The sequence below is a fragment of the Flavitalea antarctica genome (assembly GCF_054461535.1).
In genome coordinates, this window is sequence record NZ_JBTLQG010000001.1 from 346,029 (window position 1) to 403,699 (window position 57,671).

Annotated in this window: 44 protein-coding genes (1 of these 44 only partly in view); 17 read left to right on the plus strand and 27 right to left on the minus strand. The window is 44.6% G+C overall.

Annotated features, from left to right (window positions below):
* The first annotated feature begins 278 nt into the window (after positions 1-278).
* The 3 genes from ACX0G7_RS01095 (at position 279) to ACX0G7_RS01105 (ending at position 4,282) form a co-directional block, all read left to right on the plus strand.
* Positions 279-1,928: a hypothetical protein gene (locus ACX0G7_RS01095; protein WP_458921555.1), complete on the plus strand. Its 1,650-nt coding sequence runs from the start codon at positions 279-281 to the stop codon at positions 1,926-1,928.
* Positions 1,929-2,303: 375 nt separating this feature from the next.
* Positions 2,304-2,630, plus strand: a complete 327-nt coding sequence (locus tag ACX0G7_RS01100; RefSeq protein ID WP_458921556.1) for a hypothetical protein — start codon at positions 2,304-2,306, stop codon at positions 2,628-2,630.
* Between the two features lie 140 nt (positions 2,631-2,770).
* Positions 2,771-4,282 carry a saccharopine dehydrogenase C-terminal domain-containing protein gene (locus ACX0G7_RS01105; protein ID WP_458921557.1) on the plus strand — a complete coding sequence of 504 codons (1,512 nt, stop codon included), beginning with the start codon at positions 2,771-2,773 and terminating at the stop codon, positions 4,280-4,282.
* Between the two features lie 67 nt (positions 4,283-4,349).
* On the opposite strand, the gene ACX0G7_RS01110 is transcribed toward ACX0G7_RS01105, so the two are convergent.
* On the minus strand, positions 4,350-5,036 hold the full coding sequence (locus ACX0G7_RS01110) for an SIR2 family NAD-dependent protein deacylase (RefSeq protein WP_458921558.1): 687 nt from the start codon (positions 5,034-5,036) through the stop codon (positions 4,350-4,352).
* A 14-nt stretch (positions 5,037-5,050) separates the two neighbouring features.
* On the minus strand, positions 5,051-5,458 hold the full coding sequence (locus ACX0G7_RS01115) for an EVE domain-containing protein (RefSeq protein ID WP_458921559.1): 408 nt from the start codon (positions 5,456-5,458) through the stop codon (positions 5,051-5,053).
* Between the two features lie 268 nt (positions 5,459-5,726).
* Here ACX0G7_RS01115 and ACX0G7_RS01120 point away from each other — a divergent pair, with 268 nt between their 5' ends.
* Positions 5,727-6,296 (plus strand): fasciclin domain-containing protein, encoded by a 570-nt coding sequence (locus ACX0G7_RS01120; protein ID WP_458921560.1) that lies wholly within the window; start codon positions 5,727-5,729, stop codon positions 6,294-6,296.
* A 57-nt stretch (positions 6,297-6,353) separates the two neighbouring features.
* Here ACX0G7_RS01120 and ACX0G7_RS01125 read toward each other — a convergent pair whose 3' ends face one another.
* The 4 genes from ACX0G7_RS01125 to pdhA all read right to left on the minus strand — a co-directional run bounded on the left by ACX0G7_RS01125 (position 6,354) and on the right by pdhA (position 9,463).
* On the minus strand, positions 6,354-7,073 hold the full coding sequence (locus ACX0G7_RS01125; RefSeq protein ID WP_458921561.1) for a (Fe-S)-binding protein: 720 nt from the start codon (positions 7,071-7,073) through the stop codon (positions 6,354-6,356).
* Positions 7,074-7,132: 59 nt separating this feature from the next.
* Positions 7,133-7,627 carry a 6,7-dimethyl-8-ribityllumazine synthase gene (gene ribH / locus ACX0G7_RS01130; RefSeq protein ID WP_458921562.1) on the minus strand — a complete coding sequence of 165 codons (495 nt, stop codon included), beginning with the start codon at positions 7,625-7,627 and terminating at the stop codon, positions 7,133-7,135.
* Between the two features lie 3 nt (positions 7,628-7,630).
* A complete protein-coding gene (locus ACX0G7_RS01135) occupies positions 7,631-8,326 on the minus strand; it encodes a tetratricopeptide repeat protein (protein ID WP_458921563.1) in 696 nt (231 codons plus the stop codon).
* 141 nt (positions 8,327-8,467) lie between these two features.
* Positions 8,468-9,463 (minus strand): pyruvate dehydrogenase (acetyl-transferring) E1 component subunit alpha, encoded by a 996-nt coding sequence (gene pdhA / locus ACX0G7_RS01140; protein WP_458921564.1) that lies wholly within the window; start codon positions 9,461-9,463, stop codon positions 8,468-8,470.
* Between the two features lie 169 nt (positions 9,464-9,632).
* Here pdhA and recF point away from each other — a divergent pair, with 169 nt between their 5' ends.
* The 5 genes from recF to ACX0G7_RS01165 all read left to right on the plus strand — a co-directional run bounded on the left by recF (position 9,633) and on the right by ACX0G7_RS01165 (position 16,988).
* Positions 9,633-10,742 carry a DNA replication/repair protein RecF gene (recF, locus tag ACX0G7_RS01145; protein ID WP_458921565.1) on the plus strand — a complete coding sequence of 370 codons (1,110 nt, stop codon included), beginning with the start codon at positions 9,633-9,635 and terminating at the stop codon, positions 10,740-10,742.
* Between the two features lie 60 nt (positions 10,743-10,802).
* Positions 10,803-11,243, plus strand: a complete 441-nt coding sequence (locus ACX0G7_RS01150; protein ID WP_458921566.1) for a hypothetical protein — start codon at positions 10,803-10,805, stop codon at positions 11,241-11,243.
* Positions 11,244-11,255: 12 nt separating this feature from the next.
* The gene (locus tag ACX0G7_RS01155) at positions 11,256-11,537 is read left to right on the plus strand and encodes a DUF721 domain-containing protein (protein WP_458921567.1); all 282 of its coding nucleotides are present in this window, start codon (positions 11,256-11,258) and stop codon (positions 11,535-11,537) included.
* Positions 11,538-12,139: 602 nt separating this feature from the next.
* The gene (locus tag ACX0G7_RS01160) at positions 12,140-15,325 is read left to right on the plus strand and encodes a SusC/RagA family TonB-linked outer membrane protein (RefSeq protein ID WP_458921568.1); all 3,186 of its coding nucleotides are present in this window, start codon (positions 12,140-12,142) and stop codon (positions 15,323-15,325) included.
* A 19-nt stretch (positions 15,326-15,344) separates the two neighbouring features.
* The gene (locus ACX0G7_RS01165) at positions 15,345-16,988 is read left to right on the plus strand and encodes a RagB/SusD family nutrient uptake outer membrane protein (protein WP_458921569.1); all 1,644 of its coding nucleotides are present in this window, start codon (positions 15,345-15,347) and stop codon (positions 16,986-16,988) included.
* 178 nt (positions 16,989-17,166) lie between these two features.
* Here ACX0G7_RS01165 and ACX0G7_RS01170 read toward each other — a convergent pair whose 3' ends face one another.
* Genes ACX0G7_RS01170 through ACX0G7_RS01180 form a run of 3 tightly spaced genes read right to left on the minus strand, consistent with a single transcriptional unit; the run spans position 17,167 to position 19,891 of the window.
* Positions 17,167-18,210 (minus strand): ABC transporter permease, encoded by a 1,044-nt coding sequence (locus ACX0G7_RS01170; protein ID WP_458921570.1) that lies wholly within the window; start codon positions 18,208-18,210, stop codon positions 17,167-17,169.
* Entirely contained in the window at positions 18,207-19,334 is a 1,128-nt protein-coding gene (locus tag ACX0G7_RS01175; RefSeq protein ID WP_458921571.1) for a BT_3928 family protein, read from the minus strand. The genes ACX0G7_RS01170 and ACX0G7_RS01175 overlap by 4 nt, the downstream gene beginning before the upstream one ends.
* Positions 19,331-19,891 carry a DUF1599 domain-containing protein gene (locus ACX0G7_RS01180; protein ID WP_458921572.1) on the minus strand — a complete coding sequence of 187 codons (561 nt, stop codon included), beginning with the start codon at positions 19,889-19,891 and terminating at the stop codon, positions 19,331-19,333. Before ACX0G7_RS01180 ends, ACX0G7_RS01175 begins: the two co-directional genes overlap by 4 nt.
* A 125-nt stretch (positions 19,892-20,016) precedes the next feature.
* Here ACX0G7_RS01180 and folP point away from each other — a divergent pair, with 125 nt between their 5' ends.
* A complete protein-coding gene (gene folP, locus ACX0G7_RS01185) occupies positions 20,017-20,808 on the plus strand; it encodes a dihydropteroate synthase (protein ID WP_458921573.1) in 792 nt (263 codons plus the stop codon).
* Between the two features lie 130 nt (positions 20,809-20,938).
* Here folP and ACX0G7_RS01190 read toward each other — a convergent pair whose 3' ends face one another.
* Together ACX0G7_RS01190 and ACX0G7_RS01195 are read right to left on the minus strand one after the other, a co-directional pair.
* On the minus strand, positions 20,939-21,898 hold the full coding sequence (locus ACX0G7_RS01190) for an FKBP-type peptidyl-prolyl cis-trans isomerase (protein WP_458921574.1): 960 nt from the start codon (positions 21,896-21,898) through the stop codon (positions 20,939-20,941).
* 6 nt (positions 21,899-21,904) lie between these two features.
* Positions 21,905-22,912 (minus strand): DHH family phosphoesterase, encoded by a 1,008-nt coding sequence (locus ACX0G7_RS01195; RefSeq protein ID WP_458921575.1) that lies wholly within the window; start codon positions 22,910-22,912, stop codon positions 21,905-21,907.
* 193 nt (positions 22,913-23,105) lie between these two features.
* On the opposite strand from ACX0G7_RS01195, the gene ACX0G7_RS01200 reads away from it, so the two are divergent.
* Positions 23,106-23,522, plus strand: coding sequence for a nucleoside-diphosphate kinase (locus ACX0G7_RS01200; protein ID WP_458921576.1), 417 nt, complete (start codon positions 23,106-23,108; stop codon positions 23,520-23,522).
* Between the two features lie 68 nt (positions 23,523-23,590).
* Here the strand turns inward: ACX0G7_RS01200 and ACX0G7_RS01205 are convergent, their stop codons facing one another.
* Entirely contained in the window at positions 23,591-24,514 is a 924-nt protein-coding gene (locus tag ACX0G7_RS01205) for a TraB/GumN family protein (RefSeq protein ID WP_458921577.1), read from the minus strand.
* A 112-nt stretch (positions 24,515-24,626) separates the two neighbouring features.
* Here ACX0G7_RS01205 and ACX0G7_RS01210 point away from each other — a divergent pair, with 112 nt between their 5' ends.
* The 3 genes from ACX0G7_RS01210 to ACX0G7_RS01220 are packed head-to-tail and all read left to right on the plus strand — an operon-like array spanning position 24,627 to position 30,487.
* Positions 24,627-26,576, plus strand: coding sequence for a DUF3857 domain-containing protein (locus tag ACX0G7_RS01210; protein ID WP_458921578.1), 1,950 nt, complete (start codon positions 24,627-24,629; stop codon positions 26,574-26,576).
* A 38-nt stretch (positions 26,577-26,614) separates the two neighbouring features.
* A complete protein-coding gene (locus ACX0G7_RS01215) occupies positions 26,615-28,528 on the plus strand; it encodes a DUF3857 and transglutaminase domain-containing protein (RefSeq protein WP_458921579.1) in 1,914 nt (637 codons plus the stop codon).
* A 9-nt stretch (positions 28,529-28,537) separates the two neighbouring features.
* Positions 28,538-30,487: a DUF3857 domain-containing protein gene (locus tag ACX0G7_RS01220; RefSeq protein ID WP_458921580.1), complete on the plus strand. Its 1,950-nt coding sequence runs from the start codon at positions 28,538-28,540 to the stop codon at positions 30,485-30,487.
* Here ACX0G7_RS01220 and ACX0G7_RS01225 read toward each other — a convergent pair.
* The 3 genes from ACX0G7_RS01225 to ACX0G7_RS01235 form a co-directional block, all read right to left on the minus strand.
* Positions 30,447-32,363, minus strand: a complete 1,917-nt coding sequence (locus ACX0G7_RS01225) for a menaquinone biosynthesis decarboxylase (RefSeq protein ID WP_458921581.1) — start codon at positions 32,361-32,363, stop codon at positions 30,447-30,449. The genes ACX0G7_RS01220 and ACX0G7_RS01225 overlap by 41 nt on opposite strands.
* A gap of 220 nt (positions 32,364-32,583) precedes the next feature.
* On the minus strand, positions 32,584-33,441 hold the full coding sequence (locus ACX0G7_RS01230; protein ID WP_458921582.1) for a DUF6089 family protein: 858 nt from the start codon (positions 33,439-33,441) through the stop codon (positions 32,584-32,586).
* A gap of 293 nt (positions 33,442-33,734) precedes the next feature.
* A complete protein-coding gene (locus ACX0G7_RS01235) occupies positions 33,735-35,390 on the minus strand; it encodes a glycoside hydrolase (protein ID WP_458921583.1) in 1,656 nt (551 codons plus the stop codon).
* 50 nt (positions 35,391-35,440) lie between these two features.
* On the opposite strand from ACX0G7_RS01235, the gene ACX0G7_RS01240 reads away from it, so the two are divergent.
* Positions 35,441-36,706: a multidrug effflux MFS transporter gene (locus ACX0G7_RS01240; RefSeq protein ID WP_458921791.1), complete on the plus strand. Its 1,266-nt coding sequence runs from the start codon at positions 35,441-35,443 to the stop codon at positions 36,704-36,706.
* Between the two features lie 72 nt (positions 36,707-36,778).
* Here the strand turns inward: ACX0G7_RS01240 and ACX0G7_RS01245 are convergent, their stop codons facing one another.
* From ACX0G7_RS01245 to ACX0G7_RS01260, 4 genes are all read right to left on the minus strand, one after another.
* The gene (locus ACX0G7_RS01245) at positions 36,779-39,151 is read right to left on the minus strand and encodes an ABC transporter permease (protein ID WP_458921584.1); all 2,373 of its coding nucleotides are present in this window, start codon (positions 39,149-39,151) and stop codon (positions 36,779-36,781) included.
* Positions 39,152-39,280: 129 nt separating this feature from the next.
* Entirely contained in the window at positions 39,281-39,586 is a 306-nt protein-coding gene (locus ACX0G7_RS01250; protein ID WP_458921585.1) for a polyhydroxyalkanoic acid system family protein, read from the minus strand.
* 173 nt (positions 39,587-39,759) lie between these two features.
* The gene (locus tag ACX0G7_RS01255; RefSeq protein WP_458921586.1) at positions 39,760-42,141 is read right to left on the minus strand and encodes an ABC transporter permease; all 2,382 of its coding nucleotides are present in this window, start codon (positions 42,139-42,141) and stop codon (positions 39,760-39,762) included.
* A gap of 251 nt (positions 42,142-42,392) precedes the next feature.
* Positions 42,393-46,460, minus strand: a complete 4,068-nt coding sequence (locus ACX0G7_RS01260) for a hybrid sensor histidine kinase/response regulator (protein ID WP_458921587.1) — start codon at positions 46,458-46,460, stop codon at positions 42,393-42,395.
* Between the two features lie 288 nt (positions 46,461-46,748).
* On the opposite strand from ACX0G7_RS01260, the gene ACX0G7_RS01265 reads away from it, so the two are divergent.
* Positions 46,749-47,822, plus strand: a complete 1,074-nt coding sequence (locus ACX0G7_RS01265; RefSeq protein ID WP_458921588.1) for a saccharopine dehydrogenase family protein — start codon at positions 46,749-46,751, stop codon at positions 47,820-47,822.
* Between the two features lie 85 nt (positions 47,823-47,907).
* Positions 47,908-48,411, plus strand: a complete 504-nt coding sequence (locus tag ACX0G7_RS01270) for a YybH family protein (protein ID WP_458921589.1) — start codon at positions 47,908-47,910, stop codon at positions 48,409-48,411.
* A gap of 103 nt (positions 48,412-48,514) precedes the next feature.
* Here the strand turns inward: ACX0G7_RS01270 and ACX0G7_RS01275 are convergent, their stop codons facing one another.
* The 8 genes from ACX0G7_RS01275 to nuoG all read right to left on the minus strand — a co-directional run.
* Positions 48,515-49,957, minus strand: coding sequence for an NADH-quinone oxidoreductase subunit N (locus ACX0G7_RS01275; RefSeq protein ID WP_458921590.1), 1,443 nt, complete (start codon positions 49,955-49,957; stop codon positions 48,515-48,517).
* A 17-nt stretch (positions 49,958-49,974) separates the two neighbouring features.
* Entirely contained in the window at positions 49,975-51,441 is a 1,467-nt protein-coding gene (locus tag ACX0G7_RS01280; protein WP_458921591.1) for a complex I subunit 4 family protein, read from the minus strand.
* Positions 51,438-53,318 carry an NADH-quinone oxidoreductase subunit L gene (nuoL, locus tag ACX0G7_RS01285; RefSeq protein ID WP_458921592.1) on the minus strand — a complete coding sequence of 627 codons (1,881 nt, stop codon included), beginning with the start codon at positions 53,316-53,318 and terminating at the stop codon, positions 51,438-51,440. Before nuoL ends, ACX0G7_RS01280 begins: the two co-directional genes overlap by 4 nt.
* 24 nt (positions 53,319-53,342) lie before the next feature.
* Positions 53,343-53,660, minus strand: coding sequence for an NADH-quinone oxidoreductase subunit NuoK (gene nuoK / locus ACX0G7_RS01290; RefSeq protein ID WP_458921593.1), 318 nt, complete (start codon positions 53,658-53,660; stop codon positions 53,343-53,345).
* Positions 53,657-54,262 (minus strand): NADH-quinone oxidoreductase subunit J, encoded by a 606-nt coding sequence (gene nuoJ, locus ACX0G7_RS01295; protein WP_458921594.1) that lies wholly within the window; start codon positions 54,260-54,262, stop codon positions 53,657-53,659. Before nuoJ ends, nuoK begins: the two co-directional genes overlap by 4 nt.
* A 76-nt stretch (positions 54,263-54,338) precedes the next feature.
* Complete coding sequence (nuoI, locus tag ACX0G7_RS01300; RefSeq protein ID WP_458921595.1) at positions 54,339-54,854, minus strand: NADH-quinone oxidoreductase subunit NuoI; 516 nt, start codon at positions 54,852-54,854, stop codon at positions 54,339-54,341.
* Between the two features lie 66 nt (positions 54,855-54,920).
* Positions 54,921-55,880: an NADH-quinone oxidoreductase subunit NuoH gene (gene nuoH, locus ACX0G7_RS01305; protein WP_458921596.1), complete on the minus strand. Its 960-nt coding sequence runs from the start codon at positions 55,878-55,880 to the stop codon at positions 54,921-54,923.
* 57 nt (positions 55,881-55,937) lie between these two features.
* Positions 55,938-57,671, minus strand: partial view of an NADH-quinone oxidoreductase subunit NuoG gene (gene nuoG, locus ACX0G7_RS01310; protein ID WP_458921597.1) — the 3' portion only. 969 nt of this gene lie beyond the right edge of the window; 1,734 of the gene's 2,703 nt are visible here — the last part of the coding sequence; its start codon lies beyond the right edge, outside the window — the gene reads right to left on this strand; its stop codon occupies positions 55,938-55,940.

Here is a 57,671-nt window from a genome sequence, read left to right on the forward strand (position 1 = left end):
TATCTAAATCGGCGTTTTGACAGGTATTTTTCCACGATTGTGGATTGCTCCCGGATAACGGCCAAATGGGTTTAACAAACCCTTCTATAACATTTCCGTAGCACTATTTGGTATAGATGTTGGCTTTAAGTAACTTGTAGGTGAACTGTAATTTCAAACGAGTTACGCTTATCCCCTCCTCTGAATTACCGCCCTAAACGTCCCTTTTTTTATGATGGATTTGATCTGCCTTCGCTGACGGCGCGGAACGTTTTAATAGTGACAGAACAATCTTTTGTATGAACAGATATTTGCTTCTCAGAGATAACAAACAATCGGGTCCATATACCGTGCCTGAACTTATTGAAAAAGGCATAAAGGCATATGACCTTGTTTGGCTCGATGGGAAAAGTGCAGCCTGGCGTTATCCCAGTGAAATCGAGGAGCTGAAACCTTACGCCCCCATAGTAGAAGAACAGCCATTCGACAGGTTTTATAAGAAACCTGCCGCAGAGAAACATTTTATTGAACGTGCAGCCGGTTCGGCAAGTGAAAGCAAGGTTTCAGAGATCAATGCAGCGGGTCACAATGTTTACCGGGAAAGATACCAGCCGGCCCAGGAAAAATCCAGTGTGGTGGTTTCAGAAGAAGCGATCATCCAAGCAGCTTCCACGAAAGCTACAGCCTCAGTTCCCGATACTTCAGCTTCAGCGGAACCTACGGCTAAAGCTCCGATACAAGGTACTTTGACTAAAATGGAAGCGACAGCTAAACCGTCAATACCCGAAACTTCAACACTCACTGATAAATCGTCCTCCCCGGTTGAACCTGCTGCTAACCCCGCTCTGCCAGCGCATGAGGGTCCAAGGAAAATATATGTTACTTTGCCTGGCGCAAAGGCAGTTACCAGGATAAATACCGAAGCTCCAACGCCTGCAGCATTGGCCTCACAGTCAGAAAGGTTAACTGAACGCCCTGTATCCCCGACATCGGATGTTTACCGGGATGATCAGCCACCTTACCCAAATGCTGATACTAATCAGAATGAGCGGTTTGCTCCTACACCTGCTCCGAGGTACAGGAAGATCGAGTCAGAGTATAAAAAACCTGAACAGCCAGATACGAGCTTCAGTAGCAAATTTGCGGGCGCAGATCTTCTGACGGATACGGTTTTTCCGGGCAAGTCCAGGAAGTCGTTGCTGGCAGGCAAACAAAATGCTGCTATTATGACGATGGCTGCCTTGTGTTTACTGCTTGGGGGCATAATCATCGGGCTCGCCATCAGCAACAGTAAAAAAGAATCGGCTAAAGAACTTAATAACCTCGTGAAGCAGATCCAGGAAAGAGAAAGGTTGAAACAGCTACCTGCCAGTCAGCCTGTGGCCAGGCAGGAAGAGCCTGTGGAGAGGATGACAGAGAGCGTGACTCCGGGAGCGGAAGAAAAGGCGGTCGCCGAAAAGCCAACAACCAATCCGAACTCACAGGCAAAGTTGGCAGTAAGCCGCAACGTTGCTAAAAATGATAAGTTACCCGAAGCGCCACCCGTCCAGGCAGTTTCTCCAGACGTTCAACCGGTAAACGTTCAACCTGCCGTACAGGAAAACAACAGTGTATCAAGCGCGGCCGTGGAGTTAGCCAGGAAAAACATCAGGCAACTGGTATCATTGCAAAGCAGTAAATATAAAACAGGAGTCCTCGGCGGCATCTCGGATCTTTCATTGACGGTGACAAACAAAAGTGAATTTGTAATCGACCGGGTTGAAGTTGAAGTTGCTTATCTGGGTCCTGAGAAAAGAGTCGTAAAAACACAGACGATTGTGTTTAATAATATTAAAGCCGGTAACCAGCTCACACTGGATGTGCCCCGCACAAATCGTGGCGTAAGTGTAACAACAAACATCAAAGTTATTAATTCAAAGTCCCTGGGTCTCTCCCCATCAGGTACATAATACGCAATCAGTATATAATCAGGTATACAATAAGTGGCGGCACTTTTATTTGTGTCATTCGCTTATGTTTTGTCTCCGCCTGGTAATAGCCATGGTTTACCCTCACAACTATTTCGTTGCATATATTCACCAATCAGGAAAGCTGATTCATTAATTTCGGTCCCGACTCTGAAGAGTTAAATATCGAATGACATTTGTTATCATTCATCATCATGCAGATATACCCACTCGCATTAGATCTTTGTTACCATTTCTGAAAAGTGTCAGCTTGGCATAATAGTTGAAATTTGATTACACTGCCAACCCTTCTCCTATTAAAGTTTATGCGTTTTTATTAAGCTTGCCCAGGGACCAAACACCTAATAAATACAATAAATGAAAAAGACAGCCATAATCCTGCTAGGGGTTATTATTGCGGTTATAGGACTTCATGCGTTCAGGGCATCACAAACGAGCCTGGTTACGGGACATTTGAAGATCAATCCTAAGGGATCACGTATAGTGGCGAGGCAGGGAAATGATTCTGTTCACATCCCCGTGTCAGCAGATGGAAGTTTCAGGATATCGCTGACCAAAGGAAAATGGGCGCTGGAAATGGAACGATATAATAACAGTAAACAGGTTCAGAATATATTTATTGATACCATGGTTATCAGGGAAAGAGAAGATATTGATCTTGGTAACATTCTGCCGGATCTCTGAATATTCCCTGTGAACACATATCTTGTACAGTCAGCCGGGAGGCTGACTTTTTTTTATTTGTTGAGCGGCAACTACAGGTGGGTGAAGCAAAAAATCAATAAATCCTTATTAAGTATATTGCAATAATATACAGCAAAGTAATGAACTCCATCTTGATTTTAGGTGCAGGGAAATCATCCGTTTACCTGATTGAATACCTGATAGCAGAGGCCCGGCTTCACCAATGGAAGGTCCGTGTGGCGGACTATGATATTGAAGCAGCCAGGTTAAAAACCGGGAATTCTGAATTTGCAGAAGTGTTGTTTCTCGACATCCATGACATGGAATCCAGGAAAAAGATTATCGCGGGATCAACCATTGTCATCTCCCTTTTGCCGCCGGCACTTCACTATTTTGTTGCCCTCGATTGCCTTGAACTTGGCAAACATCTTTTCACTGCTTCGTATATCGATGAAAATATCAGGCAGCTTAGTGCTGAGATTGATGCAAAAAATCTTTTATTCTTATGTGAACTGGGTCTTGATCCAGGTATCGATCATATGAGTGCCATGCAGCTCATTAATGAGATCAGGGATGCAGGTGGTACAATTCAGTCTTTTAAATCGCATTGTGGTGGGCTTGTTGCACCGGAAAGTGACGATAACCCATGGCACTATAAGATCAGCTGGAATCCGCGGAATATAGTGTTGGCCGGCCAGGCGGGAGCTGTGTTCAAAGAAGCCGGAGAGATAAAACATGTTCCCTATGGCCAGTTGTTTAAACCCGAGAATACCGTTGAGATACCTGAACTTGGTGAATTATGCTGGTATGCAAACCGTAATTCAATTCCGTACATGGAGCTATATGATCTGGAAGGCTGTCACACTTTTTTGAGGACAACGCTGCGTTATCCCGAGTTTTGTCTTGGCTGGAAAAACTTAGTTGATCTGAGGCTCACTGACGAAACCATTAAATATGACACTGATGGTATGACGCTTCAATCTTTTTTTAAGCAACACTTTTCAGAGCATGGTTTTGCGGAATGGGTAGATAAAACACTGACGGCAGGTTTCAGGGAAACTGCAGAAATACTCGAAAAAATAGAAATGCTGATAACACTCAGTGAAGACCCTGCTGAAGATGTAAAAGATGACCTGAAAAAGTTTATGCTGATTGATGAACACGGTCAGCTAAACACAATTGGCATAGATGAAATAAAGGTCAAGGCAGCAGACCGGGTTGCCTGGCAGAAACATGAGGCAAGTCTCATTATCAACCAACTTGTTTACCTGGGAATGAATGATGACCTGCTCATCAATAAAGGTCATTGCAGCGCAGCAGACGTTCTGCAGTTTGCACTTGAAAAGAAACTTGCGCTAAAAGATGGGGATAAAGATATGATTGTAATGTTGCACGAGGTTGACTACATCCGTAACGGAAACAACTTCCATGCACGCGCTTCGTTGATCGTTAAAGGTGAGGATAATATACACACCGCGATGGCGAAGACAGTCGGCCTGCCACTTGGCATGGCTGCGTCACTTTTTTTACAAGGTAAATTACCCTTGAAAGGCCTTCAGATACCCGTAACAAAAGAAGTGTATGAACCAGTTATGCACTTATTAAAAGCCAAAGGGATTTCATTTCTCGAAACGCATATTTTGGTAGATTGAAACGGTCGACTGCCGGGGAAGTACACTTAACCGGGTATATCTACAATATGGCCCCCCTGACCGGCAATCAACTCAGTGCGGCCAATAACCTGCGAAATTCAAGGATACCTTCTGTTGCCGGTTTTTCAATAGCAACGATGCCTCTCTGATCGGCGGAATATGGTATCGTTTTATCAATGATAAATTTAGGGATCCCTCGCCGCGTGTAATTGATAAGGCCCGCAGCCGGATATACAACCAGGGAGGTTCCAATCACCGCAAAAATCTCAGCCTCCGCAACCAGAGGCACCGCATGTTCCATCATAGGAACGAGTTCTTCAAACCAGACAATTGCCGGACGATATTGAGCACCATCGGGTGCAAGATCTCCGATTTTTATATCGTGGTATATGGGTGTTGAAATCATCTCATTTCTTTCACTCCGCATCTTCAGGATCTCACCATGAAGATGCATCACTTTTGTTGAACCCGCCCGTTCATGCAAGTCGTCAACATTCTGAGTGATGATCTGAACATCAAAACTTTCCTCCAGTTCCGCAAGTCCGTAATGGGCGGCATTCGGCTTTGCAGCCAGCACGTTCTGACGACGCATGTTATAAAATTCCAGTACCAGTGCCGGATCTTTTTTCCATGCACCAGGTGTTGCTACGTCCCGGATATCGTGGCCCTCCCATAAACCATCACTGTCCCTGAATGTTTTAAGGCCACTTTCCGCACTGATGCCGGCTCCCGTCAATACTACCAGTTTCCTCATTTTTCTGCGATTTTTTACATGCCTGCCATTTCCATTATTATCTTCCATTCTTCCTCGGTAACCGGCTGAACAGAAAGACGACCCAGTCTCACCAGTGCCATCTGCTTCAGTCTTTCGTCGGCTTTGATAGCGGCAAGACTAACAGGCTTTTTCAACTTTTTAAACGGCTTTACATCAACCACTACCCAGGCAGGGTTGTCTGTGGTGACATCCTGGTAATGTTCTTTGGAAACCTTTGCGATGCCAACAATTTCGGTACCCTCGTTACTATGATAATATAAAACCTGGTCACCTTTTTTCATAGCCTGAAGATTATTTCTTGCGGCATAGTTGCGCACACCATCCCAGGTTGCCGTTTTATCTTTTTGAAATTGATCCCATGAATACTTATCAGGTTCAGATTTTATCAGCCAGTATGCCATTGTAATTTGTTTAGTAAATGAATACACGCAAATTAAACATATTCATTGCCGTTATAACCGTTTTTATCTCCACAGGATTAGTCATTTCCCGTTTCGTAAGCCGAATATTCTGAGTATAATTCATTGCTATAATTCGCAGCCGGGCCTTATTAAAAAAACGTGATAAATAACCAGGGACAAATAAATCTGTCCGGGACCGTGGTCCGTAGATGATCAGGTTACATGTAACGGTCATGAAAATTAAAACAAATTATTAAAAACGGGAATGATGAAATCAGTAATTAAAATTTCAATGGTTGTGGGCCTGTTAATGGGTACTACAATCACTTTTGCCCAAACTGGTGCTACAGAAAAAACAGTTATGGTTGGTGGTGCTGCAATGTACCCTTCAAAAAATATTGTTGAGAATGCCGTGAATTCCAAAGATCACACTACCCTGGTGGCCGCAGTGAAGGCTGCAGGTCTTGTTGAGACATTACAAGGCGACGGCCCTTTCACAGTCTTCGCCCCTACTAATGCTGCTTTCGATATGCTTCCAAAAGGGACTGTTGAAACCTTACTCAAACCGGAGAACAAAGAAAAGTTAAGTACTATTCTTACCTATCATGTTGTTGCAGGAAATGTGAGTGCAGCACAGTTGCTTGAACTGATAAAAGCCGGTAACGGGAAAGCCGAACTGACCACTGTTTCAGGAGGCAAGCTGACAGCTTCTATGAAAGGTAAAAATGTTGTGATTACTGACGAGAAAGGCGGAGTGGCGACGGTGACTACAAAAGATGTAAATCAAAAGAACGGAGTTATTCACGTCATTGATCATGTGGTGTTACCCAAGAGCTGATAAGGCTCTACGAGGGCTGGCTTCTGCCGGCCTTCTTTTTTTGTTCAGGGTTAATTATCACCAGCCACTCGCAAGCACGTCAGCAATGTGCATGGTTTGAATCTTCAATTCTTTAAAGCGGCTGTAACCTTCGATATGCATAAGGCAGGAAAGATCAGTTGAGATAATGCAGGAAGCTCCGGTCGCTATCGCATTACCGGTTTTCTGATCCGCCATTGCGACGGATATGGATTCAAACTTGACTGCAAATGAACCTCCGAAACCACAACAGGTTTCCACGTCTTTCATTTCCACGAGCTCCAGGCCTTTCACGTTCGAAAGCAGCTTGCGTGGTTCTGATTTGATACCACATTCCCTGAGCCCTGCGCAGGAATCATGATAAGTGGCGCGCACGGGCAACCGGGCACCGAACTCTTCTACACCAAGCACATTAACCAGGAATTCGGAGAACTCGAATGTTCTTTTCTGCAAAGCTTTGACTTCGTTGTGATGCGACGAATTGTCGAATATCTTCGGGTAATAATTTCTGATAAATCCCACACAAGACGCACTCGGGGCCACAACATAATCGGCACCCTTAAAATCGCCAAGGAACTTCAAACATACCGCCTTTGAATCGGTCCTGAACCCGGCATTATATGCGGGCTGGCCGCAACAGGTCTGTTCCTGGTTATAGCTTACGGTGCAACCGGCCTTTTCCAAAACCTTAACCATGTTAAAGGCGGTTTCAGGGTATAACTGATCAATAAAACAGGGAATAAACAACTGAACTTTCATCACTTCATTTTTTGATTTTCCAGCCACCCGGGTCAGTATGAATGCCGGCCACCTGGTTATCAGAGCTGCTTGACAATTGCAATCATCTTAGCCGCAGTTATAGCCGCTTCTTCTCCTTTGTGGCCATGTTTGCCACCAATGCGTTCAATTGCCTGTTGTTCGTTATCTACGGTCAACACGCCAAAGATAACCGGAACAGGCAACGTAAGATTAAGCTGTACAACGCCGTCCGTCACGGCCTTGCAAACGTAATCAAAATGCGGGGTGTCTCCCCTGATTACGCAGCCTAACGCGATAAATGCCGAAGGTCTGTGATGGGTATCGAAGTTAATATCCCAGTAACGTTTAATGGTGAAGGGAATTTCGAATGCACCAGGAACGGTAATAGTCCTCACCTCCCTGAGTTTCCCTTCAGTCAGTATTTTCAAACACCCACTTTCCAGCTCATCCACTATAGCAGCGTTCCATTCGGTTTTGACAATAACAATGCAGGCATCCTTATTTAGGATGCCCGTATCAATATTTAAGAGTTTTGAGTTGCTTACGTCGGCCATGAATTATTTTATTTCGCCCAAACGTGCAAGATATTTGTCAATATCATATGCCCGCTGGCTGTTTGGATATTTTTCCTTGATCTTTTTATACAGTTCGATTGCTTCCTGGTTTTTATTCATTGATTCTGAAAGATAACCTGCGCGAAACAGATATTCGGGCGAGTTATAATCATCAGTTTCAAGCATTGTACCTGCTTTCTTATACTGCTCAACTGCTTCCTCTTTTTTTCCAAGTTCCGCGTAAGCATCGCCTAATAATCCTGTGGCTCTTACCTGGACGAGTTTTGAGTCAGTTGAAAAATCCTTCAGATACTTTACCGCATTATTAAAATCACCGAGCTGGAGGTAACATGATCCGGCATAGAATTTAGCAAGATTAGCGGCTTTTGTACCACTGTATCTTGAGATTGCTTTGAGAAAACCCGGGGTGCTCGCATCGCCGTTAAGAGCAAGGCGGAAAGAGTCGATCTTATAATATTCCTGGGCCTTCCAGACAGCCTCATTCGCTTTGATTTCTTCCGGACCTTTCACGAATCTGTTATAGGCGAAGAAACCAGCAACGATAAGCACCACCGCAGTAAGGCCGATAAGAATGGGTTTGCTGTATTTGCTCCAAAAATCCTGTGCACGCTCTACTACATGCTGATCGTGATTTCTTTCTGTAGACACGGGTTGTTCATGCTTCACTTCAGTGGCCATCGTTGGTGTATTTTGTATGATTGTATTTGATTTTATTGCGCCTTTTAACGCAATGGGGGTTTATTTATTGGGTTGCTTAATGATAATCGGTGACCGTCGGTGTTATAATCAGTTACCGTCGGTGGATTGATTCGCTGGCATCTAATCCTTAATAAAAGGATAATCGGCCTGCTGGTATATGTCCTTATACACTTCGTCATCATTGGGCCAGGGGGATTCTTCTGCAAATTTAACAGAATGATTCACGGCATCTTCGACCCTTTTATCGATAGCTGCAATTTCCTGTTCAGTCGCATATTTTTTCTCGTAGATGGTCTTCAATACCTGCTGGATAGGATCCCGGCCCTTGTATTCTTCGACTTCATCTTTGGTCCTGTATTTCTGTGGATCAGAAATGGAGTGACCTTTATAACGGTATGTTTTAAATTCCAGTAAGGTCGGACCATCACCTTCCCTTGCTCTTTTCACTGCACGGGTAACCGCATCGTGTACCGCTTCAGCACTCATCCCATCAACCGTATCCGCAGGCATTTCATAGGCATCTGCCAGTTTATATATATCAACCACGTTACTGGTACGTTCAACTGAAGTACCCATTGCGTAATTATTATTCTCACAGATGAAGATCACCGGGAGTTTCCAGGTCATCGCCATATTGAATACTTCGTGAAGCATACCCTGCCTTGCAGCACCATCTCCAAAATAGGTCAGGCAAACATTGTCAGTACCCTTATATTTTTCAGCGAAAGCAAGACCGGCACCCGTTCCAATCTGGGCACCAACAATGCCATGACCGCCGAAGAAGGCCACATCTTTACCAAAAAAGTGCATACTTCCACCTTTACCTTTTGCACAACCAGTGGCTTTGCCATAGAGTTCAGCCATACATGAGTCCGCGCTGACACCCTTTGCGAGGGCCAGTCCATGATCGCGGTAAGCAGTTACAAAAGGATCCATTTGCCTGGTAGCCGTCATACAACCCGCGGCTATCGCTTCCTGCCCGACATAGGCATGGAAAAAGCCACGGATCTTGCCTTCCATCTTATATTTTTCCTCTGCCATTAATTCGAACTGGCGAATCATTTGCATCAATTCGTACCAGTATAGATACGTTTCTTTTGAAAATTTTGTGGCCACTTTACAAAAATTTGAGGGGCAAAGATAAGGGGAAGAGATGAATTTCCTAGTTGTTTCTGGTTATTGTTAAGATAACCCTTAATTGCACCTATCATACTCAGTATCAGCCCCGGATGGCTGCTATCGAAGGTTGGTTGTAATTGACTCTGAAAGTTAGTTCTTATCTTGCATGATAAACCACAAAAAGTCCCGGATCATCTTCAGCCTTCGCTCAATATCGGTTTTCCAGTTTAAGAACTATTCACGCTCACAGTTCGTATTCACGGAGCGAATTATAGGCATTTGCGGTGAAAATGGCATAGGCAAAACAAACCTTATCGACGCCATTTATAACCTGTGTTTCACAAAAAGCTACTTTAACCGATCTGATATTCAAAACGTTCAGCATGACAAAAGTGGGTTCAGGCTGGAAGGTGAATTTGCCAAAAATGACCAGCTGGTTAGAGTTGTATCCGTTCTTCGTGAAACCGGGAAAAAAGAATTCATGGCCGATGGCCAACCTTACGACCGGCTTGCGCGGCATATTGGTTTGCTGCCAGCAGTAATTATTGTCCCTGATGATGTAGCGTTGATAACCGGGGGAAGTGAAGACAGAAGAAGATTTCTGGATACATTATTTAGTCAGCTCGATCCGGAATATCTCCAGCACCTGATTTCTTATAACAAGGTGCTTCAGCAAAGAAATGGCTACCTGAAGTCATTGGAAGACCGACGTGACCTGAACCCGGATTTGCTTGATGCCTATGATCAGCAGCTGGTCAAACATGGCGAGATCTTATTTATGAAGCGCCGGGATTTCATGACGGCACTTATTCCCATGGTGAATTCTTTTTACAACCTGATAGCCGGCCGGAACGAAGATGTTTCTGCTATTTATGAGAGTCAGCTACTGAACACACCGTTTAACGAGTTGCTGACACGGAACAGGGAAAAGGATCTACTGCTCCAGCGCACCACAACCGGAATACATAAGGATGAGCTTGATCTTACGATCGGGTCACGGCCATTCAAATATGAAGCATCCCAGGGGCAAAGAAAAAGCCTGCTTTTCGCTCTTAAGCTGGCTGAGTATGATACCCTCAGGACCCGGAAGGGGTTCCCTCCGATCCTGCTCCTGGATGATGTATTCGAGAAGCTGGATGAACAGCGGATCCGGAACCTGCTGGAATGGGTTTGCCGCGATAATTCGGGCCAGATCTTCATCACCGATACCCATAAAGAAAGATTTATTGAACATATTAATTCTTTGGGGATAAAATATCAGCTGCTGGATATTTGACAATGATCGTTTTTGTATTAACTTGTTACCACACCCCTTTTCATACCTTAACGATCAACGATGACAAGCCCCATTGAAACTTGTGTCGGGATTCTGCATGAATCCAGCGACACGAAATCCGCCTATTTCTCTTTCACGACCGACATCACCGGTGAACATGGCGTTATCAAAGCCAACAAGGAAGGACTCCGGCTTTACGCGCTCGAGTTGCTGAAAAAATCAGTAGAAATGGAGAAAAATCCGGACTCCAAAGAAGTATTATTTTTTGATGATCAGGAATGGATGATAGATGATGCAGGATACAACCTCATCTGGGGGGTTGATCCCCTGGCAGCCAGCAGACAAGAGTTGACTACTGGTGATTATTTTTCGCCTTCCAGGCAATCGGCACCGGTGAATGATACACTAAGCGGGAGCTACGCCTCCGGATGGTTGCCTTCCCTGATTATCCTCTCGGGGGGCCTGATAATCGTTACGATTGCCGCTTTGAAATGGTTTTAATAACTTGCACCTATGGGAGAATATTCAATAGGCGAAGCATTAAAGCATTTTATCAAACACAGCAGGTTGAAGGGTAATATGCAGGCACTCCAGATTGAAGATGTCTGGGAAAAAATCATGGGTAAAACCATTGCCCGCTATACCGAAAAAATTAACATAAGTGGCCACACTTTATATATTACCACTCATGTTGCTCCCCTGAAGCAGGAGTTGCTTTACCAGAAAGATGTCATTTGCAAGCGGGTTAACGAAGCGCTTGGAGAATCCGTTGTTAAGGAAGTCGTTATTCACTAACTTATTTGATAAATACTCCCAGTCATTTGAGTGTATAACCAAGAGTGAATCGGTGCTTCACCTGCTCATTACATGGCGCCGGGTTCACCTCTCCTATTTCATTTCGTCATTTCATTCCTTATCTCACTTCTTTTATATAATCTCGTGTATATCATCAGATCAATCTCTTCATAGCAATTTCTTTGAGGAAATCACTTCTCTGCAATTATTGAAACATGGTGTTATTATGCACCAGATGATACGAAATCCCAAGGCTCATATTACAATAAAATAGATGTATTTATTTAGAGATAGATCTCCGAAAAATGCATTCCTCTTTCACGCATTCGTGCCTGTTAAGTTTTAATACCTCTCAGCGCATATGTTTGCATAATTACTACCTACGAATATCTGATTATTCTACAAGCGAGGCTCAGGTTGAGGTTACGGGCTCAAATCTTTGTCTCACACATCAATCTGTTTCGCTTGTATCAGGGGCAAGCTTCTATTGAACACATATTTAGAATGAATAAATATGTTTACTATTAAACACAAACTCCTATTTTTGCGGAGTCACTTAAAAATATGTCACATATTTTTAAATCTTAACTAAACTAACGCACATGAGAAAAGCATTCCTTCCGCTACTACTATTCCTATGCCTATCCACGATCGCGGTAGCCCAGGCCGGAAAAATTACCGGGTCCGTGAAAGATTCGAAAACCGGAGCTCCGTTGGCCGGAGTCACTGTGAAAGTCGCTGGCGGTAGGGCCACGATGACTTCGGCTGACGGTAGCTTCACTATCGAAAGTAAAACGCCTGAAACCACTATTGAGCTCTCTTCAATAGGTTACACCTCTAAAAGCCAGAAGGTGAAGGTCGGCGAACTGGTTACCGCTAACATGGACTATGACTCCAAATCGCTGAGCGAGGTGGTAGTTACTGGTGTCGGAGTAGCCACCAGCAAGAAAAAGCTGGCCATTTCCGTAGAATCGGTGACCGCCGATAAGCTTCCACCCGCTCCCACTGCTTCGGTTGACCAGGCCCTGATCGGAAAAATTCCGGGTGCCCAGATAAGTTCCACCAATGGTTCGCCCGGGGCCAAAACAAATATCCTGCTCAGGGGCATAAATACCATCAACAGGGGCACTTCACCCATGATCATGCTGGATGGCCTCGAAGTAAGGGCTACGGACATCAATGGCCTCGACCTGAATACGGTTGAACGCATAGAAGTGGTCCAGGGTGCCGCAGCGGCAACAATTTACGGTGCGCAGGGTGCAAACGGTGTTATCCAGTTGTTTTCTAAAAAAGGAAAAATGGGTAAGATGAATATTGATGTTTCCTCGAGCTTTGCGATCAATGAAATCATCAACTCCGGGAATGTCAGTAAATCAAGCCTTCACCCTTTTACCACGAACGCCGCAGGTGAAGTGATTGGAAGTTCCGGCAACCTTATAACACTTGATCCAGCCTTGAGTTTGTACAGGGAGAACGTACAGGTGAATCTCGTGGACGTAAATACCTTCTCCAATAAACCCTACGACAAAAATCTAAGGTATTACGATCATTACGATCAATTCCTCAAAGAAGCTTACACAACCAATAATTCACTTGCTATTTCGGGTGCCCGTGAAAAAGTTGATTTCAGTTTTTCACTTTCTGACAACAGGCAAACAAGCAACTTTGAAAATAACGGTAAGTATTCGCGGACGAACCTTACCAGCAACCTGGGCCTCGAACTTGCCAAGGGGCTCAAGTTCCGTAGCATTACACAATTGGTGTACACTAAAAACACACTCAATGATGCAACCGGCAGAGGAGTATTTTTTGCCCTGAATAACTCCAGGCCATTTGCGGACTACAATTATAAAATGCCGGATGGTAATTACGGTTATTATTTTGGAGATGCAACAGGCGTTAACGGGTATAACCCGAACTACCGCAATTCATATTCAACCAATCTCGATAACAAGATAGACGTTGTGCAAAGTTTTAACCTGAACTACAAGCCGGTCAAGTTCGTGGACCTGGATGTTAAGTACGGATTGAATTACCAGACGCAGGATATTACTTATGATGTTTTGCCGCAGGACGTAAATGCTAATGCGGCTTTTAACCGGAGATTCTGGTCAGGCAATTATTACAGCAGCACCAACCCGGGGCAGACAGGGTCAATTGATAATTTCAGGAACCGTACGACCTTTCAAAACTTTCTTAGCACGGCAACGTTCGTAACTGATTTTGAAAATGATTTCAATATGAACGTACCGATCAGGACAACCACCCAGGTTGCATTTGATTACCGCGAAAATATTTTTAAGCAATACATCACCTGGGGGGGAGATGCACCGCAATACACACCATATACAGCCAGTCAGATGGTTAATTACCGGATACAATCTGATTACACCGAACCCTTCGTTACTTATGGATACCTGGTGAATCAACGTTTTGAATATGGTGATATTGGTGGTATATCAGCCGGCTTCCGCAGTGACTACTCGTCGGCATTTGGTGGTGGCTCAAAGCCATTCACTTTCCCAAGAGGAGATGCGTATATCAGGCCGTCATCATTCAATTTCTGGAAAAACGGGATGCTGGGTAATGCAATACCTGAATTCAAACTTCGCGCAGCATATGGCGAAGCCGGAATTCAGCCAAGGCCATTCGACCGGTATGTGGTGTTGAGTACTGCTAACTTCGGGAACGGTATCGCATTTTCCTATCCTACGAATAGTCCAAATCCTGAGCTGGAAGTTGAAGTTTCCAAAGAACTTGAAATCGGAACCGACTTCAGCATAAAAGCACTGAAAGGAAACTGGCTCAGCTCGATCAATATTTCCGGTACCTACTGGGATAGAAAAACGGCAAACGCCATCTATAACGTTGATGCTGCTCCAAGCACCGGAACGGGAACAGTGAGAGATAACGCTTTTGGCCTTGCTTCTTCCGGCTTCCAGGCTTCCTTGAATGCAGTGATGTTTACGAGTAAAGATCTTACCTGGGGTTTCACGACAAACTTCAGCAAACAGAGTTCAAAAATTACTTCCGTGTTGGGTGGCACCCCGATAGTAGTGCTCTCAAATGCGGGAAGCAGTAACTATATTTTAAGAGCCGGTGAAAAGATCGGTCAATTGTATGGGTATCTTCTAATCAACCAGGTTGATCAGCTTGACCCCAGTGGCAATCCATTTATACCTAAAGCACAACAGGGAAATTATGTTGTGGCGGGCAATGGATACGTGGTTGACAAAACCACTAAACAACCTTTTGTATCCAGTGGCAAGTATAGCTTCGGTGATCCGAATCCGCTCTTTAATATGTCGTTCATCAATGACGTTTCATTCAAAACGTATCTCAGCTTTTCCATGCAGTGGGACTGGGTAAACGGAAGTCATCTGTATAATCAGACAAAGGGATGGATGTACCGGGACGGTATACACAGCGATTATTCCATACCCGTCGAGATCGATGGTAAAACAGAAGCATATACGGCTTTTTACCGTGGCGTCTATGCGCAAAGGGAAGCCAATGGAACAAAGAATTATTTCTATGAAGATGCATCATTCATGAGGTTGAGAAATCTCTCCGTGGCTTTCGACTTCGCAAAGTTTTTTACAATTCCTGGTTTTCACAGACTGCAGCTGGTGCTGTCTGGCAGGAACCTGGTTACGATTACCGATTATACAGGCTTTGATCCCGAGATCAGTTCAGGCACAAGCAACTCGGCATTTGACCGCGGAGTTGACCACAACACCATTCCCAACCTGAAGACTTACCAGGTTGGACTGAACATCGGATTATAAAATCAAAACTACTAGCAAGATGAAAAAGACACCATTAATAATATACTCGATCATAGTTCTAAGCAGCTTTATATCGTGCAAAAAGCAATTAGAAGTAAGAAATCCCAACCAGCCAACGCCCGAAAGTGCCACTACTGAATTAGGTATAATATCGCTGGCCCAGGGGAGCATTTACCGCAACGGGTTTGTCAGCCTGAAATATTCGGATGGAATCTATGGGTTCTTCTGGTCCGGTGCCATTGGCTTTCATGAGATGATGGGGGACGCGATTCAGGCTGAAGCGGCAAACGGTTTTATAAATCAGATCGGTGCGCCTGATAAGGTTACCCTCGATAATGGCAGTGTTGTCCTTAATCCCAATGCGCCAAATACACAACTGGCGTTATTAAGGCTGATCAACACAAATGCCAACCAGGGAGCAAATACGTTGTTCTATGAGTGGGCATATATGTATGCTTTGATAAACGGTGCAAACTCTATCATGGACATCTCGGAAGATGCGGAATTTACGTCGGATGCGGAAACGAAAAAAGCAACCCTGAAAGCGTGGTCGCTTTGGTGGAAAGGTTTCGCTTACGCACGCCTTGGGTCAATGTACTATGCTGGATTGATAAATGATGTAGCTGGAGAAACTAATAATAAGTATGTATCCAGGGAGGCACTTATTGCTGAATCAAATAAGAACCTTGATGCGGCCGCCGGCGTTCTTTCTGCATTGCCCAATGTGGCTGCTTATACGGATATGATGTCAAAGATAATACCATCCTTCAACCAGGTTGGTAAAGGTGGTGTTCCTACACCCGATATGTGGAAACGCAGTATCAACACACTGAAAGCGCGTAACATTCTTGTGAACACACCTGCAGCTTCCATGACTCCGGCACAATGGGCAAGCATCCTGGCACTTACAACCGATGGAATCAGACCTGCTGACAAAGTTTTCACTGGTCGTTCAAACGCCACGGGAGATTTTCTTTCAGCCGCGAGCGGCACCGTTGCATCTAAAGTTCAGGCAACATCGGCCGGCGGTAACACCTACAAACTGAGTGAAAGATTTGTGCAGGAATTTAAAACTGGTGATAAAAGATTCGCTAACAACATAAAACTTACAACAACCTGGATTGGAAATTCTGACCGCGGTCATGTATTTAATACTAGATACACCCTGGTTAACGGAGGTGCAGGTTTAGCAGGCGTTGTAGTATATGCGAATACTGCACCGGGCGGTGAAGAGCTGTTTATGGCCGGAAATTATGAAGAGAACGAACTCATGAAAGCAGAGGCGCTGATCAATACAAACAAGATCAATGAAGGACTTGCCATCATCGACGCGGTACGTACTTACCAGGGGGCTGGACTCGCCCCGGTTACTGGTACCGGCCTGTCCCTGGCACAGGCCAAAGAAGAGTTACGTCGTGAAAGGCGGGTAGCTTTCCCTTTTATCGGCTTGTCTTTTTATGATGCAAGAAGATTTGGTATCATCAACCCGATTGCGCAGGGCGGTGGCAGGAAGGGTGCAGTGGTGATCAGTGGAACGGGAGCGGTCAACACAAACGCCACGATAGAATACAATTATCTTGACTACTGGGATGTACCGGACAATGAGCTTGCCTATAACCCACCGGGTGAGGGCAGTGCACCAATAAAGAACCCAAAACAATAAAGGGATTACGAGGATTCGATTTCTGTTATTAGTACTGTATGAAGGCATGTATGCGGTAGATAAACCTTCTTGTGGAAATGGACATTCGTACTATTAATATAAACATCCTATAAAACCATGATATCACAATGCGAACTGCAAGAGAATATTCAGGAGACTGATATATTCTCTTGCTTTTTTATAAGCGAATCCGGGGATCGGCAAGCCCATATAAAAAATCTGCCAGAATCCCGATAAGGATAAACAAAAATGATGTAATCAGCACGGAGCCCATCACCACCGGGAAATCAAGTTTTTCCAATGCATCGACAGTGATCTTGCCTATGCCTTTCCAACCAAATATGTATTCTACGAAAAATGCGCCCGCTAATAATTCGGCGAACCATCCTGTAATGGCAGTAATAACGGGATTGAGTGCGTTGCGCAATGCATGTTTCCAGACAATCACCCGCGGGCTCAGACCCTTTGCATAAGCTGTCCTGATATAATCCTGGTTCAGGACGTCCAGCATGGAACTCCGCGTGAGCTGCGTAATGATAGCCAGCGGCCGGATGCCAAGCGTAAACGCAGGTAAGATGAGATTTTTAAGTTCGGCTTTGCGGCCAGTAAAAGCATCCGTTTCAAAAAGACTACCGGTCATCCCCAGACCAGTGTAATCGCTAAGTACGAAACCAAAAAGATAAGCGATGACTATCCCCATAAAAAAAGAAGGCGCAGATATTCCCAGTATGCTGGTGAAGATGGCCGAGGTGTCTAGCCAGGTATCTTTTCTAACGGCCGCAAGTACGCCAAGCGGAATACCAATACTGACAGCAATAATAATGGCGGCTAATGCAAGTAACATTGTTCCCGGCAATGCTTCCATCAACACATCCCATACATCCCGTTTTGATTGGTATGATCGCCCGAGATACGGAACTTTAAGAGCGAATGCATTTTCATCCCCTATGAAAATTCCTTTAAGATCTTTCGATTCAATGTCCTTAAGTGAATGAACACTCACAGGTGAAACATCACGCAGGTAAAATGCGAATTGCTTCGCCAGGGGTTGATCAAGGTGTAACTCCTTACGGATGTTTTGTATAGTGATTGAATCACCGCTTTGTCCCATGGTCAGCCTTGCCGGGTCACCAAATCCCTGGAACAGAAAAAAAACCAACATGATCACTCCCAACATGACGAGCAATCCATAAAAGAATTTCCTGGTAAGATAAGTGATCACGGTACCGGTAATTGCTGTATATAAAGTAGAGCCCTGTCTAAATCAGCATAGCTCCATTTGTCAATGATCACTCCCTTTTTAACCAGATACAGCGTCGGATTTGCACGTGCAGCTGTTTTTATTGCAGTAGCATCACATAACAACGGGGTGAAAACTGTAAAAGCCGGTGGTGGGTCTATGGTAAGTGTTTCTATGGCTATATTGGTAACGAGGAAACCTTCAATCTTTTTCCTGGAAGCAGCTGCTGCCACAGATTCCAGTACCCCCGTCCAGTCTCCTTTTTTGTAACCATTCTGAACAAACAAAAGCAGGCTGTAGCCCTCTTTCGCCAGCAGCGCCTGGGTGGTATCATTACCATAAACAGTCTGAAGGGTAAAATCTTTTATAGCAGTCTCCGCATTTCCTTTCCGCACAAGCTTATCATAACGTTTCACAAATTTGTACCTGGCCTCATCAAAATCATCCGGAAACTTATCGGCCGTAAACTCCATATCCTTTCCATCTACTTTATACACAAAGGTTATGACGGTGCTATCCGGTATAGCCCCCGGTGGAACTTTCATCTTTTCCGTAATACTGTTTCCTTTCTTGTATGGCAGACAGTCTACTACCGGTAAATGTGTGAGTACATACCACTGGAAGGCGCAAGAAAATATTCCGGTGAAAAACAGCACAACAATAGCATTGCGGCTACTCAACACTGGTACTACCCTATCCCTGAAGACAAATATTAAACCTATCAGCAGCAAAAGCAGCAGATCTTTCATGAAAGATTGCATGGCGCTCAGTGGTATGCAGTCACCGAAGCATCCGCACTCTTTTATCTTGCCCGAAAAAACGGCATAACCAGTGAGGAAAGTGAAAAAGACTATCAGCAACAACAGCAACCAGCTGAACAATTTCATCCTCCAGCCAAGAAGGACAGCAACACCAGCAATGATCTCAAATGCGATCATGATAATGGAGAACGCGAGCGTCAGGGAATTAAGTCCGTGCCAACCCCAGACCTCAAAAAATTCGTCCATTTTATAGCTTAATCCAAGCGGATCGTTTGCTTTTACCAGGCCCGAAAAGATAAACAGTATACCGACAATAATTCTGGAGATATTCAAAAGGGTTTTCATCCGTTCGTTTTATTTGAGGACAGACCTGGCGCTGAAAGTATAAGCGCGAAAACTGCGTAATTTATTATATCTGTAAAATTGGAATCAATGCCTTCACTGATGATGGTCTTGCCGTCGTTGGCAAGGATCTGGCGAACCCTTAATAGTTTCATCAGGATCAGATCTACAAAACTCTGAAGGCTCATGTTCCGCCAGGCTTCACCATAGTCGTGATTTTTATCTTCCATCACTTTTCTCGCGACTGCAGCCTTTTCATCATACAATCGCGTTGCTGTTTCCAGCGGAAGATCTTCTACCTTATCAGGCAATGACAGTTGAATGAGGCCGATGATACCATAGTTAACCATGGCCATAAATTCACCCTGGATGTCTTCATTCACTTTTTGCACTCCCTTCTCCTGGATGGTTCGTATACGCAGAGCTTTGATATAAAGTTGATCAGTTATCGAGATCTGGCGTAATACCCGCCAGGAGGTACCATAATCCTTTGTTTTTTTGATAAAAATGTCGCGGCATTGATCAATGACTTCGTCGTATTGTGAATTTGTGTTACTCATTTATCTTATATCCGGGTAATCGAATTAAATTAGACAATTTTCAGGGCCAAATGTAAAGATTCAAGCGCAATATGTTTACACTGAATTGTAAGGGCAGGTTAATAGCGTTCGACCAACCGATAATAATGGGCATTCTTAATACAACTCCTGATTCGTTTTACGAGGGCAGCCGTTTCATTGGTGAAGAAGGCATTCTGCAACAAGTTGCGAAAATGAGATCTGGGGGAGCGCTTATTGTCGATATCGGTGGTCAGAGTACACGGCCCGGAAGTGATCGCATCAACGCTGAAGAAGAGCTCAGCAGAGTGATTGGCGCAATAGAATCCATCCATTATAATTTTCCGGATCTTCTTATTTCAATCGACACCTATTTTGCAGTTGTAGCAGAAGCAGCCGTTAAAGCCGGTGCTTCCATAGTTAATGATATCAGTGGTGGTGTGTTTGATAAAGAGATGATAAAAACCGTTGCTGCCTTAAAGGTTCCATTTGTATGCACGCATGCACCGGGACCAGCCGAAGCCATGCATGAGAATCCGGGTTACAAAAACGTTACTGCCGATGTGCTTGACTTCCTGGCAAGGCAGATCAGTGTCTGTACCCTTGCTGGTATCAACGATGTGATCGTCGATCCCGGAATCGGATTCGGGAAGAACATCTCCCAAAACTTCGAGATTATCCAAAACCTCGAAAAATTCTTAATCCTGGATAAACCGCTGCTGTTAGGCATATCCCGCAAGGGCATGATTTACCGGACGCTGAATACAACCGCTGAGCAGGCGGTTAACGGTACGACAGTCCTGAACACAATTGGCTTGATGAAGGGTGTTTCCATACTCAGGGTACATGACGTAAAAGAAGCTTCAGAGGCAGTGTTACTTACTCAGAAGATAAGAGGGGCTGCAGGCAATTCAAAATAACAGATCGATACCTGCTTCAACCTCAGACACAAGGTGATCGCAATCACCAGCTATATCATACCATAAAAAAAATCCGGAACAACATGTGTCCCGGATTCAATATAATTATCACTCAATAATATCTCAGAAATTACTGGCCCGGAGGTCTGCCATTATCTGGTTGCTTTGGAAGATCTTTTACATCGACCACCTCCACGTAAAATATCAGGTTATCATTTGGCTTGAGGGGTCCACCTGGTCTGGGGTTTGCTCCATATCCCAATGTAGATGGGACGTAAAGATTACCTTTTCCGCCCTTTCTCAGCTGCTGGATACCTTCAAGCATTCCGACAATAGCACCCTGTGAACCTGAAAGAAATTCAAACGGCTCCATCGGATGCGGCTGAAACTGTTTTGTACTATCAATGTTTGAATCGAAATAATCTCCGTTCATAACCTGGCCTGTATACATTACACTTACAACCTTACCTGAATCGGCCAGAGGACCATCACCCTGCGACAGGATCTCCACAAATGTACCCTGACCTGTTTTTACCGCATTGATCTTTTTGCTGGCAAGATATGCTTCGATAGTCGCGATGTCTTTAGCCAGCTGTACGCCTTCTTTTTTCTTCAGAACTTCCTGGTAAGCCTGTTCAGAAGTTGCGCGGTCTTTGTTGGTGGCTTCTTCGCTCATGACATCAATAACCTTGATACCAATAACAATCTTGTCAGACTTGGTCATGAAAGGCGGCAATTGACCACCCTGGCGCAATAGGCTATCGCCCTCAAGTATGATCTGCGCACTGTCCCCTTTCCTGAGCATCATGAAAACTTCTGATGGATTGTAACTTGGTGGCACACTGTCAACCGGCAGATAAACCGGGATAGCATCATATGATGTTGCCAGCAAAGAGTCTTTTGTACCCTTGCGAACGTTCTGAACAACATGTATTTTCAGGAACTGCCCTTTTTGTGCAGTTATACCTTTGCCGTCGCTGATGATCTTGTATAATACACCGCTTTTGGTTTTCTTGAACCCTCCGCCCGAGCAGGCTGCTAACAAAAGCACTGCGAGACCGCATAAAATAAGAGACGCTGTTTTTTTCATTATGTTTTATTGTAGTTGTGATGCATTTTCTTTCATCGCTTCAATAAAGCGCTGAACTGTTTTTTCAATCGAATCGCTGCTACGGCCGCCCGAGGCGTTAAAGTGTCCGCCACCTTCAAAATATTTACGGGCAAAAGAGTTGACATCGAAATTGCCTTTGCTCCTGAAACTCCACTTCCTTTCCTCGTCGCGATCTATTACTAATGCCGCCATTTTTATGCCCATTATGCTCAACGGATAGTTAACTAATCCCTCAGAATCGCCGGTCTTGATCTCGTACCTGAGCAAGTCCTTTTTGGGTATCGAAATAATGGCAGTATTGTATTCGTAAAATACCTCCATCCTGTTTAACAGCACATGTCCTATAAAACGAAGCCTGTTTTCATGGTAGCTATCGTAAATATTTTCATGAACCTTGGTATGCTCCAGCCCTTTGTCTTTCAGATCCGCAACCATCCGGTGTACGGATGCTGCAGCGGCCGGAAAACGGAAAGAACCTGTATCTGCCATTACGCCGGCATACAGGCATTCTGCCATTCCCATAGTGATACGCAGGCTGTTGCCGGATTCCACGATGAAATCGTACACCATCTCGCAGGTGGAGCTTTTAGCGGTATTGCTAGCCCCGTACACAAACTTATCAACCTCCGGTTGCTGGTGATGATCAATTAAGATACGTGTGCCGGTAAAATGCTCTATCCTTGGTGCCAGGTTTTTGGTACGCGAAAGCGTATTAAAATCAAGGCAAAAAAGCCAGTCGGCCTTACTTATGATCTGCTCTGACTTTTCTTTATTCAATTCAAAATCAACCACTTTATTGCATCCCGGCATCCAGTTTAACCATTTTGCCCAGTTAGTCGGAGAAATAACGGTCACTTCATGATCAAACGAAAGCAGGAAATGATAGAGACCCAGGGCTGAGCCCATTGCGTCCGCATCAGGCTTCTGATGCATGGTGATTACGATCTTTTTCGGTTCGGACAGTAACGGATATAATTCCCTGATTGGTTTCATCCAGCCATAATTGTTTTATTTATTCGGATACGCTGTCCCGCAAAGCCGGAACACCGACCGATCCTCCTGTAGGTCAATATCCTGACATGGACGTTTGGTATAAAAACGGGGGCAAAGGTGCATAATTCTGCTTCACCGGCCAATTATAGTTATTAAGTTTTTCTACCTTTGCGACCAAAATTTATCATAATATATGAGTAATCGCACGTTTACGATGATTAAGCCGGACGCAATGAAGAACGGACATGCCGGGGCTATTTTAGATAAAATTATAAAAGGGGGCTTCAGAATTGTTGCGTTGAAACAAACAAAACTAACCAGCGAAAAAGCCGGCCAGTTTTATGAAGTGCATAAGGAACGCCCATTTTACGGTGAATTGGTTGATTTTATGAGCAGCGGTCTCATCATTGCCGCCATTCTGGAGAAAGAAAACGCAGTGGCAGATTTTCGTAAACTGATCGGCGCAACCAATCCTGCCCAGGCAGAAGAGGGTACGATTCGTAAACTATATGCTACTTCGATGGGTGAAAATGCTGTTCACGGCAGTGACAGTGATGATAATGCCAGGATCGAAGGCAATTTTTTCTTTTCAGGACTTGAACAGTTTTAACCTAAACAGTTTTAACCGCTTCCAAATATCCGTCCGGTCAGTTTGTAATGCAATCCTGGCCGGGCGGTTTACAGGTTTTTTAGTGGCTTCACGGAATAACCCGCCTTTTTCAGCAGATTAATTACACCCTGTTCACCAGGCAAATGTCCCGCGCCAACCGCAAATAGCGTGGTGCCTCCTTCTTTCATAATTCCGGGGATCTGGTCCACCCATCTCCGGTTACGATCGTACAACATCAGATCCATATACTCATTCATACCCACATCACTTTGCTGCATCAGTTTATCCAGCTGGCCAAGATCCTGCATCAGGTAAACCTTAACCATTTGTTCGGTGATTGCTTTGTAGTGATCAACGCTGTCAATATAAGATACCAGATCCTTTGCCTGTTTCTGATAAGGAATACTATCAAAAATACTAGCCTGGAATTCGGTTGTTTCCAACCCCCTGATGTTTTTCTTGAGCGGCTTTACCTCCTGCATGATCATACCTTCCATCCCGTTTGTTTCCTTACAGCTCATGAGTTGCTCACCGATGAGGCTCGAAACGAAATAAGGTTTGAATCGGTTCATCATCGAAAAAGGTAGCTTGGACTTGCTTTTTTCGAAATAGTTCTTCACTCTTTCATATTCCTCAGGAGTAAGCAGATCGGATATTTTTGAGCCATCATTCATCCGCAGATATTTGACTGCTCCCATCACCTCCTGCATATCGTCCATGTCTATCTCAAAATACACCTGGTTGCAGTCTCTGATTACCTGCTTCATGTTAGGACTAAGCTTTGCGTCATCTGCACAAAGTATATGCATTGTACCAAACAGGTAAGACGGACTATCTAACCCCTTACCCGTGATTTCCCAAAGAAGCGTATTGTTGGTTGTACTTCTCACGAGTGGTTTCCGGGTAGCGGGTTTTGCTGAGGGGGTAGCAGACTGCGCCAAACCAAGGGTTGCGGCGCCGAGGCATAAGACCATTATTACACTCTTCTTCATATACTGAATCACCATAATTAGCAATTATCTGGTATTTAATAGAATAATTTTCATTTTCGGAAAAAAAGATATTATACTTGTTTCCTAAACCCATAACCCTTAACCTATACCGATGAAAAGTGTACCCTTGCTTGCCTGCCTGGCACTATGTGCCACTGTCAGCTATTCCCAGAAAAATAAAGATATTCCCGCGTTCGGCAAAATCGACAAAACTGAAATTGAATTAAAGGAATGCGCGTTTGATAAAAACGCGGAAGCAGTCGTTTTGTTCGATGTAGGCAAGTATACAACAAATTTCACTGGTGGAACTGTTTTCTCAGAGGTCGAACGCCATGTCAGAATTAAGATCTTAACTGACAAAGGCCTCGGACAAGCCGACATTAAAATTCCGTTTTACAGCTATAAGGGTCAGCAAACGATACGCGGCCTCACTGCGCAGACTTATAACGTAGATGAATCCGGTAACGTGGTTATTTCCAAGGTTGACAAAACAGCCATCTATGACAAAGCAATCAACGCAAGAAATTCCCATCAGATTTTTACGTTTCCCAATGTAAAGGCCGGGAGCATAATCGAATACAAGTATGCGCTGAGGGGTAGATGGCCCAAGCACTGGTATTTTCAAAGAGATATACCAGCGATGCTGGCCCGCTATACTATCGAGGCCCCGGTAGAACTCGATGTGATTTCACAACAATTTGGCAGCTACCAGGTAGAAACCGAACATACCCTGCGTGGAAACAATAATATACATACGTATTCAGTCAGGAATCTTCCCGCATTCCGTGACGAACCTTTTATCACTGTTGATGATGATTACCTGCAGCGCCTGGAGACGAGTATTATAGCTGTTACAGTTAATGGTATCCGGCACGACCTGTTAAAAACCTGGCCAAAAGTGATAAAGGAACTTATGGAGGATGAAGATTTTGGTGTACAGCTGAAAAAAAATATTCCGAGGACAGCAGATCTTGACCTCGCCCTGAAACCGCTCACTTCGGATTACGCAAAGATGCTGACCATCCACTCCTATGTGCGTAGAAACATGGAGTACAATGGCACTTCCAGTATTTGGGCACTCGAGGGAGTAAAGGCAGCATGGAAAGAAAAAAAGGGAACCAGTGGTGAGATAAACCTTATCCTGGTAAATTTATTGAAGGATGCCGGTTTGAATGCTCACCCGGTATTGGTGAGCACAAGGGAAAATGGCAGGGTCTCGACCAGTCTGCCCGGTTACGATCAGTTTGACAAGGTACTTGCCCATGTAAGGATCGGGTCTAAGGTGTACGTGTTGGATGGCACCGAAAAATACACGGCCACCCGGCTTATACCACTTGATGTAATGTACAGTGAAGGCCTGGTGATCGAAAAAATTGAATCCGGCGAATGGGGCTGGGAAGTATTATGGGACAAAGGCAACAAGTTTAATACTGTTACGATATTCAAAGCCGCACTTACTGATAAGGGGTTGATTGAAGGTGAGGCTACTGTAAGCAGTTTTGATTATTCAAGAGTGGAAAGGATGCCCATACTGAAACAGGGCAAGGACCAGTTTGTAAAACATTATTTTGAATCGCGGAACCCGGAATTCAAGATCGACAACGTGGTGATCAATAATGAAGACAATGATTCCCTGCCACTTGTCCAGGAGTTAAAGTTCTCGCACCCGGTAAATGAATCGGGTAATTACCGGTATTTTTCTGCTAATATTTTCTCTGGCCTGGAGAAAAATCCATTTATCAGCGAAGAGCGGTTTTCAGACATATTTTTTGGAGCTAACCAAACATATAGCATCGTCGGGAACTTTGAGATCCCGAAAGGTTTTGTATTTGAAGAAATGCCGAAAAATGTGCGCATGATTATGCCCGATACTTCTATAATGATGACAAGGTTAACGGCCGTAAAAGGCAATTCACTCACCACCAGGGTCACGCTTGAATTTAAGAAACCGATTTTTACACCGGAAGAATACCCCTACTTCATGGAATTCTACAAAAAACTTTTCGCGATTCTTAATGAACAGTATGTAGTTAAAAAAGTAGATGGCGTAGTAAATAATTAACTGGTTGAACCGTTTTACCTTTTCATAACCCCCTGCTGATGAGAAAATTGATTGTTCCCCTGCTTACCTGTCTTATCACGATGTCTGTTAATGCACAGGAGTTTTCAGATGTTATCGTTATTAAGCCGGAAGAGATAAAGATGAAAGAATGTTCTTTCGATCCGGAGGCCGACGCTGTTGTGCTGATGCACGAAGCCTATGCCGACCATGATGATCAGTACCGCTTGATAACAAATCACAGGGTGAGACTAAAAATTCTAAAAGAAAAAGGAATTAGTCATGCAGACATCCGCATTCCGTTTTATTCAAAAGAAAACTTTGAATCAGTTGAAGTGATCCGCGGACGGATTTATAATGAAACCTCTAATGGACTTCTGCAGTTTTTGGACCTGGAGAAAAAATCGGTGTACAAAAAGAACATCAATAAATACTGGAGCGAAGTCGTCTTTACCTTTCCATCTGTAAAAGTGGGAAGTATCATCGAATACACTTATAAAAGCACGATGGAAAGTTACGGTGGCCTGGAAGACTGGCAGTTTCAAAAGTCCTTACCTGTGGTAGAGAGCCGGTATTCTTTAGTTGTACTGCCGGATTATGAGTTTGCTTACCGCGTTCAGAAAAGGGATGATATACCGGTAGAGATCCAGCCGGAGAAAGGCACGGGCAAAATTTCGTTCGCAATGAAAAACATCCCGGGATTGCGCAACGAACCATATATGGATTCGCGCAAGGACTATCTCCAGATGGTGATCTTCCAGTTATCCGGCCAGAATGTTGGTTATAAGAAAAAATACATGACCACCTGGGAAGAAGTGATCAGGGAACTGAATTCGCACTCAGGTTTCGGGAACCAGGTTGGTAAATCACTAAGTGGAGCCGAAGATTTTATTAAGATTGTCAGGCTTGATCCTTCACTGGCCAGCAGGACCACGAAGGTCTATAATTATGTGAGATCAAACATGGTCTGGAACGGAATCTACAGTAAGTATGCTATTGATGGAATAAAGCAGGCCTGGTCAAAAAAAACCGGAACCAGCGGAGAAGTTAACCTGGCACTTGTGACATTGTTGCGCGATGCCGGGATCGAAGCATCACCTCTGCTGGTGAGTGAACGGGAACATGGAAAGGTAAATGCAGATTACCCTTTTATCGATCAGTTCAACACCGTCTATGCTTATGCCGTAGCAGAAGGAAAGACGTTTTATCTCGATGGCACTGATAAGTACACGCCATCGCATATCATCCCTCATAGTATCCTGAACACAACTGCGCTGGTTGTGAACCGGAAAACGGGCGGATTGATACAGATAAAAGATGATCAATTTGAATACCTCGACTATGTAAATGTTACCGGTGTCCTGTCAAAGGAAGGCAAGCTGAATGGCAAGGTGTTAATCAGGAGTGTCGATTACGCACGAACAAACAGGCTGTATGCTTACAGGAATAACAGTAGCAACTACCTTAAAGAGTTCAGGGGAGAAACCGGGAATGTTGATATCGACAGTTTCAGCCTTTCCAACGAAGGCCTTGACACGATGCCGCTTTTGCAAAATTTCACCTTTTCTTCTGGTGTAACCACTACCGGCGATTACAGTTTCATCCCTACTACATTATTTTCGGAATTAGATGGAAACCCTTTTTTAAGTAAGGTCCGTTTCAGCAATGTAAACTTTGGCTACAGGCAAACTTTCTACCTGAACAGTTATATCACGATTCCCGAGGGAATTGTTATAGATGCAATGCCAAAATCGGTAAAACTGGTTAATGAAGATAAAAGCATCATGTTTTCAAGATCCGTTCTGTTCGACGATAAATCGAGACAGCTGGTTTCACGAATCTCTGTACAGATGAAGAAGAGTTTATATGATCCCGGTGAGTATGGTGCATTACACGAGTTTTACAAAAAGATGTATGATTATCTCGGAGAACAAATAGTTATTAAAAAAAGCTAATCCACTATCATGTTAAAGTCATTTGCTTCCCTTATCACAATTGTATTTAGCACTGTTTTTTCTATAAATGTTTGTTTGGGTCAGGAAATGGACCTGGCAGTAGATAAGATACCTGACAGCCTGAAGAAAGACGCATATGTTGTTACCCGTTATGAAAAAGAGGTGTTCGAAGTAACAAGTATTGAAAGAGCTTCGTATAGGGTTCATTCAATAGTGACTATCCTCAATGAACGGGGAAGCGATGAGTTGATTTTTCAACACTATAGTGATAAGTTCAACAAGCTGGGCAACTTTGAGCTGAAAGTGTATGATGCTAATGGAAAGTTTGTAATAAAATACAAGAAAAAAGATCTTTCGACCTACAACATCGGTGAGGGCCTGGTAGATGATGTTATTCGTCATTACCTGGTAGTTCCCGCCTCATCATATCCGATTACTATAGAAACAGAATTTGACGAAGACTCCAGGGGTTTGCTGCAATACCCCGGGTACCGTCTTGCCAGGCCCTATAAATCCGTTATGGCCTCAAGCTTCACAGCTATCGTCCCCAAAGAAAACGGCCTGAGATTCAAAGCTCAGAACACGAACCTTCAACCCGTGAAAACAGATGATGGTAAAAATCTCACTTATACCTGGTCTACAAAAAACCAGTCTGCTATCACCTTTGAAGATGGAGCAACCGCACCAGGAAAATGCTACCCTGCCATACTGCTGGCCCCGAATAAATTTAAACTGGACGACTATGAAGGGGACATGAGTTCCTGGAAAAACTTCGGATTATGGTATGCTTCCGTGATAGCAGGAACCGATAAATTAAATGAACAGAAAGTAAATTTCTACAAGGACCTGGTCAAAGATGCTGTTTCAAATCGTGATAAGATCAGGACAGTATATCAATACATGCAGAAAAACTTCCGGTATGTAAGTATCCAGCTTGGAATAGGTGGACATCGGCCATTACCCGCGTCATTCACTGATGATAAAAAATATGGTGACTGTAAAGGCCTGAGTAATTACATGTATGCTGTGTTAAAATCACTCGGTATTAAAAGTCATCTTGCAGTGATCCGCAGCCAGGCCAACGATGAAGGTGAAGATCCTGATTTTCCGATTGACAGGTTCAACCATGTTATCCTTTTTGTGCCTGAAGGAAAGGACAGCATTTGGCTGGAATGTACCAGCAAAACATTGCCTTTTGGAACACTTGATCATAGTACACTAGATAAAAATGCGGTAATAGTCACAGAAAACGGCGGCATACTGGTAGCCACTCCCAGGAGTCGCGCTGCTGAAAACCTGTTTTTTGCAAAAACTGTTATACAGCTCGACGAGAGCGGCAGCGGCGAGTGCATGTCGAATATACAGGCAACGGGGCTGTTCAAACAGATGCTGCTTGCTAATATTTCTGAAAGAAAACGTGATGATCAGAAATCATTTCTTGTGCGCCAATTTGGTTATAAACAACCGGATGAGCTTACTATTACCCATATAGCGGATCCGAACATGTACAATACTAATATTGAACTGTCAATTGAAAAAGTGTCTGAATTTACGGCTGGATCAAAGATGTTTCTCGCGCCGCATATTTACAAATTCTGGAATTACAAGATGCCGGAGAATGACAAAAGAATCAGAGACTTCTATTTCAATATACCTTTTACAAAATCAGACACAACCATCTACAGGCTGCCGGAGGGCTTTACTGTGGATATGCTCCCTGTCGCAAGGAATTTGTCTTCCGGGATCGCAGATTACAGCACATCCTATGCTTACAATGAAGGAGAAAAGTCAGTGTACTGCGTGACCAGGCTGGAACTTAAAAAACATAAGATATCTCCTGCTGAATATTCTTCAACCAAAGAATTTTTCGACAAGGTTACAAAGGAAGAAAACCAACGAATTGTTATCAAAAAAGATCCTAACCAACAACAGCCTCCTCCCCGTAAATCTGGCTTTTAAACCGCAGGGAGGGTGAGACAATAAACTTACCTAATCCCAGCTTATCCCATTTCTCATCAACGGCATGAATGGTTTTGTCGTCGCTGACGATAATATTCGGCCAGTCACGCTCAAACTGATCAAATTCTTTGGTTTTGCGTGTACCATCCAGGCCGAGACAGGCGGTCATCTTGCCGTCTTCACGTGCATACCCAACGACGTGGTCCCTCTTTGGATCCAGGTTATTACAGAAACGCCAGAGCGCGGTGGTAAGATCATTCGCATCGACAGTGTGTTCCACATACAGCACCATTTTGATCCAGCGCATCTCTTCGAGTGCGGAAACCTGGTGATGCAATTCCCGGATGTGCCCAGCCCTGTTTTTCTCCACGGAAATGATCAGGCAAGGAATGTCAATCAGCGGCAAAGAAACATTCACGTCTTTGATCTCGGCATACTCCAGTAAGGAAGACTTGAGGCGGTTAACATCCGCCATACCGGTTTCATGCGACATCGTTCCTTCTATCTCCTCTTCGTATTTCCTTGTGCCATCTATTCCCATCTTTCCACCAAAACCCAGTTTGGAACAACTATGGTCAAGCACATCCATCGGTCCGTTGTTGAAAGTAATATCATTGACCACATCAAGGTTCTTAAACACCTCTACTGCGAGTGAACGGTAATCCTGGATCTTTACATGTTGATCAGCGAGTACAAGAATCTTATTAAACATCATCTGACCTGCACCCCACATGGCATTCATTACCTTTTGGCCCTGGCCCGCAAATGATTTGTCGATCTGTGCTATCACGAGATTATGGAATACGCCTTCCACCGGCATATCCATATCAATGATCTCCGGCACCATGGTCATTTTGATGGGTGCAAGGAAGATGCGCTCCGTCGCTTTGCCGAGCCAGGCGTCCTCCTGTGGCGGTATGCCAACAATGGTGGCCGGGTAGACGGCATTTTTTTTATGGGTGATTGCAGTAATATGAAAACGGGGATACCAGTCTGGCAATGAATAATACCCGGTATGATCGCCGAACGGGCCTTCCCATATCAGTTCATCACCCGGATCTACGTAGCCTTCAATGATGAAATCCGCATCAGCAGGAACTTCTACATCTTCCTGCGTAATACATTTAACCAGTTCAACCTTCTTTTTGCGAAGAAAACCGGCAAGCATGTATTCATCCACATTCTCCGGCAGCGGAGCTGTTGCTGAATATGCGTAAACGGGATCTCCACCGAGCGCAACCGCCACTGGCATTCTTTTACCAAGCTTTTTATACTCGGTAAAATGTTTTGCGCTGACCTTGTGTTTATGCCAATGCATCCCGGTCAATGCGGGTCCAAAGACCTGCATCCGGTACATACCAACATTCCTGGAATGTGTATTCGGATCTTTGGTGTGAATAACGGGAAGGGTAACAAAAGGACCACCGTCTTTGGGCCAGCAGGTGATCACCGGCAATTTGGTGATATCAGGTGTGGCCATTATCACTTCCTGGCACTCTCCCCTACCCTTTATTACTTTTGGCATCCATGAAGCAAACCTTCCCAGTTGCGGAAGCATTTTGAGTTTGTCAATGATGCTTTCTTTTGGTGAGGCCAGCATTTTGAACAGACTTTCAATTTCCTTTGCCACGTCGTCAAGGTGGTTGACACCAAGTGCGAGACACATTCTTCTTTCGCTGCCATAAGCATTCATCAGAACAGGAAAATCATAACCCGTATTTTCGAACAACAAAGCCTTTCCTCCACCCGGCAATTTACTTACCCGGTCCGTGATCTCAGAAATCTCGAGCACGGGATCCACGAAAGTTTTAATCCTCACCAATTCCCCTGCCTGTTCCAACGTATCTATAAAATGTTGCTGATTTTTAAAAGCCATTTCTTATCTGTTAATCCGCAAAGTTCATTAATAAACCATTACGATCAGTCTTCCGGATCCTATTGCAGGGAAAATAAACTTCTAAAATAGTTGAAGTATTTGCGAACCTTTTTCAAAAAAAGATCTTGAAAACCGGGGACATTCATTTCCACGGATGCCACACAAAGAGTGTGCGAAAATCATATCGGGGCGAGTAGGTTACTAGTTCAAAAAAGCAGCATCAAAGATTAGTAGGACAGTCAGTTTTACCGTAATTTGAGCGGTTCCCCGAAAAAGGATTAGTGATTCCCCTGATCCCTATGGATATGCCGACACCGGTAAAGTAATACCAGTCTTTGTATTTCGGTCCACCGCGTGTTGTGCCATCTGCGGGATAATTAGGATCTCCATCTTTTAATTCACCGCCCCGGTAGGCCATTTCGACAGCGCGGGGTCCTCTTGCCTGGTTTAACAATGTCTGGTCAACATAAGTATTACTTACATCGTCCAGGTGATCGGTAAAAAGTTTCCGGAGGCCGATCTCGTAAGAAAGAACAACATTATCGCTGACCCTTAGTTTCACCCCGGCACCAAAAGGAATGGCAAATTGGGTGAGATTATAGGGTTTACGATCGGGATACTGAGCCAGACCTTGTCCCTCGGTGCCAAGCGGCTGCAGGTTGATCCTGTTTCCTAACGTATCGTAGGTATATGGGTTGAAATGATAGATAGCAACTCCCGCAAAAGCGAAGGGCGAAAATTTCTTTTCCGAAAGGTCGAGTAAAGTGTATTCAATCATCAGGTTACCCTCTACGATTCCGGTTTGAAAATTCAGGTTCCTGGCTTTGAGAAGGCCCTCATTTTTTTTATCGTTGCCTTCAAGTCTTCCGTAATTAAAACCGGCACGCGCGGAGAAATGATTGGTGATATCTAATTTGAGTCCCAGGCCAAAGGTACCGTGAGACTGATCGAGCGTCAATCTCTTGGTTTGAAGATCACCGGAATAGTTGGCAAATCCTCCGAAAGCGGTTACATGAACACGTTGTTGGGAAAATCCCAAAAGCGGAATAAAAAAAAGACAAACGAAAAGAACTCTCATCACAGATGCAATTTACGGATTCAAAATGTCAGGACAGGGATCTGTAGATTTCTTTCAATGGATGCAGGAAAATTCAGTTCTTCCGGATGGAAAGGCAGGATTTACACCAAATATCCATTAAAGGAAATACATTTTTCGAATTTATACAAGGGGCCGGTTGGTTCCACCGTTTAAAAACATACCAGGATGTTTTAAACACCAGTGTAATCAACGGATGATACAGATACGGCAGTTTTTGGCCGGAAGTAAATAAATGATCAAACTATCTTTGATCGGAAATGTTAAAACTCTGCTTACCTGGTTAATACTATGGTGTTTATTGACCGTGGCGGTAATACTACCCTGGAAAGGTCGCTGACGGCAGCAGGTTTCATATTCACTGAAGGATCAGCAGTGGTTGTATAAATAGTCAGCGATTTATATTTGCGCCCTCCCTTGATTTTGCAATTAATAGTTCTTGGTTCGTCAAGGTAATTAATAGTTACAATCACCGTTTTGTCTTTGCCATCAGTGTATGCCGAGCACATCACATCCGCGGAGCTTTCTTCATCGGTGAGCTGATCGTCCCGTTCGATGACCAATCTTTTCATACCAGGCCTGATGAAGCGGCTGTAGTGACCCATGGACCAAAGATTTTTTGTCACTTTAAATGATCCACTGGTATTACTGTCGTTTGTTTGCAACGCAATAAGGTAGTAGCGTGTATCAAAGTCGGCGCTCCCGGGCTCATATACGTTCCAGAGTTGCCAGGCTGCGGCGTTGGCAACTGCCAGATCCGTATGAATAATCTTGGCCAGGAATAAGGCACAATCCATAGCTGGAATTTTCCCTTGTTTTTTCTCCCTGTACCCGTTGCCAAGCATGCTGTATTCAGATTGCCAGAACTTCGCATTGTAAGCCATCATAGTATCGCGGACATGCCGGCGTATGTTCACCCGGTTACTATCACCTGCATCAGTAAAGTAACTGTGACCCGCAAGCGCCGGGTATACTGAGCGTAGTTTCGTAATATTATTTGGTGAGGCCGGGTTCATAAAAAACTGTACCTGTTTCCCGGCGTGCCCACCTTCAGTATATAGATGTTTGAGCGTTGCAGCTTCGGGCAAAAGAATATGTGTTTTGAGTTTTTCTTTCTGCAGTAAGCTGTCGAGGTTCGCGGCAATCCTGAAAATATCCTGGTTGTGCCAGGGTGTACCTTCCTGGTTCATTTCACCGAACTTATTCGACCAATCCCACTGCGGTTCGTTTACCGGACTGATAAATTTGAAATGTATTCCCGAACTGTCGAAATGTTTGAGGACCCGGCCGAGAAATTCGGCGTAGTCGTCGAACCTGTCTTCGCGAAGGTTGCAGGTATAATCTTTTTCAGTTTTGAAACCCAGGCCATTTTTGTTGAAGTAAACTGGCGGCGTGTTACTGAATGCTATCAGATTTTCTACTTTATATTCATTTGCCTTACGCAGGAACCATTGGTAACCTGCTTGTTTTGACCAGTTATAATTTCCGTTTTCATCCCGAAAACATTCCACACGTTTTACCGCCGTTTTGATACCGCTCAGCTCCCCCTGTTCCGCAGTGCCCCCACCAATATTGAAACGCCATGCAGAGAGTCCGATTCCAAGCGGTTGTCCATTATTATCAAATTCTTTGCTGAATAACAAACGCGCTATAGAATCTTTTTTCTGTTGATCCCAGTACTTGCCTATTCCTTCGGAAAACCAGCAACCAGATCCTCCGAAGTTTTCAACCGTCTGCGCCGTTTTGCGGAGATCAAGATTGAAGCCAGTTATCTTCCCTTGTGCGATCACGTTGACCGTAAACAGCAGAAGTCCTGTTGATAATAACAACACATTCGATTTCCCGACTATTAGCTTTTTGCAATTCATTCCTTCGTTTTTAAAAAAAGCGACCTGGCGATGGGTAATGCCTATTTTGAGCCCTGCTGACATGAAAGTTAGTGATAAGCTACAAACCTCTTTTGAATTGATTCCAACAATTCATTTATGATGGATTAATTTTGACATCCATTTCGATGTTATATTATAGTATAATGAATATTTCCAATACTGAGAAAAGAAACAGAACTGTATTGATACTTGTTTTAGGGGCATTAACGGCGCTGGGTCCTTTCTCCATCGATATGTATCTGCCCGGTTTTCCGGATATAGCAAAAGATCTTGATACGGACACATCCAGGGTCGCGCTTTCTTTGTCATCATACTTCATTGGAATTTCTGCTGGCCAGCTTTTGTACGGGCCACTGATGGATAGATTCGGTCGGAAGCCACCCCTTTATCTCGGATTATTGCTTTATTTGCTGGCTTCTATCGCCTGTGCCTTGTGTGAGACCATAGATTCATTGATCGCCTGGCGTTTTGTGCAGGCGGTAGGCAGTTGTGCCGCTGCTGTAGGTGCTGCCGTGATGGTAAGAGATTTGTTTCCTATCAGCGAGAGCTCAAGAATTTTTTCCCTGTTGATCCTGGTGCTCGGAACGTCACCAATGATTGCTCCAACATTGGGCGGATATGTTACGGCAGGCTTCGGGTGGCAGACCGTATTTATCATACTTGCAGTGCTGGCGCTGTTGCTGTTGATAGCTGTGAAGTATTTGCTGCCGGTAGCTTACCAGCCGGATCCTTCCATGTCGCTGAAACCGGGCCCTATTCTTAAGAATTTCAGGTTTGTTCTGAGCAACAAGCAATTTATTACCTATGCCATGACCGGGGCAACCGCTTTTTCCGGCCTGTTCGTTTATGTGTCAGGTTCACCACTGGTTTTTATGGAAATCTTTCATATGGATGCCAAGGTGTATGGATGGATATTCGCCGGGTTGTCCGTTGGATTTATTGGTTCGAGCCAGGTGAGTTCGGTTCTCCTGCGATATTTCAGCAGCGAGCAAATCGTATATGCTTCACTGTTATGCCAGGCTGCAGTTTCCGTGGTATTTTTGATTTTATCGCTTTACAACCTTACCGGTGTTTTCCTGACAGTGGGATTTATTTTCGTTTACCTGTGTTGCCTGGGATTGATAGCACCCAACACAAGCGCACTTGCGCTGGCACCCTTCAATACAAATGCAGGAAGTGCTTCTTCATTGCTTGGTGTATCACAGATGACGCTTGGAGCGATAGCGTCTACCGGCGTGAGCCTGTTCCAGGCCCGTGATACTACCCCAATGATCCTGGTGATGTCGGTTGCCTCTGCTGTAGCACTCATGATACTGATCTATGGAAGACACAAGATCCGCAGGACCACCCTGGAATAGTTACATGAAGTTAGGTTTATGGTGAGCTGATTAGCATCTGCTGCATCACCAGCCGCATGACATGCCACGACTTTATTCCGTGCGCAAAGATCTCACAGGGTTCGCAGTTGCCGCCCTGATTGCCTGGTAGCTCACTGTCAGCAATGCAATAAACACGGTCAGCAGGCAGGATATCCCGAACACCCACCACTGGATCGGTACGCGGTAGGTATAATCCTCGAGCCACTTGTGCATGGCCCACCATGAAATAGGGGCGGCAATAACAAAGGAGATGATAACCAACCGGATAAAATCTTTGGAAAGCAGGGCGGTTATCCCGGTAACAGAGGCACCCAAAACCTTTCTCACGCCAATCTCCTTCACCCTGTTTTCAGCCATATAAGTGGCCAGACCGAACAGACCAAGACATGAAATGAAAATGGTCAGCGCCGCGAACAGTCCCGCCAGTGTTCCCTGCATTTGTTCATTTTCAAATTTCCGGGCATATTCTTCATCCACAAATTTGTAGTCGAAAGGATATTCGATATTATATTTCCTGAAGATGGCTTCTGCTTTTTTAAGGTTCTGCGCAGTGGTATTCTGCGGATTCAGCTTCATATGAATGGTATTGAACCATTCGCTTTTTGCCCCTGATATCAGCAAGGGCCGTACGGGTTCGTAGGGAGACGTAAGAATAAAGTCTTTGATTACCCCTACAATGTGCCAGTCAACTCCGTTATCCTTAACGATCTTACCGATTGGATCTTTAAACTTCATCACTTTCAGAGAAGCCTCATTGATGATCATTCCTGTAGAGTCAGTCGGGAATTGCTTGAGGTTAAAATCACGGCCGTGGACAAACTTCAGACCCACTGTCTCCGCCAGCCCCTCATCAGCCACAAATCTTGAGAAATCTGTTTTATCATTCGGATCCTTACCTTCCCATTCCTGTCCCCAACCATCGCTCCATTGCTCTGTTATCGGCGAATTGGTTTTAACAACAGAAGTGGCGATCCCATTCGAGATCAGCTCATTTTTTATCAGCTGGTAGTTCTTCGGGATATCACCGGTCATAAAATGATAGACAAGATTATTTTTCTGATAACCGGTATCGCGGTCCTGGGCATAGTCGATCTGCTGTTTTACAATCACGGTGCAGATGATCAGGATAATTGCAAACGTAAATTGTAACACAACGAGCACCTTCCGGGGTGTTACGAGCGCATGAGCCTTTTTGAAGGTTCCCTTCAACACTTTGACCGGCTGAAAAGAAGAGAGAAAAAAAGCCGGGTAACTTCCGGCAAGCAAGCCCGTAAACAATATAAAACCAATAGCGGTGAGCCAGGTATACACACTTCCAAAATTGATAAAGAGGGTTTTGTCGGTTAGTTTATTATATCCTGGTAAACTCAAAAAGACTATTCCAAGGGCGAGCAATGCTGCAAGAAAAGAGATCAGGATGGACTCTGCGATGAACTGACCGATCAGCGAACCTTTTCTTGCTCCCACAACTTTCCTGATCCCTACTTCCTTGGCGCGTTTTTCACTGCGTGCCGTGCTGAGGTTCATGAAGTTTATACAGGCAATCAGCAATATAAAAGCAGCAATTGTTGCGAAAAGTTTTACGAAAGTTATTCTCCCGCCATTGTCTTCAGCCCCATCAGTAAAACTTGAATAAAGCCTCCATCTTTCGATCGGATAAAGGAACATCTCCCATTTGTCTTTCTTAGCTTCTTCATCAAATTTCTGTTTGAGCACTTTCATCTTCGGTGCAGCGGACGCGAGCCTGGCGTTTTCCTTAAGCAACACATAAGTGCGGGTACTGTTATTACCCCAGCTGGAATCGTCTTCGTTCCTGGAAACAAGGTATGACCATGGCAGAAGGTATTCAAAGGTGAAGCGTGTGTTATTTGGGAGGTCCTTCAAAACTCCGCTGACTACAAAGTTGTCTTTGTTTTCAAGTTTAATGAGTTTACCCATTGGTTCTTCTTTACCGAATAAGGCTTTTGCAAGCTTTTCGGTAAGAACAATCGAGTGCATATCATTTAAGGCAGTTGCAGGATTTCCCTTAAGCATCGGGAAGCTGAAAATTTGCAGGAAGCCTGTATCGACCATGTTCCCCTGTTTCATGATCCTTTTGTCACCTATACTGAACAGGAAATTACTCGGCCAGTTCACGCGCACGGCGCGTTCTACTTCCGGCAATTCGCGTTCAAGGGTCCGGGCTAAAACCTTTGGAGTTGTATTCCAGCAAAAAAGTTTACTGTCAAAATTTGCCCGGTTCCAGGCTTCGTAGATCCGGTCCTTGTTTTTGTGGAACTGATCATAACTAAGTTCGTTCTGGATCCAGAGAACGATCAGAACCGCACTGGCCATCCCGACAGCCAGGCCAAAAATGTTGATAAATGAAAATCCTTTGCTGCGCAGAATGTTTCTGAACGCGACCTTGAAGAAGTTTTTGACCATACTAAAGAGATATAATTAAGATAGACACCACCAATATGGAAATGTTACATTTCTGTACAGATATCTTCAGCTTAATCCCATGTCACTCAAAGCCTCCCAAGGATCAGGACCCATTTTACCAATCAGGATTTATCTGGCTAACAGGTTCCCTGCTTTATCCCGGATGACGTTTGCTATAGTGTCTTTGAAAAAAGAAAGCATAAAAGGAAGATCCCCCTGCACATTTACATGGTCCTCTGCCACAGTTATGTGTCCGGAAACATCGAAACCTTTCGCATTGAAACTAAAGATTCCCGTGTCTCCATTCCAGTCTTCCCTTACGTTTCTTATCTTATCTTTTTGTTCTTCCTGGAGATCTGCCAATAAGCTTTTGATTCTTGTCAATGCTTCTTCCTTTGGAAGTTCGTGCGGTATACTTACATCTAATTTGCTCATATATTATTCAATCAAAAAACATTCCCGCTATCAGACAAAATCAGCTTAACGGATTCTGTCATCGGCACAAAACAGGTGTTGGTGAAAGCATTTATTACCACGACAAATTAAAAGAAAAACCATCACATAGCAATCGCAAAAACACAATATGTCCGATCAGGCTTCATAACCCATCATTCCGTTCTGAGGCTCTCCACCGGATTTGTCAGCGCCGCCTTAAGCGTATGAAAAATCACCGTAAGCAATGTAATGACCAGCACTATAACAGCGGACATAATAAAAGGAAAGACCGATAAACCCGTGTTATATGGAAATATATTGAGCCATTTACTCATAAACAGATAAGCCACAGGAAAGGCAACGATACAGGATAGGCCAACCAGCACTATAAAGTTAGTAGTGATAAGCGGGACGATCTCTCCTACTCCGGCTCCAAGGATCTTCCTGATACTGATCTCCTTTTGTCGTTGCTGTGTTGTGAACGCAATCAGCCCTAATAATCCAAGGCAGGTAATTAAGACGGTCAGGATTGAAAAACTCGTAAATATTTTGCCCCTTTTCTGATCAGCGGCATACTGCGAATCAAAATCCTGGTCAAGGAAGGTGTACTCAAATGGCAGGTCAGGAAAGATCTTTTTCCAGGTATTCTCGACACTGGTAATGGTACGGGGAATATTTTGGGGATCAAGTTTTAGCTGGAAATTGTTGCTGGCATTCCTATAGAACAAAATAAGCGGTGCAATGGGATTATACAGAGACTTCTGATTGAAATCTTTTACCACCCCTACAACTTCAAAATATCTTCCTGAAGTGTCACCGGGAAATTTTACATGTTTGCCGATGGATGTTTTCCAACCGAATTCTTTTCCCATCTGCTGGTTCACAATGATGCTTCGCAAGGTATCCGGTAAGCCTGAAAAATTTCTGCCTTCATGCATCTTCATGCCGAGCGTATTGAAATAATTTTCATCTACCCCATATACATCCACACCTTTATCCAGATAACCCGACTCGGTTTGTACACTAAACAGGTTAAAACTGATACCACGACCCGGAGTAGCATCGGCAGTACTTGCAGCCATGACCCCGGGAACAGTTCTCACTTCATTTTTGAATGAGGTAATCTTTGCCTGGATATTGTTGTTAGCGTTTGCAGATACAGTCAGCACCTGTTCTTTGTTAAATCCCAGATCTTTGTTTCTGAGATAATTCAACTGCGCATAAACGATCCATGTACAAATGATCATGATCATCGAGATGGTAAACTGAACAACAACAAGGCCCCTCCTGAGCGTAACGTTGCTTGAGCTTTTTGAGAGGCTTCCCTTCAGTATAGTTACGGGGTTAAATTTGGAAAGATAAAATGCCGGGTAACTTCCGCCCACAAAACCAACGAACAAAACGATACCGAGCAGTATCAGGGATGTTCCGGGATCAAGCAAGGATCCGAAGGTGATGAACTTTCCGGATAAAGAATTGAAATACGGAAGTAACAAAGCAATGAAACCAATACTCAGTAACAAAGCAAATAGTGCAGTAAGGATCGATTCGACGAGGAACTGGGCGACAAGTTGTGATTTAGTGGAACCTGTTACTTTGCGGATGCCGATTTCTTTGGCTCTCCTCGCGGATCTTGCCGTAGTCAGGTTCATGTAATTAATACAGGCAATGATGAGCATAAAAAAGGCGACCGCAGCGAAAATATAAATGTAAGATATACTGCCAAGTTCTTCCGGCTCATTACTCATGTCCGAATGAAGGTGAATGGCGGTGATATTCTGAATACCGTAATGTATTTTGATGTTATACTGGGCGAAGATCGCAGCCATGTATTTGTCATACATGGGAGCCAGTTTTTTTTCAAACGATGCGGCAGTTGTATTTGGGTTTAACAGCACATAAGTATAGAAACTAAAATTCCCCCAGCTGCTCTGGAAATCAGCCGGGAGGCTGCTGGTTGATATCAGCACGTTAAAAATAAAATGAGAATTTTTTGGAACATCTTTTATAACACCTGTAATCTTATAAACATCACCACTCGTATTTTCTAAAGACTGGCCCAGCGCCTTCTGTTTTCCAAAGTATTTTTCTGCAACGGATTTTGTGATAACAATCGTGTTTGGTGCAAGGAGTGCCGTTTTAGGATCCCCTTCAATAAAATCATAAGTAAACATCCGGAACACATTGCTATCTGTGTAAAAAACCTTGTCCTCATAAAAACGCAACGCACCTTTCTTATACATCACTCTTCCGTTTGGAACAAAACGAACGGATTCCTCTACTTCAGGATAGTCTTTTTTAAGCTGTGGTCCCAGCGGGTATTGGGTAATTGCCCATTTCAACATGTCTTTGTCCGGCTCCTTGATAAAGGAATTAATGCGGTAAATCCGGTCAGCTTTTTTATGATAACGGTCGTATGCCAATTCATCCTTGATATAGAAGATCAGGAAAAGACTGAAGGTGATCCCGATGGTAAGACCGAGAATATTCAACAGGCTGTACCACTTATCTCTTTTGAAGTTGCGTAGTGCAACCAGGAGCAGGTTCTTTATCATGAGTTGATTTTAAGACAATATGGTTTAGGAAATTCCCGGCAAACTTATCGTGGTTATTGTAACGTGCTGGTACACACGATTTAAGTCAATGACTATGCCATTGTATAAGTGTTTAGCCGATAGGACTTTCAATTAGAATCTCCGGAATAAGTGTCCGTTTCCGGACACTTATTGTCCGCTGCCGGACTCTGGTGAGGCAGTGCTTCATGACAGGTTTACCAGCAAATCGGATCAGCAAATGCGGGGGCAGATTATAAGGTGGCGGTGGACCATTTCCTTAGCTTTTCCATGAGTTCGGCAAGCCTGATTGGTTTGGCCAGGTAATCGTTCATGCCTGAGGCCAGGCATTTTTCCTGGTCTCCTTCCATGGTATTAGCGGTCAGTGCAATGATGACAGGCTGTTCGTGGTTGGTTTGACGGATCACATAGGTTGCTTCGAGACCATCCATTTCAGGCATCTGCATATCCATAAGAATAATGTCGAACGAATCTTTCCTGCATGCGTCAACTGCTTGCTGTCCGTTTTCAACCACCGATACCGTGTAGCCAAGTTTGCCGAGAATGTGCAGAATTACCTGTTGATTGATAAGGTTGTCTTCGGCAACAAGGATCCTGAGCGGGTACTCACCGGCAAAATCTGTCGAGAGCAGGTTTTTATGATTCGCAGACTGTGCTGAAGCCTCCGGATCTACCTGTAAAGCATTAAGAATATGTTTGCTCAACAGGTGCTGCTTTACCGGCTTGGTCAGAATCGATGAAAAAAGCAAAGACCTGGCGGCATCATTCTCATGACCATTCGAGCTAAGCAAAATAACGGGAATAGACGGAAAGTTTTCTTTCAAAATTTTCCCCAGCTGTAATCCGTCCATCCCGGGCATTTCCATGTCCGAAAGAACCAGGTCGATTCCTTCGATCCGGCTCAGGATGTCAAGTGCATTTTTACCAGACTCAGCCATCAGCGGTATAAGGCTCCATCGTTCAAGCTGGTTTTTCAGGATGGTCCGGTTGGTAAGATTGTCATCAACAACCAGTATTTTTTTACCGGCCTGTTTTTTCATGTCGTATTGAATATAAGTCTGCGACCCTGTTGCCGGGATGGTGGTATTGATAGTGAAAGTAAATGTTGAACCTTTGCCAACCACACTTTCAACCTGTATATCACCACCCATGAGGTTAACGAGCTTTTCAGAGATGGCTAAACCAAGCCCGGTTCCGCCAAACTTCCTCGTAGTAGAGGAATCAACCTGGGAAAAGGCCTTAAACAGTCTGCCGACTTTGTCAGGGGGTATCCCGATACCGGTATCACGTACCGAAAACCTGATGACATGTTGATTGCCCGGACCCGAGTGTTTTAACTGAAGCCCTACGAATATCTCGCCCTCCTGGGTAAACTTCATTGCATTACTTACAAGGTTACTAACGACCTGCTTCAAACGCAGATCATCCCCCACTATCTGTAAGGGTACATCCTCTTCAATATGATAGACCAACTCAAGCCCGGTCTTGGCAGCCCTGGCTCCGAAGATGTTCAATACATCTTCGATACAGTTACGGAGATTGAAGCTTTCCTGCTCAAGTTCGAGTTTTCCTGATTCTATTTTAGAAAAATCAAGAATATCATTAATCACATTTAACAGGCTTTCACCGCAAGTGCTTATGGTTTCAGTATATAGCCGCTGTTGTTCAGTGAGGCAAGTTTCTCCAAGTAATGCCGACATGCCTATCACCCCGTTCATCGGGGTTCTGATCTCATGGCTCATGGTTGCCAGGAATATACTTTTCGCCTTGTTTGCTTCTTCAGCTTCCTGCCTCGCTTTTCGCTCTTCCGCTGCAAAGTGAACCAGCTGTTCGGTTTGTAGTGCAACCTGCTGCTGTAACTTCTTTCTATGATTTTTAATACTACGGACCCGGTGACTGTAGAAGGCCACGGAGGCGCCGATCAATAAGGACAACAAAAGAATCCTGAACCACCAGGTTAACCAGAATGGTGGCGTAATACGGATATTCAGGGACACTCCGTGGTTGTTCCATAACCCGTCGTTATTGCTCGCTTTAACACGAAAAACATAATCACCTGGATCCAGGTTAGTATAGGTTGCTTTCCTTTGTTTTCCAACCATATTCCATTCCTTGTCGAAACCTTCCAGTTTGTATGCATACTGATTTTTGTCCTGGAGCGTATAACTTAAGGCTGCAAACTCGAAAGAAAATACGGACTCTTTGTATGAAAGTGTAAGGTCCCTGGTATCATTGATGTTAACTTTTAGCAGCCCGTTTTCTTCACCAACTTTAATTGATTTATTGAACACCTGGAAATCGGTGATAAAGACCGGCGGAACATACCTGTTTGTCCTGATACTATCCGGATGGAAAACGTTGAATCCTCCCGATCCCCCGAAAAACATTTCACCGCCTGAAGATTTAAAATATGCGCCATGATTAAAAACCGGTCCCTGCAAACCATCGTTGTGTTCGTAGTTCCTGAAAGTGAGTGAGCCAGGATCAAAACAGGATAAGCCATTGTTCGTACTTATCCATAGTTTTCCTTTGCCGTCTTCCAGGATTCCCTGTATAACGTTGTTTGGTAATCCGTCTTTTTCAAAATAGCGGGTAAACCTCCCCGTAAGCGGATCTAGCAGGTTTAGCCCATTGTTCGTGCCGACCCAGATACGACCCTTTGTATCTTCAAGGATAGTATTTACAATATCATTACTCAGGCTCCTGGGATCCGGTTCATTATGTCTGTAAACAATAAAATGATCGTTTCGCTTATCATATAAATTGAGTCCTCCACCCATCGTTCCGATCCATAGATTTTCTTTCGAATCCAGGTAGAGGCTGTTTACTGAAGGTGCACTTATCCCGGTCGGATCAGCTGCATCATGTTTGAAATGCCTGAATACATCCTTGCTTCGATCATAATAATTAAGCCCACCCTGCCAGGTACCTATCCACCAGTTACCATACCTGTCTTCAACCAGGTCGCCGATCATATCAGCACTGGTACCCTTTTTTGTGATACTGTCGACCGGGTATCGTTTAAATCTGCCGGTTGCCGGATCCAGGCCGTTTAACCCTCCTCGAAAAGTTCCGACCAGGATTTCTTTGTTGCGGGCCTGCTTAAGTGTAAGCACCACATCACTGGCAAGACTGGAAGGATCAGCATGATTGCGGAAGTTTTTGAATATATTTTTCCTGCGGTTGAACATGGTAATTCCACCGCCATCTGTGCCTATCCAGATGTTACCATCAGCATCTTCCAGGAACGCATTTACCGAGTTGTGACCGAGACTGTTTTTATTGTTTGGCTCTTTATGATACCTGGCGAATTTCGCAGGCTCCTTGTCAAGAAACTCAACCCCACTATGAAATGTGGCCAGCCAGGTGTTCCCTTTTTTGTCAAAATAAATATCCCAGATCGAATTGCTGCTGATCCCTGAAGGATCACTGTCATCTTGCACATAGTTATAGAAAGTGTTATTCTTTTTGTCATAAAGACTGATGCCACCATTCTCGGTGCCGAGCCAAATCAAACCATTTGCATCCTCGTTAATACAGCGGACCGTATTATTTGCGAGGCTGGATCTGTTTAACGGATCGTGAATAAAACGTTTGAATTTGTTTTTTGCGGCGTCATAAAGGTTAAGGCCTTTGGAATCTGTACCAACCCAGATATTGAAATCACGGTCTTCAAATATGTTAAGGATACTGTTTTCACTGATACTTTCTTTATCCTTAGGATCAAACCGGTGATGTTTAAAGGTGTTTGTTTTCTTATCGAACACATCCAGACCACCACCCCGCGTGCCGATCCATAGCCTACCCTTGCTGTCTTCAAAAATTTTATAAATATCATTTTTCGCAATACTCGTACTATCCCGGGAATTGTGCTGATAGTGAACGAACCTGTTATTTTTTTTATCAAGCAGGTCAAGACCATTTGCGGTGCCGGCCCATATGTTTCCTTCCCTGTCTTCGAGTATCGATTGAATCGTGTTGTGACTAATGCTTCTGGCATTTGTCGGGTCGTGGCGATAACGGATAAACTTATTTGTTTTTGAAATGTATTTGTTAAGTCCACCTGATACTGTTCCAACCCAGATATTGCCTTCCCTGTCTTCTTTCATGCTCCAGACAAAATTGGCACTGATACTGGATGAGTCTTGAGGCTGGGACCTGTAAACGGTAAATTTGTATCCGTCGTATTTGTTTAAGCCATCCCTGGTTCCTATCCAGATGAAACCATTTCTATCCTGCAGGATGCAGGTGGCATTATTGATGGAAAGACCCTGCGTTGTTGACAGGTTTTTGAATTTCAATGTTGGCCTTTGTGCAAAAGCGGTTATACATAGTAAACTGGCAAGAAGAAAGAGTAAACTTTTCCGGAATGGCGACATCGTTGGTTTGGCTCGATTGGTCAATGCGTTAGAGGCGGTTCCGGTTGATATTGCCCGGCCCTGTACCCTGGCGTATAACGTAATACTTTGCGCGATAAATCAGATTATTTTTGTTCATTCTTCAAACTAGGTGGAATAATTATTGACAATAAATACAAACACTTACCCAAGCCGTCGCTTTTGATTAATTTCGTTATATAACCTGTTAGCATGGCCAACCAGTTTTTGTTATATGGAGCGAATGGTTATACCGGGCAGTTAATTGCCAGGCATGCAAACGAATACCATCTTCAACCGGTCCTTGCAGGTAGAAATAAAGAGGCACTCCAAAAACTATCCGCTGAATTGCACTTTCCTTGCCTTGTGCTTGGTCTTGATGACAGGCAGGCGCTTGAAGAGGCGCTGGCAAACTTCGAGGTCGTGTTGCATGCGGCGGGGCCATTTGATGAGACTGCGAACCCGATGGCAGAAGCCTGTCTCAGGACAAAAACCCATTACCTGGATATCAACGGCGATATAGCTGTTTTTGAAGCATTGAAGCTGCTTGATACGGCAGCAAAGGACGAAGGTATTATGATTATGCCCGGTGCTGGTTTCGACGTGGTTCCTACCGACTGTTTAGCACTGTTTCTGAAACACCAGATGCCGGATGCGACTCATTTGAAAATTGCTTTCGCTACTAACGGCGGAGGTTTATCGCGGGGAACCGCAACCACCATGATCAATAACCTGGGTGAAGGTGGAAAAAGAAGAGTTAATGGTAAGATCGTGAATGTCCCTTTGGGTGAACACGGTTTCTGGATCACATTTGGCAATATCCCGGGTTATGGAAAAGTAAAAAGATTTGTAATGAGTATACCGTGGGGGGATGTGTCAACGGCGTACTTCACGACAGGTATTGAAAATATTGAGACTTATACCGGTGTACCGCCTGGCGCATACCGGCTGCTGAAGATTCAGGGCTCTTTTAACTGGTTGCTCAGGACGGGGTTAGTCAGAAATTTTCTAAAAAAGAAAATAAACAGCAGGGCGCCAGGGCCAACCGATGAAAAACGGAGCCGGAGCAAAAGTTTTATCTGGGGTGAAGTCAGTAATGCTTCCGGGAACAAGTTGCAGGAGACTATGGTCACTACCGATGGATACTCACTCACGGCACACAGCACGCTGATCATTGTACAGAAAATTCTTTCCGGAGACTTCAAGCCAGGTTATCAAACACCAGCGAGCGCATACAGCAGTGAATTGATCTTTGAGGTGCCGGGAACGAGGTGGCTCAGTAGCTAAACTTTCGATGACAACCTGGTTGAAAATAATAATAGTGCCTCCATCGTATTAGAAAAAATGTTAACTTCTAGACAAAATAATTTATATGTTTAAAAGTAAAACCCAGATTCTTTTCGTACTTGTTCTTGCCTTTGTGGCGTGTAACGAGTCAGCCAACGACAGTACAGTTGCCGCTGCGAATGAAAAAGACAGCACTACTTTCGACATTTCAGCAGCACGGTCTGCCGTAGAAGCTTCAAACAACCGATTTATGGAAAGCATCAGGAAAGGCGATTCAGCGGGAGCTGCATCTGCCTATTCACAGGATGCCCTGATCATGCCGGCAAATAGTGAAGGCGTTTCAGGTAAAGATGCTACATCATTTTGGGGATCGTTTATCCGGATGGGAGTAAAAGATGCCAAACTCATCACTGAAGAAGTTATTGGAAATGCAGACTTGTTAGCAGAAACAGGAAGGTTCGAGGTTTACGGTGCAGATAACAAGCTGTTGGATAAAGGGAAATATGTTGTGGTCTGGAAACCGGTAGACGGTACCTGGAAAATGTATCGCGACGTTTTTAATACAAGTATGCCAGCTCCAAAAAAATAGTAAGATCAGTCATTCCCTGCAAGCCGCCTTGATAATACAAGGCGGCTTTTTTTACCGGTAGTAATCCAAACAAAACCCCCTCTCCCGATTGCGAATCCGGTCATTAATTAATAAGCAGATATTCCTGGATAACTTCCACGATCGCTCCCGGAAATATACCCAGGAGGCAAAGCAGTACCATCAGCAGACCAAGAGTAAGATATGTCGCGCTATAAAAAAAAGGATGTAAAGTTTTCTCTTTGATTTCGACTGAAGTAGATACTTCAAACAGTGTACTGATCACCCGCAGATAATAATACAAACCGATCACGCTGGTCAGCACCAGCACGATCACCGCTGGCCATCGATCCTGCCGGACTCCCGCGGTTATCACAAAAAATTTTGCCGGGAACCCTGCCGTTAGCGGTATACCTGCGAGGGAAAACAAAGCGATTGCAAGAACGGCTGCCATCAAGGGATCTTTTCGGAATAAGCCACGATATAACGGAAGATCTTCGGCATCCCCCCTGCGGTTAGACAATATAGTGATTACTCCAAAAGCAGATAATAACGTAATGCTGTAAGAGAGCAGGTAAAAAGCTCCGGCCTCAACCCCAGCGCCTTCACCGGTTAAAAACGCGACCAGGAGATAACCAAAATGAGCGATGGATGAATAAGCCAGCAAGCGTTTGATATTTTGCTGGCGCAATGCCAATATATTACCTGCGATCATTGATGCAATAGCAAGGACTGAGAATACGGTACTTGCCTGGAGGTATTCGCCAAGGTCTATAGCTATTGCGAACCTGACGAGTACCGCAAATACTCCGATTTTCGAAACGGTTGCAATAAAAGAAGTAACCGGCGCGGGTGCGCCCTGGTACACATCAGCGGCCCAGAGATGAAACGGCACCAGCGCCAGCTTAAACCCGATTGCCACGATCATAAAACCTGCGCCCATGATGACCATTACAGATGTGCCGGACGAAATGGTAATTTTTTCGGCAATGGCGCCAAATTCCATGGAGCCGGTATCCATATAGATCAGTGCCATTCCAAATAACAGGAAAGCGGAAGACACCGCTGCCAGAACAAGGTATTTCATGCCGGCTTCAACCGCATTGTTCCTCGTCCTGAGATATGCAATCAAGGCATAAAGGCTAACGCTTAATAGTTCAAGGCCAATAAACAGAGAGATGAAATGACGGCTGATAGTGAGTATTGCCGCTCCAAGGGTGCCGAGAAATAAGAGGATATAATATTCTTTTGGATTTTCTTCCCTTTCTTCAAAATATATATAGGAAAACAGGCCAATGATCAGCACGCAGAAGATTATCATCCCGGTGAACAAAAGGGCGAAACCATCTATCCGGAACAATGGCAGAATAGAAACAGGGAGTATTGACTTCACATAGATCAACGCTGCAATAACCAGGCATAACAACAAGAATCCCGCAACCTGTATAACGGTATGGCTCAACCTAAGCGCAATAAGCAGGATGATGACCATTGACGAACTGGCCAGCAAGGTATAAGGAAGAAGCGCGTCAAACTGAAGTTCGCTCATCAGGATGATTTTACTGGTTATCGGACCACTAATTGCGTGACTGTAGTTTTTACCATATCAATTACCGGTTGAGGGTATAACCCCAATGCAACGATCGCTGTGGACATCGCCGCCATAATAAACAATTCTCTCCCGTTCAGATCGTTTATTGAAGCGCCGCTGTTCGCTGGCCCCAGGAATACTTTACGCACCATTCGCAGGGAATACAAAGCGGATAAAACGAGACCAACACTGGCTATCACGGTGAGCGGTTCATTGGCAGTAAATGTGCCCAGCAATATCAGAAACTCGGCAATAAAGTTTCCCAACATGGGTAGACCAAGTGAAGCCATCGTAAACAACAGCGCAACGCCCCCCATGCGTGGCATGGCTGTCCATAGCCCTCCCATCTTACCAATATCCCGGGTATGCAGACGTTCTTTCAGCATTCCGGCCAGTACAAATAATGCCCCGGTGCTTATACCATGCGTTAGTATTTGCATTACCGCACCCTGCATTCCTGTTTCATTGAACGAAAACACGCCAAGTAAAACAAAGCCCATATGGCTGACTGATGTGTAGGCAATCAGGCGCTTGAAGTCTGTCTGAGCAAAAGCCAGTAATGCTCCATAAATTATACCTGCAACACCTGCCAGGATCATCCACCAGGATATCGCTGCTGAAGCGTCCGGGAAGAGGGGCAAAACGAACCTGATAATGCCATAGGCGCCGGTCTTTAACAACAGTCCGGCCAGCAGTAAGCTACCTGCCGTGGGAGCTTCACTATGCGCATCAGGCAGCCAGTTGTGAAAAGGCACTACCGGTAATTTGATAATAAAGGCAAACAGGAAACCAAACATGATCCATCGTGCTGTTGAAGGCTCAATGGATGTGCCCAGGAGACTGAAATAATCAAAGGTGTAAGTCCCGCTTTGTTGGCCGTGTATAAAGTAAAGCGCGAGTATGGACAGCAGCATAAGCAGACCTCCAGCCTGCGTAAAAATGAAAAATTTATAAGCAGCATAACGCCGGTTTTGATCTCCCCAGATGGAGATCAGGAAATACATGGGTACCAGCATTACCTCCCAGAAGAAATAAAATAAGAAAAGATCCATTGCGACGAATACTCCAGCTATACCTGCGATTGTCCATAGCAGGTTGAAAAAAAAGAATCCTCTCCGTTCTTTGATTTCCGTCCACGAGCAAAGCACTGCCAGTATACCAAGAAAAAAAGTGAGCAGTAATAAAACAAGACTTAACCCATCCATTGACAGGTGAAACCCGATACCAAATGAAGGAATCCAGTCTGCCTTGTAATCGATAAGCCAGGTAGCGCCGCTGTTAACCGGCCCTCGAAAAATGTTCCACCAGTAACCGGTTAAGCAAAAATCTGCCAATACGGAGATCAGTGCGATCCACCTGGAGAGATCAGCATTCCACTTCGCCAGGATCCAGCTCAGCAGCCCTCCTCCCAATAAAATCATGATCATCAATGCAAGCATCATAAGATCAGTTGTAGGGTTATGATAAAGAGGATTCCTATGATGAAACCGCCAATGTATAAACGGAGCGAACCATTTTGAGAGAAAGACAACAAGCGGTTAAACCTGAGATTCACCTGTGCGAGACCGTTATACATCCGATCAAAGATGTCCGCTTTGTTTATGGCCGTGATAAATTCAAAAGGTTTTACAAAAACTGTGTCATAGAGCCGGTCAAATCCCCAACCCTGGTACAGGAAGTTGCGGGTGCCTGCATTTTCCGGGGATCGCAACCATTGACCTGTAACTGTATTTTTCAGCTGATAGAGTGCGTACCCGCTATACACGCCCAGCAAGGTAATCACTGCTGCGATCAGCTGAAAAATGGCTTCGGAGGGAAGTCCATCTTTTAGCACAGGTGCTGGTAGAACCGTCTCAACGAAACCGGAAAACAAAGACAGATGAAGGATGTTATGTGGCCATTCAATAAAACCTGCTACGAGCGATAATACAGCAAGTACCACCAAAGGAATAGTCATTATTTTGCCAGGGGATTCGTGTACTGCAGTTTTCACATCGCCGAAAAACACAACGATGATAAGCCGGCTACAATAGAAGGCGGTAATAAAAGCCCCTGCAAGGGCCGTTACCCATAAAATTGCATTACCCCTGGTGCTGCTCCAGGCATACCAGAGAATTGGGTCTTTGCTGAAAAATCCTGCGGTGATAAATGGCAAAGCTGCAAGTGATGCTGCGCCGGCAAGGAATGTATAATAAATGACCGGCAATTTATTTCTGAGGCCTCCCATTTTAAAAATATTTTGCTCATGATGCAATGCTTCGATCACTGCGCCGGCGGCAAGGAACAACAGTGCTTTAAAAAAAGCATGGGTAAAAAAATGAAAGATGGCTGCACTCCACGCGCCGAGTCCCAGGGCAAGAAACATATAGCCTATCTGGCTGATCGTTGAATAAGCCAGTATTCTTTTGATATCCGTCTGAACCATAGCGCTGCTGCCCGCGACAAAAAGAGTGGCGGCCCCTATGATAGCCGTGACATTCATGGCAACCGGCGAAAGCATGAACAGCGTATGCATCCTGGCAATAAGATAGACCCCCGCCGTCACCATCGTTGCAGCATGAATTAGTGCACTTACCGGGGAAGGGCCTGCCATTGCGTCCGGCAGCCAGGTATGTAAGGGCAACTGGGCAGATTTACCCATGCCCCCTGCAAGTAGTAGCAGACAAATAAGGGTGATGTTCGATCCATCCTGTGCAAAATGCTCCGGTGCTTTTTCAATAATGCCCGGAATACTAAGCGTTCCCAGTTGTTTGAACAAGAGGAAGAGGCCAATGAGCATTGCGGTATCGCCGATTCTTGTGACAAGGAAGGCTTTGTTCGCCGCCTGGCAATTAGCGGGCGACTCATACCAGAATCCTATGAGCAGGTAGCTGCACATTCCAACTCCCTCCCAGCCCAGGTACATGAGCAACAGGTTATCTGCCATGACCAATAAAAGCATCGAGCCTACGAACAAGTTCATGCAGGCAAAAAACCGAGCATAATCACGGTCCTTTTTCATATATCCCGTTGAGTAAATATGAATTAGGGCTCCTACAAAAGTGATGACAAAAATAAAAGTGAGCGACAAGGCATCTACGCCCACGATCATGGAAACGGAAAGGCTTCCGGCGTTGAACCATTGCCATAGCAATAACCTGTCAACCCCACCCGCTGGTGGACTTTGAATGAACTGAATCCCATAAAACAAGGTCAGGAGTGCCGCAAGGGTTATGGTACCTGCCCCCACAAAAGCAACGGCTTTGCGCGGGAGCCGCCAGCCTGCCAGTGATAATACCAGGAAGCCAAGGAAAGGTAGTGCAGCGATGATTGCAAGCATAGTCTGCCGGTATATGATTAATGTTTATTCTTTTTTGTCTCTTAGTTCCCTGATGTCCTCTACATCCATCGTTTTATGCTGATGGTTTATCTGTAGTACCAGTGCCAGGCCCACAGAAATTTCTGCAGCGGCCATAGCCAGGATGAAAAGGAACATGACCTGTCCATCGGGCTGTTGCCATTGCGCACCTGCGGCGACAAATGCCAGTCCGGCAGCATTCAACATCACTTCCACGGAAATCAGCATGAAAATGATATTCTTTCTTATCAACACGCCGGTAAGCCCCAGCACGAAGAGCAGTGCTGCAACCATCAGAACCGAATTGGCAGTGAATGAATTCATTGTACAATATTTATTTCCTCTTGAATTTCCTTGTTGATTTGCGGGTTTATTTCTGTCAGGCTTTCCGCTCTTTCACTCGTCAATTGATCATCATCCTGCAAAAAGCGATGAAGATTTCTTTTGGTATGTTTACCAATATGTGCCGCACCTACCACTCCCGCCATGAGCAGGAACCCCGCCAACTCTACTGCAATGATATATTCTCCATAAAGTGAAAGCGATACACGCCTGGGATCCACAACCGATACTTCCATTACTTCGCCCCCGGCCAACAGCATTATCATCTCGACAAACAATAACCCGGTCAACAATGACGGCAGCAACCAGACCCTGGGCTTCAACCAGATTTTTTCCTGTACGGCAGTATCCTTGCCCAGGTTCAGCATCATTACCACAAAAATGAAAAGGACTATTATGGCACCGGCATAAATGATCACTTCCAAAACAGCGACGAACGGTGACCCCAGTGATAAAAAGATCATTGCAACAGCCAGGAAAGATACCACCAGGTAAAGCAATGCATGAATGGGTTGATACCGCGTAAGTGCCATGATGGTCGCAAAGACGGCAACGAAAGAGGCGATATAAAATAATTGAGACATCGTTTATTTATAATTATATGAACCGGTTTTGATACTACAGACTTAGTTTGTTTGTCAAATATGTTTATTGCCTTGTTTATGGCAACAGGCTATGAATGTCTACCGGAGGATCTTCTTTTTCACCTTCGCCCTTCGACTTTACTCCGGCATTTACACCTGCAACTTTATAGTAATTGTATCCCGGATACTTACCCTGGCTGTTAATGAGCAGATCTTCTTTTTCAAACACCAGGTTCTGGCGGAGGTATTCACCCATTTCGAAGTCAGGTATCAGCTGGATCGCATAGGTGGGACAGGCTTCCTCGCAGTATCCGCAAAAAATACATCGTGAAAAATTGATCCTGAAAAACTCCGGGTATCTCCTGCCGTTCTCATCTTCCGTTGCCTGAAGCGCTATACAATCCACCGGGCAGGCGGCAGCGCAGAGATAACAACCCACACAACGTTCGCCTCCGTCGGGATCTTTAGTCAGCACGATCCGACCGCGCCAGCGTGGTGCAAGCCGGATCTTTTCTTCAGGGTATTGGATGGTTTCTTTCTTGTGGAACAAGTGTAAAAAAACCAGCCACATTGTCCGCAGGTGTGTTAGCATATATAACGTTTTATTGTTTTTGCATTATTGTTTTTGCATTATTGTTTTTGCATTATTGTTTTTGCATTATTGGTTCCTCATCCACAACGCGATGGCCCCGGTCACAAGGATATTGAGTAGTACTAGTGGTAACAGTATCTTCCATCCATATTCCATCAGCTGATCGTAGCGGGGTCTTGGAAGCGAAGCGCGTAAAAGAATGAATAAACCAATGAACATTACTGTCTTCAACGCAAACCAAACCAGGGGCGGCAGGAATGCGGGTCCCAGCCAACCACCAAAGAACAGGGTAACGGTCATCGCCGAAATGAGGGTGATACCGAGGTACTCACCGATAAAGAACATTCCGAATTTCATCCCTGAATATTCGGCATGATAACCTGCGATCAGCTCGCTCTCAGCTTCAGGAATGTCGAATGGAAGCCTGTGTGTTTCAGCAATGCCAGCTATAAAAAACACAACAAAACCTATGGGCTGTGTCACTATGAACCACATATCTTTCTGAGCTTCCACAATAGCTCTCATATTAAAGGAGCCGGTCAACATAACAACGCCCATCAGTGAAAGACCCATAAAAACCTCGTAGGCGATCATTTGTGATGCCCCACGCAGTGCGCCCAGCAATGCATATTTGTTGTTTGATGCCCAACCGCCAAGCACTATACTATAAACGCTTAATGATGACATGGCAAGGAAAAACAAAAGGCCGACATTGAGATCCGCGACAACAATGCCGGGAGAAAAAGGAATGATCACAAAGCTCATCAACACGCTGGCAACTACTATAGCCGGTGCGAAAATAAAAATCCATTTATCCGCGAACGGAGGGATCCAGTCCTCTTTAAAAAAAAGCTTGAGTGTATCCGCTAACACGATGAGTATGCCCAGTGGGCCGGCGCGATTAGGTCCGAGCCTGTCCTGCCATAATGCAAGCAGGCGACGCTCAACCCAGATGAGGCCGGCTGCAATATTGAGCATTACGAATAAAACGCCCAACACTATCCAAACATGTTGCATAACCGTCATATGCTTATATTAATTCGATGTTAGTAGTCCGGTTGTATTTTTCTTTTTTGTCGATGATTACTTTCTCAGGCTAACCCAGCTCCCCCATTTTACCGCAGGCATCCCTGTTGCGGAAGCTGTGATCAACACAATTCCATTACATAAGTCCTGCTTTATCTTCAATGGCAAAACAATCTCTTCATGTTCAGCCTGGAGTCGCAAAATCGATCCTTCAACGGCATGAAGCTGTGCTGCATCCCGGGGTGATAAATTCATAGATGGTTCTGGGGCAAGTTCATTGATAACCCTTGAAGCAGTGCTTAACTCCTCCGATCCAAAAACATGAAATGCCGGCAATAAAAGCCATTTTTGCTCTCTCTGTGTAAAAGCCTCCGGAGGGTCGGTAAACTGAACAGTTTCCGCATGGTGTTTCTGTTCAAATAACCGGCGACCCGGATCACCACCTTTCAGGCTTCCTCCCGGTTCATGCTGGTATTTGTTGACAGATTGAACCGAGTTCCAACCCGGGGACCAGAAAAATGGTATCAGTGGTGAAGGTGGAATACCCTGGAAACCTTCCATGGTGAAAGTCATTGGCGAATCTGAATCCTGCCGCGGTTTTGGCTCGCTTACCGAAAGATTGGCAAGCATTGCAGTACGTCCGCTATAACGATGAGGTTCACGTGGTATCATCTCTCCATGTATCCGGAAATCCTGTCCGGGAGCTGCACCGCTTATACCTTCGAATTGGGGCATTGATGACTCAAGACCTGCCAGCAATTCATCAGGGTGCAGTTCATGACCATTGTTTGAGGCAGAAGTCAGATTGATAAGTTTGTATAACCATTTCCAGCTTTCCCTGATATTGTTATTTGCGGGAGCAAAAACCTGGTAGAAACGTTGAGCACGGCCTTCATTATTGATGATCGTACCATCTCCATCAGCGAAGGTAGCAGCGGGCAAAAGCACGGTGGCCCTTTCGGTTGTTCGATTATTGAGGGTGTCAAGTGCTATGATGTTCCTGGAACCTTTTAAAAACTGGTCGGCTTTTTTTGAGGGGAGATAACGGTAGATATCGTTTTCCAGCACCACAAGGTTCAGGTCCTGTTCAAATAACAACCTTTTGATTGCCCCTTCAACAGAGGGTGCGCGCATCAACGCCAGACCCATACTGTTACATTCCGGCATCACGAAAGATATCCCGGCTTTCCGATCTTCTGTATTTAAAGAAGAGGCAACGGCATGAGCTGCCCTGATCAGTGCTTCGTTGTAACACGAGGTACCGCTGATAATTACCGGCCGTCTCGCCGTTCTCAGGGCATCGACAATCATGCCCGCGGTTTTTTCTGTTTCTGCATTAAGCTTTGCCACAGGCGGTACAGATGGATTGAGAAGATGGGCTATAGCAAACCCAAGCCTTGCTATATCATCAGGTGCGGCAATTGAGCTTATGGTGCTGATTTCATCCAGTGGAGACGGGGTAACTGTGATATTGGCAAGGAAGCCTTTGTCTTCCTGCACAAACTCCCTGATGGCCGCATCCTGCCAGGCAGGCAATCCCAGTTGTTGGGAAGCTTCACCGGCTGCGGTTTTCATGACCGATTGCCGGATCGAAAGCGCCATCACCGGCGCAGTGTTCCAGACATCTTCTCCAAGCACCAGCACTGCATCGGCCATCTCAATCTCTTTTAAGGAGCACGGATGAAGACTGCCTGATTGCAAAACGTCAACGATCCTTTTTTCGATGTAAGCGAGTTCTTCAGTTATTCCGTGGTAAAAGTTTTCCCTTCCTACCAGTTGCATCAGGGCATA

Bases quoted from the DNA above. Each gene is read 5' to 3' on its own strand.
- ACX0G7_RS01160 (WP_458921568.1), top strand. From the start codon at position 12,140: ATGAGAAAAGCATTCCTTCCGCTACTACTATTCCTATGCCTATCCACG.
- ACX0G7_RS01190 (WP_458921574.1), bottom strand. From the start codon at position 21,898: ATGAAAAAAACAGCGTCTCTTATTTTATGCGGTCTCGCAGTGCTTTTG.
- ACX0G7_RS01265 (WP_458921588.1), top strand. From the start codon at position 46,749: ATGGCCAACCAGTTTTTGTTATATGGAGCGAATGGTTATACCGGGCAG.
- ACX0G7_RS01245 (WP_458921584.1), bottom strand. From the start codon at position 39,151: ATGGTCAAAAACTTCTTCAAGGTCGCGTTCAGAAACATTCTGCGCAGC.
- nuoK (WP_458921593.1), bottom strand. From the start codon at position 53,660: ATGAATTCATTCACTGCCAATTCGGTTCTGATGGTTGCAGCACTGCTC.
- ACX0G7_RS01255 (WP_458921586.1), bottom strand. From the start codon at position 42,141: ATGATAAAGAACCTGCTCCTGGTTGCACTACGCAACTTCAAAAGAGAT.
- ACX0G7_RS01120 (WP_458921560.1), top strand. From the start codon at position 5,727: ATGAAATCAGTAATTAAAATTTCAATGGTTGTGGGCCTGTTAATGGGT.
- ACX0G7_RS01210 (WP_458921578.1), top strand. From the start codon at position 24,627: ATGAAAAGTGTACCCTTGCTTGCCTGCCTGGCACTATGTGCCACTGTC.
- ACX0G7_RS01235 (WP_458921583.1), bottom strand. From the start codon at position 35,390: ATGTCAGCAGGGCTCAAAATAGGCATTACCCATCGCCAGGTCGCTTTT.
- ACX0G7_RS01250 (WP_458921585.1), bottom strand. From the start codon at position 39,586: ATGAGCAAATTAGATGTAAGTATACCGCACGAACTTCCAAAGGAAGAA.
- ACX0G7_RS01180 (WP_458921572.1), bottom strand. From the start codon at position 19,891: ATGAGTAACACAAATTCACAATACGACGAAGTCATTGATCAATGCCGC.
- ACX0G7_RS01225 (WP_458921581.1), bottom strand. From the start codon at position 32,363: ATGGCTTTTAAAAATCAGCAACATTTTATAGATACGTTGGAACAGGCA.
- ACX0G7_RS01100 (WP_458921556.1), top strand. From the start codon at position 2,304: ATGAAAAAGACAGCCATAATCCTGCTAGGGGTTATTATTGCGGTTATA.
- ACX0G7_RS01095 (WP_458921555.1), top strand. From the start codon at position 279: ATGAACAGATATTTGCTTCTCAGAGATAACAAACAATCGGGTCCATAT.
- ACX0G7_RS01195 (WP_458921575.1), bottom strand. From the start codon at position 22,912: ATGAAACCAATCAGGGAATTATATCCGTTACTGTCCGAACCGAAAAAG.
- recF (WP_458921565.1), top strand. From the start codon at position 9,633: ATGATAAACCACAAAAAGTCCCGGATCATCTTCAGCCTTCGCTCAATA.
- nuoI (WP_458921595.1), bottom strand. From the start codon at position 54,854: ATGCTAACACACCTGCGGACAATGTGGCTGGTTTTTTTACACTTGTTC.
- ACX0G7_RS01230 (WP_458921582.1), bottom strand. From the start codon at position 33,441: ATGAGAGTTCTTTTCGTTTGTCTTTTTTTTATTCCGCTTTTGGGATTT.
- ACX0G7_RS01175 (WP_458921571.1), bottom strand. From the start codon at position 19,334: ATGAAAACCCTTTTGAATATCTCCAGAATTATTGTCGGTATACTGTTT.
- ACX0G7_RS01150 (WP_458921566.1), top strand. From the start codon at position 10,803: ATGACAAGCCCCATTGAAACTTGTGTCGGGATTCTGCATGAATCCAGC.
- ACX0G7_RS01155 (WP_458921567.1), top strand. From the start codon at position 11,256: ATGGGAGAATATTCAATAGGCGAAGCATTAAAGCATTTTATCAAACAC.
- ACX0G7_RS01110 (WP_458921558.1), bottom strand. From the start codon at position 5,036: ATGAGGAAACTGGTAGTATTGACGGGAGCCGGCATCAGTGCGGAAAGT.
- nuoJ (WP_458921594.1), bottom strand. From the start codon at position 54,262: ATGTCTCAATTATTTTATATCGCCTCTTTCGTTGCCGTCTTTGCGACC.
- ACX0G7_RS01270 (WP_458921589.1), top strand. From the start codon at position 47,908: ATGTTTAAAAGTAAAACCCAGATTCTTTTCGTACTTGTTCTTGCCTTT.
- ACX0G7_RS01115 (WP_458921559.1), bottom strand. From the start codon at position 5,458: ATGGCATACTGGCTGATAAAATCTGAACCTGATAAGTATTCATGGGAT.
- nuoL (WP_458921592.1), bottom strand. From the start codon at position 53,318: ATGCTTGCAATCATCGCTGCACTACCTTTCCTTGGCTTCCTGGTATTA.
- ribH (WP_458921562.1), bottom strand. From the start codon at position 7,627: ATGGCCGACGTAAGCAACTCAAAACTCTTAAATATTGATACGGGCATC.
- ACX0G7_RS01105 (WP_458921557.1), top strand. From the start codon at position 2,771: ATGAACTCCATCTTGATTTTAGGTGCAGGGAAATCATCCGTTTACCTG.
- ACX0G7_RS01135 (WP_458921563.1), bottom strand. From the start codon at position 8,326: ATGGCCACTGAAGTGAAGCATGAACAACCCGTGTCTACAGAAAGAAAT.
- ACX0G7_RS01125 (WP_458921561.1), bottom strand. From the start codon at position 7,073: ATGAAAGTTCAGTTGTTTATTCCCTGTTTTATTGATCAGTTATACCCT.
- ACX0G7_RS01280 (WP_458921591.1), bottom strand. From the start codon at position 51,441: ATGATGCTTGCATTGATGATCATGATTTTATTGGGAGGAGGGCTGCTG.
- ACX0G7_RS01220 (WP_458921580.1), top strand. From the start codon at position 28,538: ATGTTAAAGTCATTTGCTTCCCTTATCACAATTGTATTTAGCACTGTT.
- ACX0G7_RS01215 (WP_458921579.1), top strand. From the start codon at position 26,615: ATGAGAAAATTGATTGTTCCCCTGCTTACCTGTCTTATCACGATGTCT.
- ACX0G7_RS01275 (WP_458921590.1), bottom strand. From the start codon at position 49,957: ATGAGCGAACTTCAGTTTGACGCGCTTCTTCCTTATACCTTGCTGGCC.
- ACX0G7_RS01205 (WP_458921577.1), bottom strand. From the start codon at position 24,514: ATGAAGAAGAGTGTAATAATGGTCTTATGCCTCGGCGCCGCAACCCTT.
- folP (WP_458921573.1), top strand. From the start codon at position 20,017: ATGGGCATTCTTAATACAACTCCTGATTCGTTTTACGAGGGCAGCCGT.
- nuoH (WP_458921596.1), bottom strand. From the start codon at position 55,880: ATGACGGTTATGCAACATGTTTGGATAGTGTTGGGCGTTTTATTCGTA.
- ACX0G7_RS01165 (WP_458921569.1), top strand. From the start codon at position 15,345: ATGAAAAAGACACCATTAATAATATACTCGATCATAGTTCTAAGCAGC.
- ACX0G7_RS01200 (WP_458921576.1), top strand. From the start codon at position 23,106: ATGAGTAATCGCACGTTTACGATGATTAAGCCGGACGCAATGAAGAAC.